Consider the following 57,671-nt stretch of genomic DNA (forward strand, 5'->3'; position numbering starts at 1 on the left):
GTGATTCAGCTGGAAAGTAGTGGTTTCCCTCAACCACCCGGGTGTTATCACTCTCTGCGATCACTTTTCCGTTCCAGATTGCTTTCATGGTTGAGGCTCCTTCCATTCACTACACGCATTATCGGGCCATGCAGGCGCTTATGAGGGTGAGTTAAGCACGGTTACGGGGCCTAACCAATGCTCTTGGGTGAATCGAGTGTTCTCTTGATGGCGTCTGATGCCCGGCGCAGGGCCTCAAGGCGCGATTCACACAGTGTGGCATCGTGAATCATCTGGAATACCGCAACACCCTCCAGAACCTTTGTGGTTTCTTCCACCGGACGTACGACAAACACCTCCTTGCCCGCATCCAGGGCGTCCTTGATGGCGTTCTCTATCGCCAGGGAAACGGTTGTGTCGATTAACGGGACGTCACTGATATCGACCACAAGCGCATGGCAATTCATTAACGCGTTATGTTCGCGAGCGATGGCTTTGGAAACGCCAAAGATCATCGGGCCACTGAGATAAAGTAACAGTAGTTTGCCCTGGCCTTTGTCCAGCAGTGCTCTCTCTTCCTTGGAGAGGGCAATGTTATCGTCTGCATCGGTGATGGTTTTAACGTTTCTTGTCTGGACCCGGCTGAGTCTTTCAATGGTCAGGATGTTTGCAATGAAGACCCCCAAACCAACGGCAACAATCAAGTCAAAAAATACAGTGAAAAACATGACTGCATACATGATGACAGTCGCACTGACAGAAACCCGGTGTGCACGTTTTACAAAGCTCCAGTCCAGGATGTTGACGCCCACCATCACTGCAATCCCGGCCAGAACGGCCAGCGGAATGCTTTCTGTCAACCTTGCAGCACCCAGGATGATGATCATAAGGATCACGGCACGGACAACGCCTGAGAGCGCTGTTCTGGCACCTGTTTGAATATTGACGACGGTGCCCATGGTGGCGCCGGCACCCGGTAGGCCCCCAAACAGGCCAGACATCAAGTTGCCGATACCCTGGCCGACCATTTCCTTGTCGGATTTATGCTCTTCGCGGGTCAAGCTGTCTGCAATCACGGCAGTGAGCAAGGCATCGATGCAGCCCAGTGTGCCGAGAACCAGTGCATCAAGAATCATTGCATTCCACTGGTCCCAGCTAAAAGTTGGTACCACCAGGGAGGGGAGGCCAAGCTCAATTTCTCCGATGCGTCGTACCTCAAAGAACCCGAACACTGTGAGAGACAGGAGAGTGCCGACAACGAGCGCGATGAGTTGCGCCGGTATGTAGCGCGTCCAATGCTTCGGTGCAAAGAACAAAATTGCGAGTGTCGCCGCTCCGAGTAATAACTCCACCGGCCGAATATTGGCCAATAATTGGGGGATCGCTGCGAGTGTCCCGGTGACGCCGCCTGGGGGGCTGGGCTGGCCCAACAACGGCGCGAGTTGAAGAATGATCAGGATGATGCCAATCCCCGACATAAACCCTGAGATCACGCTGTAAGGCATCAGCGTGATGTATTTACCCAGCTTCAATGCCCCCAGGGCAATCTGGAATACCCCCGCCATCATGACGACCGTGAACGCCATGGCCCGGCCATTTTCGGGGTTGTCGGCAATGAGTGTCGTCAAAACGGCCGTCATGACCACTGTCATGGGGCCTGTAGGCTCAGAAATCAGGGTCGACGTGCCGCCAAACAGTGCGGCGAACAACCCAACCATCACCGCGCCATAAAGACCGGCTTCTGCACCTGCACCGGAGGCGACACCAAAGGCCAGTGCCATTGGCAGTGAGACTACCGCAGCCGTCAAACCGCCGTAGATATCACCTTTCAGGTTGTTTAAACGGATGTTATTGAAAATCTGCATGGACGATTGATTATGTTGGGTTGGAGCGATTTTATAGCACGGTTGACTGGCCGCCTTACCGACCTCCGGCATTCACTTTTTTGCGCTTAAACAATATCACGCAATACCAGTTTCCCGGCGATACCCAGCTCAAAGTTCCGATCATGGCGGTGACTGCCGGGAATGGACACTCAACAAGCAGCAGGCTCCGTAAACGTCGCTCCCCCGGGGCAAGCTGTGGCTTCAGCCACGGAGGCCGCCAGGGCAGCGAGGGCGAGTGAGATCTCGATCAGCCAGAATAGTGGCGTCATTGAATCAGTAAGCCGGTGGGAAAGGAGTGATTGTATCAGGGGAGCAGGGTTGTTTGTCTCTGTGCACAGCAATATTCGGGTCGATGGGAATTCAAGCGGGAAATCCAACTGAGGCGCACAGGAAGAGCACCCGCGGAGTTTTGGGGGGAGGCTGGCAGAGACCGGTGACCCGGCCCCTGCCGATAGCGGGCTTTATGCTGTGCGTTTTGGCAAGACACCCCGCAGCTGCTCGGCCATGCCCAGCAGCAGTTTCTCGGTGGTCTCCCAGTCGATGCACTTGTCGGTGACGGATACGCCGTATTCCATCTGGCTGTGGTCATCCAGGATCTTCTGGTTGCCGGCTTTCAGGTTGCTTTCGACCATGATGCCGATGATGGACTGGTTGCCGTCGAGGATCTGGTGAGTGACGTTGTCCACCACCAGAGGCTGCAACTCGTGGTTCTTGTTGGAGTTGGCGTGGCTGCAGTCGATCATGATGTTCGGCTCCAGCCCGGCCTTGCGCAGCTCCTGCTCACACATGGCAACGCTGACCGAATCGTAGTTGGGTTTCTCGTTACCACCCCTGAGCACCACGTGGCCATAGGAATTGCCCGCGGTATGGATGATCGCCACCTGGCCTTCTTTGTTGATACCGAGGAAGCGATGCGGGTTGGCAGTGGACTGCAGGGCATTGATAGCGACATCCAGGCTGCCGTCGGTGCCGTTCTTGAATCCCACGGCCGAGGAGAGGCCGCTGGCCATTTCCCGGTGGGTCTGGGACTCTGTGGTGCGGGCACCAATGGCGGACCAGGAAATCAGGTCCTGCAGGTACTGTGGTGAAATCGGGTCCAGGGCTTCGGTAGCCGTGGGCAGCCCCAGCTCGGCGATGTCCAGCAGCAGTTTGCGGCCAATGTGCAGTCCGTCCTGGATCTTGAAAGAGTCGTTCATGAACGGATCGTTGATCAGTCCCTTCCAGCCCACGGTGGTACGCGGTTTCTCAAAATAGACGCGCATGACGATCAGCAGGGTTTCAGACACCTGGTCTGCGACCTTTTTGAGGCGCCGGGCATAATCCATGGCCGCGTCCACATCGTGGACGGAACAGGGGCCAATCACCACCATCAGGCGGTGGTCTTTGCGGTCCAGCACTTCGCGCACGGCTGTCCGGCCGGCGGCGACGGTGGCCTCAGCGGCCTCGGTCACTGGGAGCTCGGCCTTGAGTTGCTCTGGACTGATGAGTACTTCCTGGGAGACGACGTTCAGGTCGTCGAACTGCTGCTTGGTCATTTTCCTGTCTTTCTGTTGTGCCTCAATGACGGTAAGTCAATGAATTGGAAAGGGTATCGTACTGGCCACGCCAGTCCGCGGCGAGGGTTTCATTTGAAACCATATGGCGCTTGCGGGGAGGGTCGGGCGGCGGCAAGCAAGCCCCAAACATCCCGGCAAATTTAGGAGCGGCATTGCCGCCAGGCAGCCGCCGGTCAAAACCGCAGCGAACTGGCTGATACCAGTTTTATATAGTTCAGAGTTCCGCAAGTTTCTGCAACAGCGGGAAGTAAAGGGCGCATCGAATCGTTCTTTCCCCGCGCTCAAAGAACAAGCGCCGGTAGTTTTCAAGCTGCTGTCGATAGCGTTCCACCTGCTCGGCTATGAATTCCTCGTGGCTCTGGCCGTCACCGGGCTCCGCGGTTTTGTAGTCGACAATCCAGCGCGCACCGTGGTCATCGATAAACGTGCGGTCGATGATGGAGCGGCGCAGTTGCCGGCCACCACTGTGGAGCTCCAGTTCGCAGGCGGACTCGCTGTGACTGTGGTCGAGCAGCCAGCGCCCCTGCTCGCAGCGGAGGGCATTGCCCACCGCCTGCTGCACTTTCTGCACGGCGGATTCAAGGGAGGTGCCAGATAACCCCAGTTGGCGCAGGCGGGCGTTCCAGAGGGGAAGCTGGTCAGACACTTTGTTTTCATCCCAGAGGCCGATGCCGGTTTCGGTGATTGTCGCCAGAGTCTCGTGCGCCACTGTGCCTGCATGGCGCAGCCAGCGCTGGGTCACCTTGCCCATTTCCGGCAGGTTCGGCTCGTCCGAGGGTTCAGGTTGGTAGTCGGGCATCCGATAGGGCGCCAGCCACTGGACTTCCGGTAGAGCCTGCGGCTCCCATCGAGTGGGCAGGTGCAGGAAGTAATCCCTGTCCCGCGTGCTGTCGGTCTGCGCTTCTTCGAGTTTTTTCTCGCCGAGCTCCAGCCAGTGGCACCAGTCTCGTTCCTCACCGATGGTGTTCCAGATGCCGGCAAGCAGCGAGGCGCTGCCGGGGGCTTTCAGGCCGGGTTTCTTTTCCTCCCGCTCGAGGCAGCCGAGCAGGTGCAGCGAGTGAATGGCCCGTGTACAGCCCACATAGAGGAGGCGTGTGCCCTCGAGGCGCTCGCGCTCGTTGTTGTCGAATTTGAGGAAATCGAAGAGCGGGTCGCGATCGCCGCGGGCGCTCTTGGGCGCCAGCAGAAAGCGGTTCTCGCCGCGGCTGTTGAGCCAATCTGCCCAGCGCAGGAGCTGGTCGCCACCGGGTTTGCCGCCCTGGTCGAGACCTGGGATCAGCACATGCTCAAACTCCAGCCCCTTGGACTTGTGAATCGTCATGACCTGTACGCGCGCATCTTCGCCAGGGCGGGCAAACAGCTGGTCGAGGGCGAGCTGGAAGGCTTTCCAGTCAGCGATTTGGCCGCCGTGGTCGTAGCGCTCGAGAAGGCGGAAATAGTCCGCGACGCTGTCCAGCTCATCCGTCGCCACACAGGCAGGGCCGCCGAGGGTGAGCCAGAGGCCTTCCACCCACGCCCGCAGTGGCTTGCGGCCACGTTCCTGCCAGGCAAGCGATAGCAGTGGCGCGGTTCTGGCGAGGCGCTGGCGACCGCCCTTGCTCAGCCCTTCAACCTGTTCCGGGTTCGCCAGGACCTGGAGTAGCGGGCGGACGGCGCTGTCACTGGCATGTAGATCGCCATTACCCCAGTTTGCCAGGCAGTGCAGGTCAGACCAGGAAAGGCCACACCAGGGCGCCCGCAACACCGCCAACCAGCTGAGTCGGTCGCTGGGATCGAGCAGGGCACGGGTCAGGCTGAGCAAGTCGATGATGGCCATTTTGCTGGCCAGTGGCGCCAGCTCCGGAGCCTGGTAGGCGAGGCCCGCGGCGTCCAGGGCTGGCAGAATCTGCTCGAGGTGCCGTTTCTTGCGCACCAGGATGGCAATGCGGGCGTCGGGATCCTCGGCGCTGAGCTCCCGCACCAGGTGGGTTACCTGCCCGGCCTCCAGGCGGCGCTCCGCATCGTCGATACAGCCGTAGAATTGCACGGCGGGATGTGCCCCGGGTTTGCCCTCACGAAATGCCACGGATTCTAGATAGCGAACCGCTCCGCGACCGATATTGTCCTTTGCCGGGAAGGCCTGCTGGAACGTGTGATTGACCCATTCCACCACGGCCCGATCCGAGCGGAAGTTTACCGTCAGGTCGAGAGGGGCCAGCGGTACCTCGCCGATACCACGCGCTCGCGCATCGAGGAAAATGCCCACGTTGGCGTTGCGGAATCCATAGCAGGACTGCATCCCGTCACCGACGATAAACAGGGTGCGGCCATCACCGGGTTGCCAGCCGGCGGTGAGTTTTTCCAACAGCTGCAACTGTAACTGAGAGGTGTCCTGGAACTCGTCGACAAGGATATGTTGCACCTGAAGGTCGAGCTTCAGGGCAAGGTCCGTTGGCGCGTCGCTGGCCCCCAGAGCAACAAGGGCCGCCTGAGCCACCTCGGTATAGTCTGTGGCGCCAAGTTGCTGAAACACCAGTTTCAGCTGCGCTACCAGCTGTGGCAGTACCTCGGCCATGGCCTGCAGCAGCTGCCACTGGCTCTCCTGCAGGGAAGAGGGCAGTTGGCGCACTTCCCGGATAGCCGTCAGCAGGCTGTGGTCGTCAGCCATCGATGCCAGCAGGTCCTTCATCCGCGCCTTGTACTCTTGGGCGCGATCGTAGTCCGGGTCCTTCTTGGCCGGAGAGATGAATCCCAGTCTCTTGTTGAGACCACCGGCCTTGCGCAAATCGCCGCTGGCGGTGACCAGCAACTCGGTCAGAGCCAGCCAGTCAGGGAGGCTGTCGGGACCGGGGTCCGGCAAGCCGGGCAGGTCGGCCCAACGGCAGAGTGGGTGAGCGGGATTTTCCCGCTGCAGGTTGCCACCGGCGTAACTCGCCAGTTCGGCGAGCTCGCCGGCATAGCTGCCCAGGGCCACCTGTAACGCATACAGGTTCTCTGTCACCAGCTCATCGATGACTTCATGGAAGTAAGCCTGTGACTGCTCGTAGCTGACGCCGAGCAACTGGGAGAGCCACTGTTCGCGCTTTTCCAGCAGGGTCTGCAGAAGTTTGTTGAGCTGGCCCAGGTCATTATCCAAATGCAGCAGGAGCCGCGACAGGGCGGAGTGCGGTTGGTCGGTCTCGAGGCCATCCAGCAGTCTCGCCACGGCGAGCTCAAAGGCGATGCTGGCCTGCTCCAGCGGTTCCCCCGGGGCGCCGAGGCCGCTGTCGATGGGAAGTTGGCTGGCCAGGCTGCGACAGAGACCGTCGATGGTCTGAAACCGCAGGCGCTGAGGTGCCTGAAGCAGCTGCCAATTCAACCGCTGATCCTGTTCCAGGAGCGCCTTTGCCAGGTCCCAGGTCACCGCATCGTGCGGGTTGCCAGGGCGCGGTTCGTCCCGTGCCTGCAGCAGCGCGTGCAACAGGCGCTCGCGCATTTCACCCGCAGCTTTGCGGGTAAAGGTGATGGCCAGTACTTCCTCCGGCTGCTGGCAGTGCGCCAGGAGCTTCAGCACCCGCTGGGTCAGCAAGCCGGTCTTGCCGGACCCGGCAGGGGCAGACACGGCGAAACTCTGGCTGATGTCCAGGGCCCTGGCGCGCGCCGCGGCATCCACGGGCTTGGTGGATTGTTCCATGACGACTTCTTCACTCATTTGCGCGACTGCTCCCGTTCCGGCCAGCGATTCAGTGGCCAGAGCTCGCGGTTGTTATCGGCGGGACGATCGAACAGCAGGCTGGCATAGCCGTTGCGATACTCCTCGGCCAGTTGGGAAAGGCTCTGTTGCCAGTGCTCGGAGAGATCCTGCCAGCTAGCGAATGGGCCATCTTTCTGCAGATCCGCTACTGCCTTGATCCCGTCGATAGGTTGCTCGAGATCACCGGAACCCTTCCATTTGCAGTCGCCCCAACGCACCTGGGCAAAAGCGATACCCCGGGCCTCTGGTTGCGTCAGCGCATAGAGAGGCAGCTGCGGCTCCCGCACCCGCTCCTGCAGCCAGTCGCTCACTGTCGTCTGGCCGGTTTTGTAGTCGATCACCAGTAGTGAGCCATCGGCGAGGCGGTCGAGGCGGTCCAGTCGCAGCTGCAGCTGCAGGCCGCCGATCTCCACTTCCTGGGCCCATTCCACTTTTTCTACCGTGAAGGCCGGGCGGGAGAGTTCCAGCGCCAGCCACTGTGCAAGGAGGCGCTCCAGGCGCTGTTGTTCCAGCGACCAGAAACCCCGCGGCAGGTGACTGTGAAAACGTCGTATTGATTCAATGGCCGTCGCGGCCGCGCTGCTGATTTGTTCGGAGCGCTGCTCATCTGTCTGTGCGGATAAAGCGGCCGAGTCGGCACAGTGTTGCCAGAACATCGCCAGGGCTTCGTGCACCAGCTTGCCGCGCTCGGCGGGATTCAGGCCGAGGGTCGGCTCGTTGTAGCGGGTGGCGCCGAGGCGGTAATGCAACTGGGCATTGAGGGGGCTGAGGGCCTGAGCCTTCAGTGCGCCGGAGCCACCGCGAACGGGGCGCAGCTCTTCCGGTGCCAGCGGTGGGAATTGATGGTCTGGCTGTCGCTCGAGGGCCCCGCACTGGAGCAAACCTGTCCGATGCTCCTGCAGCAGGTCGGTGTCAAAGCTGCCAGCCGGTGCGGACTCTGGAAACAGGCTGCTCAGGGTTTGCTCCACGCCGTCGGCCTCGCGGGCGAAGCTGACCACGACGTTGCCGCTGCCATCCAGCAAGTCGCGGGTGAGCTGTCGGGCGAGCTCCAGTTCGCGTTCTGCGCTGGCTCGCGGCATCTGCCATTCCTTCTGCCACTGCACTGGCAGCAGGGGGTTGGGGGCCGGGGCTGGCGGCCACTGCTGCTGGCCAAACCCCACCAGGCGCAGGTGATCGAAAGACAGGCCGGCCGCTTCCAGTACGCCGAGGATCTGCACCGGTCCGTCCCGGGTTTCGGCCTGGAAAGGTGTGCGGCTGGCTATCCGTCGCAAATGCTGCAGTCCCTGCTTCAGGGTAAGGCTGCCGGTAAAGGGAGTCAGAGCGGCGAAATCTTCCAGGGCCTGTTCCCAGAGGTTAAGCTGCTGGTACTCCTGGCTGTCCGGATTGCGGGGTCCGGGCCAGCCGAGGGTTTCCAGGGTCTGTGAAAACCGTTGCGCCCACACTTCTGCCGGCGCCTTTCGCCAGCGCCGGGCGCGGTCACCAATCAATTCCAGCTGCCGCGGCAATTGCGGTGCCTCGAGGCCAATTCTGGTCGCTACTCTCTCCGCAGTGCTGCGCAGTACATCGCCGCTGACGGAGCGCAGCTCCCGTTTCTCCAGTGTTCGGAACAGGGCACTTCGCAGCCAGAACTCGCCGTCGTTTTCAGCAGTGCCATCCTCGGCGGTGGGCTGCGTATTGCCGCCCCAGAAGGGGCTGAACAGCAGATTGCGCAACTCGGCGTAATTCCACTCGTCCTTTAACAGTTCCAGTAACTGCAGCGCAGCGGCGCCAATTGGTGTCTGTGCCAGCGGCGTGCCGGCGGAAAAGTTGAAGGGCAGGGTGTAGCGTGGTTGATGAGGATTGAGCGCCTGGGGCTCTAGCACACGGGTAAAGACGGCTTCCACTTCTGTGCGGCACTGGCCGAGGTTGTTTACCACCACACCAATACTGGTATGCGGGTTTTCCTCCAGCAGTGAGGAGCACCAGCGGGCAGCCTGGTAAAGCTCACTTTCCAGGTCGGTGCAGGCTGCGACGGCCACCGGGGCCCGCCTGCGCAATGGCTCGTGATCCACCACCTCAGCGCAGGCCTGTTCAAGGATTGCGCGGGAGAGGGGGGGTATCTGTGCGAATCCCGCCAGGTGAATCTCGGTAAGAGGTCGCGCTGCGCCGGAGCGAAAGGCCTCAACAATGAGGCGATCCCTCTGATCGGGCGTGATAGCGCCCTGTGCATTGAGCTCGCGCACAAAAGCCCGGATGAGGTCGAAAAGGGGATAGTCATCCCGGGAAAGGGCGAACTGCTCCAGTGGTGCAGTGATGGCGCTGTCGATGTTTTCCAGGTCCTCGATCAGTCGCCACTGGAACAATTGCGACAGGGCCGCGTCGGCATCACGGCACAATTGCTGGCTGTTGAGCAGCTGCCGCTCCAGGGTCTCGTCGAGGGCTCGCTGCCAGAGCAACTGGCGTTGCTCTGCATTCAGCACCGGTTTCCAGGCGTGTTTCCATCCGGACTGTTGCAGCTGGGCCCAGACCGAGTCAAGCCAGCTGCGCAGGGACTCGACCGGCGGCGGGGCCCAGTTGCCCCGCTCGCCCCGCTGATAGGCGTACACCTGCTGACAGCGGTTGCGGAGGCGGTTGTTGGGCGTGAGCAGCAAACTGTTTTCGGGCAGCCGGGCGAGAATATCGAGGACGGCGAATGCCGGTTGCAGCATGGAATCTCCCCCAGGAGGTTCTGATGGTTATTCTTGATCTTGGTTGGCGAGGGTCACCAACTTCGCGCCATTTTGCAGCGGAAATTCACGGAAAGCCGCGGCAATCTGGCCGTCGTCATCGGTGGCGGTGCACATCAGTTCGCCGCAGGCTGGCGATTCGGGCAGGCCCAGCTGTAATTGTTCAAGCCACCACTGCACCCGGCGAGCGATCGCGGCCCCGGAGTCCAGCCACTCTACCGGACGGGGCGCGAATCGGGCCAGCTCTTCCCGCAGCAAGGGGAAGTGGGTGCAGGCGAGTACGGCGGTGTCGACCAGCTCACCGCCGGGAACGGCGAATATGCGGTCGATCACCGGCGCCAACTGGCTTTGGGTCAGTTTTTCCCCCCGCAGCTTGGCTTCGGCAAGCCGAACCAGCTCCGGTGCCGGGACGTTGATGACATTGGCACCGTTGGCAAATTCAGCAATCAGATCCCGCGTATAGTGCCGGTTGACGGTGCCTTCGGTGGCGATCAGGGCAATGGTGCCGGTGCGACTGGCGGCGGCGGCGGGTTTGACTGCGGGCACGACGCCAACCACCGGCTGTGAGAGGCGCTCCCGCAGGGCGGGCAGGGCGAGGGTGCTGGCGGTATTGCAGCCGACCACGAGTACATCGGCCCCGCAGCGTTGCATCATCCTGGTGGCGCAGTCGACAATGCGCGGGCGCAGGGCCTGTTCGGCTTTTTCGCCGTAGGGGAAGAATCCATTGTCCACGCCAAAGTGCAGGGTAAGGCCGGGCAGCAGCTGACGGATCTCCCGGGCGATACTGATCGCTCCGACACCGGAGTCAAAAATCAGCGCACTTGGGGCCGGATTCCGGCCCTTGTTAGAATGCCCGCTTGTCAAACCTACTACCCGCAGTTGTCCTGTGGGAAGGATACCAAAATCCCGACCGCTTGCGGCCGCCCGAAGTCCCTCGGCGGGATTGTAAAAGAGATTGTTTATGGCCTATTTCCCCCTGCAGATCACCCTCGAAATGGCGCTTGTGGCGGCGTTGCTGCTGATCTGCCTGTTGATTGCAACGGCAGCGTTGGCGCGGAGCAGACTGACCCGCCAGTTGGACGAGTGCCGCGCAGAGCTGGGTGTGAACCTGGCGCGGCTGGAAAGCAGCCGCGAGCGGGAGATGGCGGTCTCTGCCGAGCTGCAGGGAGTGCGGGGCGAGCTCGCGGACAAAGTACAGAAACTGACCCGCAGCGAGGTGCTGGTCGAGAAGAGTGAGGCGGCGCTGGCCGAACAACGCCAGCTGCTCGACCAGACACGCAAGGCCATGGCTGAACAGTTTGAGAACCTGGCCAACCGTATCTTCGAGGAAAAGCAGCAGGCCTTTGCCCGGCGCAGTGAAGACAACCTGCGTAAAACCCTCGATCCGCTGGAACGCCAGCTGGGAGATTTCCGCAAGCGTGTGGAGCACGTCTACGATCGCGAAAATGCCGAGCGCAACAGCCTGCTGGGTCAGATCAAGGCTTTGCGGGAGCAGACCCACCGTATCAGCGAGGAAGCGCTTAATCTTACCTCGGCGCTGAAAGGCGACCGCAAGGTGCAGGGAAACTGGGGCGAAGTGGTTCTCGAGCGTCTGCTGGAGGAGTCGGGGCTTCAGCGCGGCCGCGAGTACGATACCCAGGTGAGCTTCACCAGCGACGGTCGCCGGCGCCAGCCGGATGTGATCGTGCGCCTGCCGGAGAACAAGGACCTGATTCTCGATTCCAAGGTGTCGCTGGTGGACTACGAGCGCTACTGCGCGGCGGAAACCGACGAGGAGCGGGACCAGGCCCTGAAGCAACACGTCAATTCGTTGCGGGCCCATATCACCGGGCTGAACAAGAAGGCCTACGAGCAGCTGGAGGGTGTGCGCACCCTGGACTTTGTGTTCATCTTCGTTCCGATCGAGGCGGCCTACATGCTCGCCATGCAGGCGGACCCGGGGCTGTTCCGCGATGCCTATGACAAGCATATCGTGCTGGTAAGTCCCACCACCCTGATGGCCACCCTGCGCACGGTGGAGAACATCTGGCGTTACGAGAAGCAGAACAAGAACGCGGAGAAAATCGCCGCAGAAGCCGGCAAGCTCCACGACCAGTTCGCCATGGTGCTGGAATCTCTCGATGAACTGGGTAATCGCATGCGCCAGGCCGAAGAGGCCTACGAGCAGACCTACAAGCGCTTGGCCACCGGTCGCGGCAATGCCGTCAAGCGGATCGACAGCCTGCGCAAACTGGGCGCCAAGACGCGCCGACAGCTGGATACCGACCTGCGGGAAAAGGCCAGCGAGAACCACAAGGCCGCGCTCCCGGAACCGGAAACCGCTGTGGAGAGCGAATAAACCCCAATGGAGACGTTCGCGTTTGCGCTCTCCGTCACCGGCCCGATTTTCCTGACACTGTTGATCGGGTACGGGCTCGCCCGCCTGGGGCTCCTCAGTGAATCCTTTGTGGATGATGCATCGCGGCTGGTGTTCCTGATCACACTGCCCGTTCTGTTATTTATCAATATTTTCACCGCGGAGTCCGCACTGGCGGACGAGTGGCCGCTCCTGTTGGCCGCAGCCCTGGGCACCCTGGTTTCCATGCCCCTGGCCTGGCTGTTGGCAAAACCACTGGATTACACCGATCGCAGCGCCTTTATCCAGGGCGCCTTCCGCGGCAATCTGGGCATCATTGGTCTGGCGTGGGCGGCCAAGGCCTATGGCAGTAGTGGTCTGGCGCAGGCCGCCCTGCTGATGGCTGTGGTAACAATGTTGTACAACCTCGCGGCGGTGTCCCTGTTCGCGTTCTACAGTCAGCGACAGCGCTTTAGCTGGCAGAGGCTACTGCGGGATATAGCCCAGAACCCGCTGATCATCGCCATTGTCGTGGCATTGCTGGCCAAGCAGATCGGTCTTGTTCTGCCGCAAATCCTTCTGCAGACCGGCGACTACCTGGCCTCAATCACACTGCCGTTGGCCCTGCTGTGCATTGGCGCCAGCCTCGACTTCAGCTTATTGCGCAGGAGCTCTGTTGCCGCCTTTGCCGCTTCCGGGTTCAAGTTAATGATCGTGCCGGGGATTCTGCTCGCCTTCGGCTGGGTATTGGGGTTGCCCGCGCAATCTATGGGAGTTCTTTTCCTGATGGCCGCCGCGCCCACGGCCACAGTTTCGTTTATCATGGCCCGCGCTATGGGCGGCAACAGCCAGCTGGCCGCGAATATCGTGGCGTTGAGCACGCTGTTGTCCGTTGTCACAGCCAGTATCGGTCTGGCCCTGTTGAAGTTTGTCGTCTAGGTAGGTTCTGTTATGTCCCAATTTCCCGTCTGGTTATTGATTCTGGCTGCGCTGGTGATTTTTATCCTCGCCATCATCGCCGGGTTCTACCTGCGCAAGCTGCAGGTGCAGCAGCGAGAGCAGGCGCGGCAGCTGAGCGAGTTGGAGGAGGCCGCGGAGGCACAGCGTCAACGGGTGAACGACAGTATCCAGATACTCGCCCGCACGCTGCTGGACGAGGGCGTCGGCCTGACTGAGGCCTCAATTCGATTGAGGGTGCTGTTGGATGCGCTGCAGGTTAGCGATACCGTGCGGGAAGAATTCGTGGTGTTTTACACCGTGGCGGACAAGGCCAGCCATATTCCTATTCTCAAAGACTGGAAGGCCCTGTCACGCAAAGAGCAGTTTGCGTTTGAGCAAGAGATGGCAGACCTGGAGAAGGAGTATCAAGATTTTGCCCTGGATGCCGCGCGACGGCTTCTGGGTAGAAATTTTTAATCACCTTCTCCCGTGCTAACTCGCCTCAGTAGCCCGCTGAGGCGCTCTAGCCTTGCCATCCGTTACAGGGTGGATGGTCCCCCTATCATTTATTTCCTGACCAGCAGCAGCCCCGACTCGGTGTGGTCCGTATAGGGGAACTGATCAAACAGCGCGAAGCGCTCAACCCGGTGTGTCTTGCTGAGCTCGGCGAGGTTTTCCAGCTGTGTTTCGGGGTTGCATGAGATGTAAAGGATTCGCGGAAAACGGGCCACCATGGCGCAGGTATCCGGGTCCAGGCCTGCCCGCGGCGGGTCCACCAGCACGGTAGAGAAATTGTAGCTGTCGAGGTCAATGTCCCGCAGTCGGCGGAAGGGCCGGACTTTGTCGATCGCCTGCGTAAATTCCTCACTGGACAGACGCACAATATCGAGATTGTCCACGCCGTTTGCGCGGATATTCTCCTGGGCTGAGTTGACCGAAACCTTGGAAATCTCCGTGGCGAGGACTTTGCGGAAATGCTCTGCCAGCGGGATGGTGAAATTACCGTTGCCGCAGTAAAGTTCCAGCAGGTCGCCCTCCGCATCACCGCAGGCATCCTTGGCCCAGCCGATCATGGCCCGGCATATTTCCCCGTTGGGTTGGGTAAAGCTTCCCTCAACCTGTTTGTACTGATAGGTCCTGCCACCAATCTCCAGCCGCTCGGTAACATAGTCCCGCTCAAGTACGACTTTCTGTTTGCGGGAACGCCCCAGAATTGGAACGCCGAGTGTTTCCTGCAGGGCCCGCGCTTCAGACTCCCACTGTTCGTCGAGCTTTTTGTGGTAGATCAGCGTGATCAGTGCATCACCACTGAGAGTGGTGAGAAATTCCGCGGAGAACAGGCGTTTCTTCAGTACCTCGCTGGCGTTCACCGCTTCCAGTACTTTTGGCATCAGCTGGTTGATCAGCTCGGATCCGACGGTAAACTCGTCGATCACAAATGGCTTCTTGTACTCGCCCTGGCGATACATGGCGTAATTGGCCTGGCCCTGTTCGTGCCACACCTTGAACTCCGCCCGCAGCCGGTAGTGGATGGGCGGGGAAGCGAACACCTCCGGCTCCAGGTCCGTGTAAGGGCGGTAGGCCTGCCGGAGCCGTTCTGCTTTTTGTGCAAGCTGCTCGCGATAGTCGTCGGTATTTACGCGGTGTAGAGCCATAGAAGCGTCCAGTCTCGGTTAGCGGGCGGGCGCGGATTATAGCGGCCCAGGCCGCTTCCGTATAACGCAGGCACGTGCCGACCTCTGGTGGCGGCGCGCTGGAGGTTGGCAATGCCGGTTGGGCAAATCGAAATACTAGTGCGCGGGCAGGGCCTGCACGAATTCACCGATGAGGCGTCGAAGTGGCTGGCTGTCCAGGGGGTGAAAGAGGGGCTGTGCACACTGTTTATCCAGCACACCTCGGCAAGCCTGCTGATTCAGGAGAATGCCGATCCGTCTGCACGGGATGACCTTGAAAGCTGGCTGAACCGCCTGGTGCCGGAGAATGACCCGCTCTATACCCATACACTGGAAGGGCCGGATGATATGCCGGCTCACATCAAGGCGGCGCTGACGGCCACAAGCCTTTCCGTTCCGGTGAAGAACAGCCGTTTATTGCTCGGTACCTGGCAGGGAATCTATCTCTGGGAGCACCGTCACCACGGCGGTAAACGCCGTGTGATCATGCACGTGGCCTGATCGGCGGGGCTTGCCGCCTACAGGCAGTTGGTGGGCTTGGGCAGGCCGGCCAACTTGCTGGCAACCCTGGCCGGGCTGGGCGGGAACAGCTGCATCAGGTAGATGCTGCGCCCCTTGTCGGCCCCCAGTTGCTGGCCCACGTACTTGACCAGCGGGCGCATGGCGGGTGACAGCTCGAACTGGCGGTAAAAGTCCTGCATCAGTTTCAGCACCTCCCAGTGCGCTTCGGTGAGCTCGACGCCCTCCGTCTCGGCCATGTATTCGGCAACCGCGGGGCTCCAGTCATCCAGGTTGCGGAGGTAGCCCTCTTTGTCGAGCGCGATCTCGCGCCCCTCGATGGTCACTGACTTGCTCATGATCAAAACCAACTGACGACCGGCGTATGCTCGACGCAGAGCGCCACCCAGCGGGCGTCATCGATGCGCGCAATGGCATCACTGACCGACACCCCACGCGCGTCGGCGTCCGCACCCAGGCAGTAGGTCCCGGCAGGCATTGCGCCCGCCTGAGCGGAGGCGGAGGCCGCGTAGACGCCATCTTCGATCAGCAGCAGGGCGTCACCCTCTGCCATGGTATTGAGGCAGTCACGCAGCGCACTGGAACGATAGGGGGATCGGTTGACGATATGCAGGGCCATACTCAGAAACTCAACACATGCTGGTAACGCGCGAGCAGGGCGCCGGGGTCGGTTACCAGCTCGACTTCGATACCCGGCACAGCAATGCTTTCGGTGCTGATGCCGCGATCTGCCAGGCTCTGCCTGCAGACGTAAATGCGTTCGACCCCGAACATGGGTAGCGCCTGCAGATTACGGTAGAGGCTTTTCTGGCCGATTTCCTGTGGCGCCTGGTCCGCAGTCAGCTGGAAAACCCCGTCCCCCAGAAACAGTACATCGGGCGCCTGGTCCATGGCCGCCGCCGCCAGTACTGCTTCCAGGCCCTCGCGGGCCAGTGCGCTTCCGTAGGGTGCCTGCCGGCACAGGGCGAGAGTATGCGTGGACATCATTGTCCCCCGAAAGTCACGACGCGGTCCGACTGCGCGGTTGCATCTGCTAGCTGGCCCAGACCGCCCAGTTCGAAGCCATCGGCAAGATTGGCGGCAGGGCGCTCCAGGCGCTCTGCCTCGCTGTGGCTCAACACACCGCGCCGTTGTGCGGCGGCGATACAGACCACCAGGTCAACGTCATTTGCTTGTCGCAGCTCCTGCCAGGGTGTCAGCAGATCCTGCTCGTCCTGTGGCGGGGCCGCGAGGGCACTGCCGTGGTGCACGCCGTCGGCGTAGAAGAACACGCGATACAGTTCGTGCCCCTGATCCACCACGGCACGGGCGAAGCGCAGGGCAGACGCCGCCGCTTCACCGGCATGGGGTGCTGAATACACTACAAGCGAAAATTTCATCGGCGTCCGCAAACTAAAATGCCCCGCTGGGCGGGGCATTGAGCGTCCAGTTAACCGCTGGTGATCAGTCTTCGGAAGCGAAGCCGAAGATGTGCAGCAGGGCGGTGAACAGGTTCAGGATGCTCAGGTACAGGGAGGTGGTGGCCATCAGGTAGTTGGTTTCACCCCCGTTTACGATGCGGCTGGTCTCGAACAGGATAAAGCCGGAGAAGAGCAGGGCGATGGCGCCGCTCAGGGCTACCTGTACGACCGGCATGTAAACACCGAAGAAACCGGCGATCATCATACCGATAGCGCTCACCAGCACAGCAATCAGGCCCACGAACAGGAAGCCGCCCATGAAGCTGAAATCCTTCCGGGTGGTCAGCACGTAGGCGGACAGGGCAAAGAACACCAGTGCAGTGGTGCCAAGGGCCTGCATGACCACCTGGCCGCCGTTGGCCATGCCCAGGTAGTGGTTCAGCAACGGGCCGATGGAGGCACCCAGCAGGCCGGTAAAGGCGAAGACCACACCCACGCCGGCGGCGGAATTGGCGGTGCGCGGCAGCACAAACCAAACCAGCACGATGGCGGCGATGGAGCACATCAGGCCCATGCCGCGGCCCATACCGATGGCCATGGCGATGCCGGCGGTGAATGCACTGAACAGTACGGTCATGGCCAGCATGGCGTAAGTGTTGCGCAGTACTTTCGCCGATTCCGAGCGATCCACTGCACGGGTCTGGGTATAAACTTGCGGCTGCATTGTTAGCGACTCCTGCTATTTAACGATTGATACGAATCATATAGCTGCTGGGTTGGACCATCAAGTCGAGCGAAGGTTCGCCGGCTGGTTAAGTTCAGATGCCGGATTGTTCGCTGCTATTTCCCTGATTTTCCTGGGGTTTTTGCCGCACCGGCAGCTCGATATCGGTGATCAGGGGCAGGTGATCGGAAGCGAGGCGGGTCAGCTCGGTGCTGGGCACCTGAATCTTCTTGACGTGGAGGTGCCGGTCAATGAACACGTAGTCGATTCGCGCCTTGGGCATTCGGCTGTAGTAGGTCCCCTGGGGCTTGTAACGCGGTGAGTGCAGCTGGGCGTCCCGCAGTTGCGTGGAAAGCAGTTTGTGCTCGGCGGAGTTGGGCAGTGCGTTGAAGTCGCCGACCAGGATCTTGGCTCCCCGGCAGTCCGGGTGGCCCAGCCATTCCGGGCCGATCAGCGCCTCCACCTGGGCCAGCCGCTCCGCCTTCTGCAGGCCCAGATGGGTGTTGAGCAGTTGGACTTTCTGACCGTTCAGGTCGATCTCCACCCACAACGCACCGCGGGGTTCGTCCACCGTGGGCAGGAAGCGGCTGCCGGAGCCCTCTGGCGGGCCGGGAAGAATGTCCCGCTTGACCAGCCGCATGGGCAGGCGGGAGAGGATGGCATCTCCGTAGCGCTCTTCCTCGAGGTGGATGGCGGGGTGGAAGTGGAATTCCATCTCGAGGAAGCGGGCGATCTCCTGTGCCTGGTCTGTGCCGCCGCTGCGGGGGCGGCTTACATCCAGCTCTTGCAGCGCCACCACATCGGGCTGATAGCGGGCGATGACCCGGGCAATCCGCTCCGGTGCATAGCGTCCGTCGAGCCCGCGGCAGCTGTGCACGTTGTAGGTCATCACACGGATGGTGCGGGCCGCTACCGGGCGGGGTAGCGGTGAGGGCGGTTGTGCACGCTCGAGAAAAGCCTGGGCAGTCTGCCGCAGGTCCTCGGCCCGCCAGTGGCCCTTGCGCGGCGCGCGGATATCCGCCGGCAGCAGGCAAAAGCCATGGGTCTCGTTCGGCCCCGGACCACCGTGACTGCCATTCTCCACGGCGAAAGTCATGGGTTCTTCCCCCGCGCACCAGCCAGACATGAGGAAGTCCCCCGCATCCGGGTGCCGGCACAGCTTTTCCAGGTCGGCGGCGGTCTCATCGGGGAAGGGATGGGCGTCGCCCATCAGCCAGTGGCCGTCTTTCGGCAGTTCCACCGGCCCGCTGTGGTGCCAGCCCCGCACTGGCGCGTCATCTCCCTCGCCGTCCTGGTAAAGCACCAGGGGCACCGAGGCCTTCTCGACAATCAGCCGGGCCACCTCGGCGCGCTGGGCGGGCTCCACCGGCAGGTTATAAAGCATTGCCATGGGTCCAAGCGCGGCCAGCGCGAGGGGGGATTTACCACTATCGTTGCCGCTCTCCTCCTCCGGGATCAGCTTTCCAATCCACTCACTGCCGAAAAGCCGGGCCCGTTGCAGCTGGTGCCCGTGCTCGCCGGTACTGCGGTAATCGTCGGTGGCTGCGGGAAGGTCTGCGAGCGCCTCGCTGATCGCTTCGCCTATACCGCGGCCGTGACGGGACTCGTAGGGTTCCGCGTGCTCCTGCCCGTGGTCGGACATGATCCACACGTCATACTGGCGGCGCTCCGAGCGATGTGCGGCACGCCAGATGCGGGAAATGGCATCGTCAATGCCTTTCAGTGTCCAATGCGCGAAGGCAGAGCTGGGACCACGCCGGTGGGACTGCTCGTCGTAACCGAGAAGATTGACATAGATGATGGGCAAGCCTCGGGCGATATCGATCTTCACCCCGAAGGTGCAGAGTTCCCGCATCAGGATGGTCACGGCCACCCGGGTGGGCACGAACATCAGCTCCCGCCAGAGGTCCTGTCCACCAATGACGCCGCGGATGGAATCAATCAGGGCCAGGAATGTTTCCACCACCAGCAGCGCGCCGGTGCGGATCAGCCCCCACAGGTTACTGAGTAAAAGCAGTAGCACCGTCCAGGGGCTGGCTTCCCGCAGCGCCGGACCCCAACCGCGGGAGGCGGGGCAAAAGTGCGCTTCGCCGTCGCTGGTACCGGCACGGAAGAGGCTGAGGTAGCAGCTCCCGCCCTGAAGGAGCGGGCGCTCCCCGGAATCCTCGAGCTTTTCCTCTACCTTCATGGCCGCCCCTGGTTCGTACATGCGAACCAGTTCGTTGGTATCGCGCATCATAAAACCAAAAGCCGGCACTACAGCACGTACGCCATAAAAGAGTTCCGCCTGCACGGCTGGGGTCGTGGAGGGCACTCCGGGGAAAAGGTGGTGAAGAGAGTAGTGCTCCTTGCGGATCAGGCGGCGCAGGAAAGGCATCCTGCGTTTTGTCAGGGCCTTTTCCAGCTGCGGGTAGGCGAGGCCGTCGACCTGGATAATGATCAGCCCGTAGTCGTTGGGGTGGCTGTCGCTCTTCGGCAGCTTGAGGAGTTTGGCCATCCACTCGCTGCGGCTGAATTTACGCCGCCAGCGCCGCAGGGCTGTTTCGATCCGCGTCATCATGATCAGGAGGACCGGGGTTGCGTGGTGTTGAAGGCTGCACCCGCGGCGCTGGTGACGCCCTCGATGATGTCCCACTGCGCACCGATCAGGTTGCGCAACCGCATCCACTGGGCATAGAGGGAGTCGTCGATGACCCATTCCTGCTTCAGTAATGGCTGATACAGGTCGAGGGCGCGCTGGGCGCAATTCTCCATAGAAAAAGACTCCGCGGTCTCAAGGGCGGCCTTGCGGATGGCATCCTGCTCTGCAGTGGACTGCCGGTAGAGCCAGTTGATGGCATCCACAAATTCGCGAATGTTTTCATTCATGACAAGGCAGCCATTGATCTGGTCTTTGACCACTTCACGGGTGCCGTTGGCATCCAGTGCGATAACCGGTGTGCCGGCAGCCATGGCCTCGGTCAGTACCATGCCCTGGGTCTCGCTGGTGGAGGCGAACACGAAGGCGTCCATTGCCCGGTACGCGTCGCGCTGCGCCGCCCCTTGAAGTGTGCCCGGCATGTGCAACCGATTCGCGAGACCTCGCGAGCGGAAAAGGTTTTCGATGGTCTTGGCACTGGGCCCGCTACCTACCAGCAGGAAGTGGCTCTTGCCCTCCTTCTGCATAAATTCCGCGGCCGCGCCGGCAAGAAACTCCAGGTTTTTTTCTGGTGCCAGGCGGCCCAGATGCCCGAGCAGGAAAGCGTCCTCCGGGATGCCGTATTGCCGTCGGGCTGCGTGACCGTCGGCCGGTTCGAACTGCTCCGCCGCCACACCAGTTGGTACCTCGGCGATGGGTGTGGTTACACCGCGAGAGCGGAGCAGCTCGGCGATACTCTGGCTCGGGGCAAAAACAAGGCTGGAGAGATTGGCGTACCGGGTCGCGAGCTCGATGACAAAGCGTTTCAGGGCCTGGGAGTCCGCCGGTACGTAATGGGTGTATCGCTCGTAGAGTGTGTGATGGGTAAAGACCAGTGGCAGTTCGCGCGAGCGGGCGATACGCAGGGCGGTCATACCAAGGAGAAACGGGTGGTGGGAGTGCACGATATCCGGTCGGAAAGCATCAAGCTGTTCGGTCAGGTCTCCGGAGAATGGCAACGCGACAGAAAAGTCGCTGCCATTGAAGTTCTGCAGGGCGTGGATGCGCAGCACATCTGTTTCGACTGGGTCAAGGTGGGCAAAAGTCGGTGCCACTACCAATACCCGGTGACCACGCCTGCGGTATTCGGCGCTGAAGGCGGCCACGGAACGGGCAACGCCACCCACGTGGGGCAGGTAGGTATTGGTGAGCATGACGATGTTCACTGGGCTGTGAGCTCCACGCTGTTCTGACCGTGCTGCACCTCCACCTCATCGTATCCGAGGGCCCTGACTGCTATCAATGGCTCACCGTGATACCAGTCTGCCTCCCAGGACACCCGGGGGGAGTCGCCGGGATGAATCTCCACTGAAACGATGCCGAATCGTGTCAGCGCAGGTCCGAAGCGAATTGGCTTTTCTGCGGCGGTATCTGCCAGCCATTCGACCGGTAAACCCCCGGCCAGTACCAACAGGTCTCCCTCTTCCCGGACGAAGCAGTTTCTCTGCATGGCTACCCATTCCGCCGCTGCCCAGGCGTGCTGGCCGTCACCCATGCAGCCGCCAAAGGAGTGCGGATGAATCGCCTCCGGCCACTGACCAGTGGGGGAGGCCAACCGGGCGACGTTGCGCATCAGCTCGACACAGCGCGCATCACCGGCCCTGAGCAGGACCTGCGCGATATGCAGTGTGAGATAGGCATTGATTCCGGAGTGGATCATGTCCTGGAAAAAGCCACCGCTGACGAAGCATTTCTCCATCAGAAATTCCGCCAGGTCCAGCAGTCGCGGATCCCTTTCCGGGTAAAGCTGCAGCGGGTAGCCCGCGGCGATGGAGCCGATCGCCCCGGCATCGAGCCGTCGGTTGGGGGAGGCGGGCATCGCTGGGCGACCGAGTCGCTCCGCACAACCGGCCAGACTGTCATCGATGGTTTTCTGAAAATCGTCAGCCTGGGCGGAGAACGTCTTGCTTTCATCACCGAGGCCGTCGCGGTCACACATGGCCGCCGCTGCCCGCTGGCCGGCCACGCCCCAGAAGTCGTCCCAGTAATAACAGTCGTTGGGGCCCAGGTGTTCGGCGCTGAAGCCCGCCGGCAACAGACCACCACAGCGAGAACCATCCTTGGATAGTCGTTTAGTGTCTATCCAGCGCGCTCCCCGCAGCATCGGTTCTTGCCAGGCACTCTTGAGCGGTTTGTTGGTGAGCTGGCAGAACAGGTCAAAGATCCACAATGCCTCCCCATTGGAGTCCCACTCGCCATCCTGCGAGTGGAAAAAACCATCGCGCTTTTGTCTTTTCGGGAACTGGTCCAGTGCTCGCTCCGCACGCTCCACTAACCCTGCGTGCAATAGAGACTGGATCATGAAGGCCGCATCCCGGAACCAGAAACGCTTGTAGGTATATGGGCCCGGATAGACATCCTTTGGGGAGTGGAGGACCAGCGTCCGGATCGCCGCATCATACATAAACTGCAGTTTGGAGTCGGGAACCTGCAGGCGGCAGTGGCCCTTCAGGTTCTCCTGCCAGCTGGGCGGTAATTGAGATTCATGGCGACCCGCCCCGAGCGGAATCTTGACTGAAATATCCAGCGGCTGTCCGGGCTCAACACGGAACATGGCTGCCGCCGTGGCCATGCCCACCTCACACTCGCCGTGGGTCCTGCCGCCCTCGTTGTCCAGATCCAGGTAAATGTCTCCCTGCCGGTAATCCGATGCCAGGTGATGCTCCACCGCCCGGTCAAACTCCACGGCAAACTTGTCCTCGACCAGCCATTGCCGGCGATTTTCTCCCAGGCGGACTTTGTGCAGGAGGCTGACCCCCTCCGGATTGTAGGGGCGCAACGAAACGACCAGCCAACCCCCGGTGGGGCACTGCCCATTAAGACTGAGGCGGCAAATACTGTCGCTGGATTCGCGCTCTACGAGCACGGTCTGCTGTAGTTGAAGATCCCCGAGCGTACTGCCGGTGACCACTGCGATATTGTCCTCGCGAATATCCAGGCGCTGTTCACAGTCTTTGAGCTTGGCGGGAATCAGGGTTTGCCCGTCACTCCCCATGAGCCAGGCGTCAATGGACCAACCATCGTAATGGGGCGTCAACAGGCCGCGGGGATCGACAATGGGCATTTCCTCACAGTCGGGCACACCCACTGCGGTCCAGTTGCGGTGACTGAGGTTGCAGTGGGTGATAGAGAAAGCCCGGGGAATAAAGGATTCATCCGCCGGGTCGAACTGTCGCTCGACCCAGTAGGGCCAGACCCAGTCCAGGTTGTGCTGAATCACCTTGCTGTTCATCAATGCCCGGGCGTGAAAGATGACTCCAGCCCGCAGCAGTTCGATGGGCTCCGCGACCTCTGAGGGCTGTGCGAACTGCTGCATCCTTGCCATCACGGAGAGCGGGTCCAGGAATCCGTGCGAGGTGGCGAACTTGCGAACGAAGAAGCGCCAGGGGAGCCATTTCATCCAGGGCATCAGAGATCCTCTTCCTCAATTTTTTCTGCCAGCGCACGGCGGGCCATGCGGGTGAGACCGATCAGGGCGATGACTGCCAGCACAAATCCCAAACCATACAGTGCCCACTGCACGGGTGTCCTTTCCGCGCCAGTCTGTCCCAGGGTCGCCAGATCGGCTGCAATGGAGCCTACATACACACTATTGACCGTTAATGGGATAATTCCGAAGAAATTACCGATCACGAAATCCTTGAGGCGCACCGGCGTCAGTCCAAAAAAGTAGTTCGATAATTTGAACGGAAAAAGTGGCACCAGACGGGTAAACATGATCATGCGCCAGCCCTCCCTGCGCATGACTTCTCCCAGGTTTGGCGGCCGAACATGGGACATCAGCCATCGTGAGGGACGCTCACCAAACAGATAGCGCGCAATGAGGAAGGCAAGGGTGGCCCCCAGGGTCGTACCGATCACAACGAACAAAGTGCCTTTCACCACACCAAAGACAAATCCCGCGCCCATGGTGAAGATGACACCGGGCGCGAGTGCCACAACTGCCAGGGCCATGATCAGAATAAACAGCAGGCTTGCTTGCCACCCCTTGCTGTCGAGCCACTGCAATAGCTCGATTAACTGGTCGTCCAGGTCAAAATACAACAGTAGCCCGATCGCGAGTGTCACAATCAGCACACAGCCTGCAAGAAACAATATATATCTATTCTTTGCCGTCATTATGCCGTTTTGGAATGACTCCGGAGGGTGGGTTGTAGCCTTTCACGTTAAAGACTAGACAACGCCTTGCAAGCTCGTTCGGTGGTAGCTCCACGCTTGCGACTAAATCGAACCGGCGCCATGCCCCTGCTTTTTCTTCAAGCGAACTCAGTACGGGCCGTGCCCATACAAGTATTCACTACTGTGCGCTCGACGAGAGAGACGGGGAGATGTGGGAGTGAGCAGCGAAGATTAGGCATGTCCGGTTACAAAATATCGCTTGCTGGAGCTCTCGGCCGGAAGTTTCAACCGCCCCTCAAATGGAGGTCGCGCCAGCCTGTGCTGGAATATTGAAAATAAGTTTGGGTCACATATAACTAATCTTTAGGAAAAATTTCTTTGTTCAGCTGCAATGATGATTCATGGAAGAGTTTATGTGGAATTTAAAAACGAGACGTGTCCCCTGGTCTGTGTTGGGCCTGTGGTTCCTGGGCTTCTTCTTCCCGCTGCATTGCTGGGCGGAGGCTACGGGAGAGCCGGAACCTGAGGTAGAGAACTCCCTTGGCACCTTTGGCGGTAGTGTTCTGCTGTCTTCAAACTACATGTTTCGCAGTATCTCCAATTCGAATGATGGGCCGCAGGTGCAGGGGGATATCAATTGGTCCCATGATGTAGGATTCTATGCCGGGCTCTGGGCATCGAATACCAACTTTGGCGGGCCTGGCAACAGCATGGAGCTAGACCCTTACATCGGTTTTGCCGGTAACTTTGGCGAGAGTGACTTCAGTTTCGACATCGGCTACTGGTCCTACAACTATCCGAAATCCGCATTTGATCTCGACTATGGGGAGATCTATGTCTACGTCACCTATACCAAAGACAAGTTCTCCATCACACCCAGTGTCTGGTATGCGGAAAACTACTTCGGCGAAGACTTCCTCGACGATGTCAGTGGAATTGCCTACGAGGTGACATTGGCGTACCAGTTCCCCAAAAATGTATCGGCTTCCCTGAGAGTCGGTGAGCAGGCTTTTGACTCCTCCTTCGACTACCTGGATTTCGTCTACTGGGATGTGGGCATCGACTGGGCCATTGAGGACTGGAGTATTGGTCTGCGCTGGCACGACACCGACGGCGTCGACCCATTCCTGGCCAGCCGTAAGCTCACTGATGGAGAGTTTGTGCTCGGAATTACCCGCAACTTCTGAGGTGTTGGACGGCTTAGCTCCTCTAGATACCAATTAGACACCAATACCGTAAAAGCCCCTTTTAAGGCGCCAAAAAATCTATTCCCTGGAGACGCCCCATGTCGGAACTGGATGATCGACTGTTATGGATACATGGAAAGTATGTTGAGCCTGCGGGAGGGGAGTATTTTGAATCGATCAACCCCGCCTCCGGTGCGGTGATCTGCAGAGTGGCCCTGGCCGGAAAGGAGGATGTGGAACGGGCGATCCAGTCGGCACGTGAAGGGCAGGCTGAGTGGGCAGGCATGTCCGGTGCTGAGCGGGGTCGCATACTGGTGCGCACGGCATACCTGCTCAGGGAACACTGTGATGAGCTGGCACGGCTGGAGTCCCTCGATGGAGGAAAGCCCCTGGCCGAGACCCCGGAGGCGGATGTGGGTTCTGCGGCGGACTGTCTCGAATATTTCGGCGGACAGGCGGCGTCATTGCAGGGAGAGTATCAGGACGTGCCGGGTGGTTTCTTCTACACGCGACCGGAGCCGCTTGGTATCTGTGCCGGTATCGGTGCCTGGAACTACCCCCTGCAGATTGCCGCCTGGAAGGCCGCACCGGCGCTGGCTGCAGGCAATGCCATGGTGTTCAAACCCGCCGAACTGACCCCTCTGTCCGCCCTGCGCCTTGCAGAGCTATTTAAAGAGGTCGGTTTGCCCGACGGTGTCTTCAATGTGGTTCAGGGCTTTGCCGAGACAGGGAAGTCCCTCACGACGCATCCTGCAGTCGCTAAAGTCTCCCTGACCGGGGAGGTGGGGACCGGAAAGGTCGTGATGAAAGCTGCAGCGGACACTCTCAAATCCGTGACCCTGGAGCTGGGTGGAAAATCCCCGCTGATCGTGTTTGATGATGCGCACCTCGATAACGCCGTCGGGGCGGCAATGCTCGGAAACTTCTACACACAGGGGCAGATTTGCACCAACAGCACCCGGGTATTTGTTCACGAAAAGATCAAGAGTGCCTTTGTTGAGAAGTTGGTAGCCAGGACCAAAAAGCTGAAGCTTGGTGATCCGCTCGATGCAAGCACGGATGTAGGCCCGATGATCAGTGCGGACCATATGCAGAGTGTCCTGGACTACATGGAAAAAGGTAAAGAGGAGGGCGGTAAGGTACTGGTTGGTGGAGGCCGGGCCGATGTGTCGGGTTATGAAAAGGGCAACTTCGTGCAACCGACCATTTTTGACGGCCTCACCGATGACATGACCATCGTGCAGGAGGAAATATTTGGCCCGGTGCTCTCAATACTCACTTTTACTGACGAAGAGGAAGTGCTGAAACGGGCCAACAGCACGGAGTTTGGACTGGCTGGCGGGGTGTTTACCAGCGATATCCAGCGCGCCCACCGCGTTGCGGCCGGCATCGAGGCCGGCATAGTCTGGATCAATGCCTACAATTTGACGCCTGTGGAGATGCCGTTTGGCGGCTTCAAACAGTCGGGAATTGGCAAAGAGAACAGCCGGCGGGCGTTTGAGCATTACGCCAAGTTCAAGACCGTTTATGTGGCTGAGGGCGATGTAGACGCCCCTTACTAGCCTCAGCTGGTTCTCTTGTGCCTACCCGATACTCTTGTGCTGCTGGGCTACAGGGGCGGGCTCGAAGTGCCAGGTTTTCATCCGGCAGCTCCTGACTGTGAATGCTCGTTCCCAGGTCGCCTGGTAAAAGTGCCTTATTGAAATCGCCCTATTTCAAGAGGGCTATTTCAGCGGTCGTTGGGGTTCACCTTCTCTCTGGCGATCTTCCCATGACTTGGCAGCATAGCTGTCCGCTTCAGATGGCGGCAGCAATCCCTTGCCGAGTACATGATCAGCGCCTTTTTCACCAATCATGATGGTAGGAGCGTTCAGGTTGCCATTGGTCACCGTCGGCATGATCGAGGAATCGATCACGCGGAGTTGTTCAATACCGTGTACCCGGCACTCCGGATCGACCACGGCCATTTCATCAGTGCCCATCCGACAGCTACCTGCGGGATGGTAAGCAGTTTCTGAAGACTCGGCGAGCCAGTTGTCAATTTCATCGTCTGACTGGACATCCGGGCCCGGGGCAATCTCTCGCCCACGATAGGGGTCCATGGCTTCCTGGGCGAATATCTCGCGGGTGAAGTGAAGGGCCGAGCGAAATGCCTGCTTGTCCTCTTCCCGATGAAAATAATTGAAAACCATTTCCGGAGCCTGGGCCGGATCTGCAGACTTGAGTTTGACCCAGCCCCGGCTGAGTGGTTTGTTGCAACCCAGGTGAACTTGAAAACCATGCCCCTTGACGGCACTGGAGCCGTCATAGGCAATAGCGCCGGCCAGAAAATGGTATTGCACGTCGGGCCACTTGAGCCCGGCGCGGGAGCGGATATAGCCATTGGACTCGAAGTGATTGGTGGCCCCGAGGCCCCGCTTGAAAAGTAGCCAGTTGATCCCGATCCAGGCTTTACCGAGTGGCCCAAGCCAACCGTTGAGTGTGATTTTCTGTTTGCATTCCTGTTGCACCCATACTTCCAGGTGGTCTTGCAGGTTCTGTCCTACCCCGGGCAGGTCGTGGACAACCTCGATCCCATGTTCTTTCAGGTGTTCCGCTGGACCGATCCCGGACAGCATAAGCAGCTTGGGGGAGTTGAAGGCGCTGGCAGAAAGAATAACTTCACGCTGCGCTCGCGCGCGGAATGTCTTTCCACCCTGTCGATATTCGACCCCGACGGCGCGCTTGCCATCCATGATCACTCTGGTGGTGAGCGCGTGCATCTTTAGCGTCAGGTTACTGCGCTGGAGGGCTGGTTTCAGGTAGGCGAGCGCGGTGGAGCAGCGAACGCCATCGCGCACCGACATATCCATCTTGCCAAAGCCTTCCTGGCGGTATCCGTTATAGTCTTCTGTGAACCCGTAACCCGCTTGCTTGCCGGCTTCGATGAATGCCCGGTAAAGCGGGTTTTGCATATTGTTGCCGTTACAGGTTGTGATCGGCCCTTTGCCGCCGCGATAGTCGTCGGCGCCGTAGACACAGGTTTCTGCCCGGCGAAAATAGGGCAACACGTCGGTGTAGCCCCAGCCATTTGCCCCGTGATCAGCCCACTCCTCGAAATCACCCGCACAGCCGCGCACAAAGGCCATACCATTAATGGAGGAGGAGCCACCGATGACTTTACCCCTTGCCTGATGAATCCTCCTTCCGTGCAGACCAGGCTCTGGCTCGGTGTAAAACTCCCAGTCGTATTTCGGCATATTCAGCGGAATCGAAAAGGCAGAGGGCATCCGGATAAAAATGGAATTGTCTTTACCCCCGAACTCCAGCAGCAGCAGGCTGTGATCCTTGTTTTCGGTCAGGCGGTTGGCCAGCACCGAGCCGGCTGAGCCTGCACCGACAACGATGTAGTCAAACGTCTGGTCGAACTGCTCTTCAGTCATCGGCTTTCCTCAGCTTGCACCCGGCTCGCCCTCTTCGCCAGGGGTGCGGTTGGCCAGCTCGCGCTTCATGTGCAGGTACTGCATGTGCGCCTCAAAGTGGTCGACGACATCCCCGATAAGCTGCTCCTTGGTGTAGCCCATCAGGTCATAGGTTAGGCCGCCTTGGCGCAGATGTGGCTCCAGCCGGTAATAACTGGAGCGGGGCTTCTCGGCGCGCACGGTAAACGCAGGCATCGCGCATTCACGCGGCCAGACCGCGTATGTGAAGTCCACCTCTTCGCCGAGGCTGACATCCAGTGCCAGGTGCAGGTCATCGCCTTTGCCGCCATGCACGCGCACAGGGTGCCCCCTTCCTTCCAGCTCCTCCTTCACCGCTTCCAGCGCGGGACGAACCCTTTCCTCTATGAACTGCTCCACCTGCTTGTGAGTGGGGAAGCTCATCGCACGGGACAGGCGCTGGGCCCAGTTACTCTTGCCTTCCGGCGACATGGTGCGGCCTGAAAGGTGGCCCGACAGGGCATCCTGCATACTGGCGGCCTTGAGACCTTCGAGCCGCAGGGCACGGTAGAGGCCGATCATCATCAGCACCAGCACGAAGGCAAAGGGCAGGCCCATGATTACCACGGCACTCTGCAATGCCCCAAGGCCGCCGGTCATCAACAGCGCGAGAGTGACGATACCGATGATGGCGGCCCACAGGATGCGCATCCAGGGGGGCGCGTCGTGGTTCGGGTCATGCAGCTTGCTGGTGAGGTTGGAGAGCACCAGGGAACCGGAGTCACCCGAGGTGACAAAGAACACGATCGCAAGGATGGTGACCACAATGGTTGTCAACGTGGTCCAGGGCAGTTTCTCCAGGAACAGGTAGATGGCTGACCCCGGCTTGGCGACCGCCTGCTCGCCAAACTCAGCGGCTCCGCCCATCACCAGGTCGATCGCGGAGTTACCCATGATGGACATCCACGCCGCCATGAACATGAACGGCAGGATCAGGGTGCCGGCAACAAAGCCCCGGATGGTGCGCCCGCGGGAAATCCGTGCGAGGAACAGGCCGACAAAGGGGCCCCAGGCTATCCACCAGGCCCAGAAGAAGATGGTCCAGGCATTCAGCCAGTCCTGGGGCGGGTCGAAGGCAAAGGTGTTGAATGACATCTGTACGAAGTTCTGGATGTAATCACCCATATTGGTGACAAAGGCATCCAGCAAGAACCGTGTCTGGCCACTGAAGAGCACGAACAGCATCAGCAGGATCGCCAGCAGCATGTTGAATTCTGACAGCCGTCGGATGCCGCGTTCCACCCCGGTTGCGGCTGAAATTGCCGCAAACACCACAATCAGGACCGCCAGCACCGCCTGGGTGCCGGTACCCTCCGGTATGCCGAACATGTACTTGAGGCCGAAGTTCAGCTGGATGATACCGATGCCGAGGCTGGTCGCCACGCCAAACACGGTACCCAGCACTGCGGCGATATCCACCGAATTGCCAATGGGACCTTCGATACGTTTGCCAAACAGGGGATAGAGAGAGGAACGGATATTCAGTGGCAGGCCGTAGCGGTAGCTGAAAAATGCCAGCGCCATACCCACCAGGCTGTAGACACCCCAGCCGGACAGGCCCCAGTGAAGATAAGTGATGGCCATGGCGTTGCGTGCCGCCTCCTCGGTACCGCCTTCCCCAACCGGTGGCCCGAGGAACTGGGTGACCGGCTCCACGATGCAGTAAAAGATCAGGTCAATACCGATACCTGCGGCAAACAACATGGCGGCCCAGGTCACCACATTGAATTCCGGTTCGGCATGATCTGGCCCCAGCTTGATATCGCCGTACTTGGAGACAGCAATGAAAATGACAAACACCAGGTAGGAGACAATGGCCAGGAAGTAAAACCAGCCAAAGCTGCCGGATATCCAGGCCAGAACACCGTAAATGACTTCGCTGGCCTGGTCGGTGAACAACATGGCCCAGAGCGAGAAGAGCACGATGCCAACGACCGAGGAGTAGAACACCACGGCCTTGAGCTTGGCCTCCTCAGGCGTGGCCTTGGATGTCTCAAATGAGGATTTGGGGTTGTGCATAAGAGTCTGTGGTCCCTGGTCAGTGACAGCGGAAAATCAGTTCCCACTGGCGGTGCGGGGCAGCCGTAGCCAGTAAAATTTGCCTCAGATAAAAGGTATAGACGTTTGGAACAACTCTGGTGTGCTCGGGCGGGGTTGGAAATCCGGAATCGTTCTGTCCCAGGGACCACCTTTAGGTCAGAATTCTCCTGGGCATCGGGCGAATGGGTCGGCGCGGAAGACTCGGCAGAGGAGTCAGGGAAGCCGAGTAGGGAGGCGCGCCTTGGCTATTTTACGGGCTCTAATTCAGGAAATTTCCACGTGCCCTCTAATATCTCCTTCCGCGGTTGATACATGCGAACCGCATAGTTCCACCCATCAGTGATCGGCAGGTGGTTAATGCTGTCGGGATCACCTCCGAAATTTATGGTGATGGAACCGTCGTCGTTCGGGGTGGCAGAGAAATTGTTGAAACTGTTGCGGCCGACCTCATTGGCCTCGAGGTAGCCGTCGGCGTTATAGACAGTGATGGACCAGAAGGCGTCCACCGGAACATTCTTGACCGTCACAGAATAGGGGGTCTTGCCGTCATTGGCTTCTACGCTACCCACTTCATAATAGGCGGCAGTGCGCGGCAGGCCGCCCCAGCCTGCGGCTGTACCCACCAGGTGATCGATGGGGCGCACCTCATCCCTGGCGCCATATGCATAAGTCGATTCGTAGCCCAGAGTGGCAAGGTTGTTCAGCGCCTGGCGCGCGACCTTGAGATCCTCGTGGTCCCAGTTGGGCGCCTCGAAAGGACCCTTGCCACCGCCACTCAAGACCAGTCGATCCTGTGCAGCGTGGGCTTTTGCCAGGTCATCGGGCTTGCTGGCGTCATAAAAGGTACGGACTGTTACCAGAGCGAAACGGGTGCCTACCTCATCCCTGGTCAGCTTATAGGTCCCCGGCTCTGACTTCATGAACATGTAGTGGTCCTGGTTGACCACGTGCAGGGACATGTAGCGGTCACCGACCTCCGGCAGGGTAATTTCAACGGGCTTGGAGAGGTCCAGGACCGTGGTTGAGTAAAGCGTGTCCTGGTTCATGCGGATGACCGGTTGGTTATCCGGGGTCGTGGGCTCACGCAGGTGTGTGAATTCGCCGAACCTGGTTCCGGCTTTCATGTTCTGGCGCACCATATGGTCGGATTCAGCGCGCACATAGTTGGCAATGTCGACACTGACCTGGTCACCGGAAACTTCACCTTCGGAGGCCATTCCCGATAAGGGAAGCGAGACGCATAGTAGCGCCGCCAAGGCGATATCAGGCCTGAGTCTTGCTTTCATGTTGTGTGATCCCCGTGGCACTGGGTGTTCGTCAGCATTGTAGTAAAAGAGGTGGTTCAACCGCTGGCTGTGAGTGCCTGGGCTGTGGTGCCCTCGGGTCTGGGGGGAATGACGGGTCGGCGCTATTCCGGTTTGTCTTGGGGCAGGGATGCGCTTCGCTGCGCTCGCGGCTCTCCGGGCTGGCGCCCTCCGGGTAGCTTCCTGCGCTCGCTGGTCTCCGCGGGCTGCGCCCGCTGGACTCGTGCAGGGCACTCGGGCCTCCGGCCCACCGTTGTATACTCCGGCGTCCCAATTTCCTTTGCAAATTGGTCGGCTCGAACGGGGTTCTCATCCAAATCTACCCCGGCACCATACAAAAAAACCCGGCAGGAGCCGGGTTTCTTTATATGGCGGTGGGGCAGGGATGCGCTTCGCTGCACTCGCGGCTCTCCGGGCTGGCGCCCTCCGAGTCGAACGTGGGCTCTCATCCAAATCTACCCCGGCACCATACAAAAAAACCCGGCAGGAGCCGGGTTTCTTTATATGGCGGTGGGGCAGGGATTCGAACCCTGGGACCTGTTACAGTCAACGGTTTTCAAGACCGCCGCTTTCGACCACTCAGCCACCCCACCAATTTGTCCGGCGCATTATACCGGTCGTTGTGACCGGTACAAGTGCGTCGGGGATTTTTTTAGGTAGTTCAATAAGTTAGCCGCATTTTTGAACAAAATGACGGCTAACCCTCAGGCGTTAACCCGCCTCGACGTCACTGGCGCTGTCGTTGGCCTGCTCAGCCTGGCGCGCGAGGCGCGGGTCGTTGGCAGGACGCTTCAGTTGGCGCGGCTGGTGCTGGATATTCGCGGGCTGTGCGGTATCCAGCGGTCGCAGTTCGCCGAGATCACGGTGTTCCGTGACGATCGCGAACTCCTGCAGCGGTTTCGGATTGACGCGGGGGTCGTTACTGGCCCGTGTTGCAACTGCTGCACCGGCGGTTTCGACCGACTCCTCACTGGTGGCGGGGAGGGCCTCCTCGGCGGCGACGTCCAGTGCAAACTCCTCGGCTTCGGCGGTGGCGTAGTCCAGCGTTGCTGCGCCGGTTTCGTGAGGTTCTGCTGCAGCCTGCTCCTCGCTTGCTGCCTCGGGGGTGGGAACCTCCTCGACAGGACTTTCTGCGGTTGCGGTTTCCTTCAGCTCGGGCTCGCTTCCAGTGGCCTTCACCGGAGTCTCTTCCTGGGCAGAAGGTGCTTCGGTCTCGGCTGTGGTAGCGACCTCGGGCGCGGGGCTTTGGGCAGGCTTGGCCTCCGGTTGCTCCGCGGTAGCGGCTTCTGCCTTCGCACCTTCAGGCTCTGCCTTGGGGGCTTTGGGCTGCTGCTCTTTGGCAACCGCTTCCTTCTTTTCGGACTCCTGAGCAGGGGCCTTGCCAGATTCCTGGGGGCGCTTTTTCGCCTCGGCAGGCTTTTTGGTCTCGGCGGGCTGTTCGCTGTCACCCCGCGAGCGCTGCTTGTCGGCGGAGATCTTTGCTTCGCCTTCAGCCTCGTCAATCGCCTCGTTCACTTCGCGCTCCAGCTCTTCCTGGCTCTGGGCGACAGCGGCGGCAGCGGCGTTGCCACCGCGACGGCCACGACGGCGAGGTTGTGGACGGCCGCGAACATTGCTGGGGCGGCGTGCCGGGCGTTGCTCGTCTGAAGTCTCTGCCTTCTCCTGCACGACTTCTTCGGCTTTGGTTTCTACCGTTTCGGTCGTGGTCGTCTGCTGCTCCTCGCGACGACGACGGCCCTCACCACCGCGACGGCGGCGGCGACGGCGCTGGCCCTGCGGGCGCTCGGCGCTGGTTTCCTTGGACTCTTCGCGTTTGTCTTCCTTGCGCTCGTCACGCTTGTCCGCGCGCTTATCCTCACGGGACTGTTCACGCTTCTCGCCTTCCTCGCGACCTTCAGCTCGCCCTTCACCGCGACCCTCTGCGCGACGGCGAGAGCCACGATTACCTCGGCCGCCACCACGGCGCTGATTGCGGTTGCGCTGCTGCTGGTAGTTCTTACCGCGGCCCTTGGACTTCTTGTGTTTCTTGGTGGTGTCTTCCTCGGTTGAGAACAGGGACGCAATGGCCGTCAGCAGACGCTGTAACAGGCCGGGCTCTGCCTTTTTCTCTTCCTTTGGCTTCTTTTGTTTTTTCGGCTTCTCGACCGGAGTCGGTGCCGGCGCGGTATGTGCGATCTGCTGTACCGCTGGCTGGGCTACCGGACGCAGTGGCTCCTCTTCCGCCTTGGCGGCTTCCTCGAGCGTCCCGGAAATCTTGTAAGAGGTTTCCAGGGTTGTCGCGTCATCGTCGCGGAGTCGCTGCACTTCGAAGTGCGGGGTTTCCAGCTCGGCGTTGGGAACCACGACCACGCGGGTCTTGTTGCGGGACTCGATCTGGGAGATTGCGCCGCGCTTCTCGTTGAGCAGGTAGGTGGCAACGTTTACCGGGCAGATAGCGCGAATTTCAGCACTGCGCTCTTTCTTCGCCTCTTCCTCGACCAGTCGCAGAATGGACAGGGCCAGAGATTTGGTGCCGCGGATGGTGCCCTGGCCGCTGCAGCGGGGGCAGACACGGAAAGTGGTTTCGCCCAGAGACGGGCGCAGGCGCTGACGGGACATCTCCAGCAGGCCGAAGCGCGAGATGCGGCCGATCTGGACGCGGGCGCGGTCCATGCTCAGTGCCTTGTCCATGCGCTTTTCCACTTCGCGCTGGTTGGACTTGTTCTGCATGTCGATAAAATCGATGACCACCAGGCCACCCATGTCCCGCAGGCGCAGCTGGCGGGCGATCTCGTCAGCCGCTTCCAGGTTGATGTTGCGGGCCGTTTCCTCGATATCGCCGCCTTTGGTGGCACGAGAGGAGTTGATATCGATGGAGACCAGGGCTTCGGTCACATCGATTACGATGGAGCCGCCGGAGGGCAGCTTCACTTCACGCTCGAAGGCGGTCTCGATCTGGCTCTCGATCTGGTAGCGATTGAAGAGGGGGATGGCGTCTTCGTAGTACTTCACTTTGCTGGCGTACTGCGGCATTACCTGGCGGGCGAACTCCGCGGCCAGCTGGTAGGCGCCCTTGTCGTCAACAATGACTTCGCCGATATCGTCGCGCATGTAGTCGCGGATGGCGCGAATGATGACGTTGCTTTCCTGGAACAGGAAATGGGGAGCTTTGGTGGTATCGGCTTCCTGCTTGATCGCGTCCCAGAGTTGCAGAAGGTAGTTGAGGTCCCACTGCAGCTCTTCGCCGCTACGGCCGACACCCGCGGTCCGCACGATGATGCCCATGCCGGACGGTACTTCGACCTCGGAAAGTGCATCGCGCAGATCGGAGCGCTCGTCGCCTTCGATGCGCCGGGAGATGCCGCCGGCACGCGGATTGTTGGGCATCAGCACCAGGTAGCGGCCGGCAAGGCTGATAAAGGTGGTGAGGGCGGCGCCCTTGTTGCCACGCTCTTCCTTGTCCACCTGGACAATGACTTCCATGCCTTCCTTAACCACGTCTTTGATCTTGACGCGACCCTCGATGTCCTTGGGTTGCTTCAGGAAGTACTCGCGGGAAATTTCTTTGAGCGGCAGGAAGCCGTGGCGCTCTTCACCGTAATCGACGAAGGCGGCCTCGAGAGAGGGCTCTACGCGGGTAATCTTACCCTTGTAAATGTTGGCCTTTTTCTGCTGGCGGGTGCGGTTTTCGATGTCCAGGTCATACAGCCACTGGCCATCGACCAGGGCAACACGCAACTCTTCTGGTTGAGTTGCGTTGATCAGCATTCTCTTCATGCGTGTCGTTAGTCCTTGCATTGAGCAAAGGAAGACACTGAAGTTCGCAGGCTCTTTGTAGCCCCGCGCACAGGCGTGGGGCGGGCAGGGGATCGCCGTTTTCCGGGTTCTGCCATCGGCAGACGGAAATTTGGGCAGTCTCACTGCTTAAACTCCGGGCGCGCACGCTATCGCCACGCCCGTTGGTACCTTTAGCACCCTATGTCAGTACTACCCGGTTTCGCTCATGCCTCTTGGAGGCGGTACTCCCGGGCGCCGCCCCTCGGTCTCGATAATGCGGGCGGCGAGGTTTACGTCTTTCGAGGCTCTGTTCCGGCTGGCTTTTGGCCGGGCCCTCTGGTCCTGTATTTTGTGTCTCCGGAAGCCGGGTTACCGATGCTTTCCGGTTGCCAGTGCGGTCGCTGGCATCTGTCGACAGAGCGGGACGTAACTGATTGAGTCTTTATTCAAGCGCTGCGGGCTTCAGCCCGTCTTACCTTCGCATAATTACCCGCCGGTGGCGGGACCTTTTGGCCAGCGAGGTGCTCCAAAATCTTGTCAGGGGAGCGACCTGGCCGGCAGAGTTTTGTTGATGACGTGCTGTTGGCACGCACCGGCCGATTGGCGGTATTTTCTCTGGAGCGATGCCTGTGGCTACATCAAAGTGCCGCACATCGCCGAAAACCAGCCCAATTCAGGCCGGCCGAATATAGCACGGGGTCGGGAATGCTTCAATTGGGTGGCTGCTGCCGGTATCATTCGCCGATGCGAAGTAAACACCCCTCCGCCCGAGCCCCCAAAGCCGGCGAACCCACCACCCGCCCAGATGCAGCCACCTCCGGCGTTCAGTTCCTGACCGTTCCCGAAGAGCTGGCCGGCCAGCGGATCGACAATTTCCTGCAGGCGCGACTCAAAGGCGTGCCGCGCTCGCGCATCTACCGGATCCTCCGCAAGGGCGAGGTGCGGGTGAACAAGGGCCGCATCAAGGCGGAATACAAGCTGCAGGCCGGGGATGTTGTGCGCGTACCCCCAGTTCGCACAGCAGAGCAGGCTCCTGCCCCGGTGGTGGGAGACCAGCTGCGCCAGCTGGTGGAAGAATCCATACTCTATGATGAGGCTGGACTGCTGGTGATCAACAAGCCAGCGGGGCTCGCGGTACATGGTGGCAGCGGCGTGAGGCTTGGGCTCATCGAGGTGCTGCGGCAGATGTTCCCGGCCAGTCCGTTTATTGAGCTGGTGCACCGCCTCGACAGGGATACCAGCGGGGCAATTATGGTGGCTCGCAAGCGTGCCGTGTTGAAGCATGTGCAGGCGGAGCTGAGGGCGGGGCGCATGGAAAAGTCCTATCTGGCGCTGGCGGCGGGGAAGTGGCCGCGGGGGCGTAAGGTGGTTGAGGCGCCGCTGAAGAAGAATACGCTGAAAAGTGGTGAGCGCATGGTTTCAGTGCACCCGGAAGGGAAGCCCAGTGAAACCCGTTTTCAGGTTCTGGAGCGTTTCGCCGGGGCCACACTGCTGGCGGCTGAGCCCGTTACCGGGCGTACTCACCAGATCCGTGTGCATGCGCAATTTGTGGGTTGCCCGCTCGCCGGGGATGCAAAATACACCTCGGACGAGGTTAACCGGGCTTTCCGGGGTGTGGGCCTGAAGCGCCTGTTTCTTCATTCTGCGGTCGTGGGCTGCACCCTTCCCGGAGGGCAGAAAGTCAGGGTCGAGGCGCCGCTTTCGGCGGAGCTGGAGTCCGTGGTATCGGCGCTGCGCGCAGGTGGCGATGTCCGCACCTCCGGGTGACAAGGGCGCTGGGCGGCCATTGTGGTGAGCTTGTGGTGAACTGGGAAAGCACGATAGGGCGAACTGGATGTTGGTAATTCTGGACTGGGACGGCACTGTCTGTAATTCGGAGGCTCGCATTGTTGCCTGCATGCAGCGGGCTGCAGATCGAGCTGGGCTGCCGGTGCTGCACCCGGAAGTGGTGGGCAATATCATTGGCCTTGGGCTGCCCGAGGCGGTCAGCACCCTGTTCCCCGAGGCGTCCATGGAGCAGCGGGAGCAGATGCGTCAGTTTTACGCCGACGAATGGATGGCCGCGCGGAGCGACCCGCTTCCTCTATTCGATGGGGTGCTGGACACCCTGGACAGGTTGCAGAGCGATGGGCATCGGCTTGCGGTTGCGACAGGCAAGAGTCGGCGGGGACTCAATCGAGAGTTCGAGGACCACGGGTTGGGGGCGCTGTTTGAGGCCAGTCGCTGTGCCGATGAAACCGCATCCAAGCCGCACCCCCGCATGCTGCGGGAGCTTCTGCAGGAAACCGGCATTCCGGTGCAGGAAGCGGTGATGGTGGGGGACACGGTATACGACCTGCAGATGGCCGGCGCCCTGGATATGGCCTCCATTGGTGTCAGTTACGGTGTGCATCACCCTGAGCGGCTGCAGGCCTGCGGGCCCCGTGCCATTATCGATCACTTTTCAGAACTGTTGAGCTGGCCGCCGCTGGTGCCCTGACGCCCCGCGCATCCTGTTGGCGGCTCAATGAGTATCGAGGGGGTTGAGGCCAAATTCAGTCAGCAGGGTGACCAGTCGAATTAATGGAAGGCCAATCAGGGAGTTGTAGTCAGAACCTTCCATTTTTTCGAAAAGAGCGATGCCCAATCCTTCCACTTTGAATGAGCCTGCGCAGTCGAAGGGCTGTTCGCGCTCCAGATAGTTGAGAATCTGCTGTTCTGGCAGATCTCGAAAGTAAACGGTGAATTTCTCGACTTCCGTGTGCTGCCTGCCGCTGGTGGTATCCAGCACGCTGATCCCGGTATGGAAATTCACCTTCCTGCCGCTGCATGCCTGGAGCTGCCTGATGGCGTTCTCCAGGTTCCCCGGCTTGCCCTGGGGGCGACCGTCGAGCTCGGCAACCTGGTCGGAGCCTATGATAAGGGCGTCCGGAAAGCGGGCGCCCAGGGCTGTGGCTTTTTCTGCTGCCAGGCGCCGGGCAAGTGCCTCGGCTCCCTCACCGGGCAATGCTTCTTCCTTTATATGTGGGGCAGCACACTGGAACGGCAGGCCGAGCTGTTCCAGCAGCTGCCGGCGGTAAGGTGAGCTGGAAGCTAGAATCATGGAGCGGGGCATGGTTTTCTCCTGTGTTGGCCGCCCAGATGGCGCCGTGTGGCGGTCAATGTAGCGGCGGTTGAATTGTTTTGACAAGGGTATGGCGAGTCCATAGAATTGCGCGCTTGTGTCGATACCCCCAGTGTTCGCGCTGCGCTCAAAGGTGCCGCCGGCCGCTCAGAGGGGCCCTTGCCGCAGGTGTTCAGGGAGGCTCTGAGAATGGCTGGAAGTACAAAGCAGCAGGCGTCCGCCGCGATCCCCAGGATCGTGGATGCGCGCAAACTGGTACAGCGGGATCAGGAGCTCTCTGGCATCGTGCCTGTCGACGGCCTGGAAAGGCTGCGTTCGACGGTAGAGTCAGTTGACGGAGACGTGCATGCGGAGCTGGTTTTTGGTCGCGACCTGAACCGGCATATGGTGGTCGAGGGCAAGGTAAGCTGTGACGTGCAGCTGCTCTGTCAGCGCTGCCTGCAACCAATGCCTGAGTCCGTCGAGGCGAAAGTGCACTGGGGAATAGTTTGGTCTGAGGAGCAGGGCAAGTTACTGCCCAAGGACCTGGACCCTGTGATTCAGGAGGGCGATGAGCTCAACCTGTATCAGGTCCTCGAAGATGAGATTTTGCTCAACCTGCCCATGGTGGCCTATCACGAAGAGGAGTGTGTCCCCCGGGACAAGTTCCAGTTCGGAGATGAGCCCCAGGGGGAGGAAGAGCAGCGGGAAAACCCCTTTAAAGTGCTGGAACAGTTGAAGGGTTCGTCGGATAAATCCTAGTGGTTGCCGACGGGTTGGGCTCGCCGGTAGGCGCCCCGGTTCCAGTGTAATTTGGTTATTTTAGGAGCAAGCCATGGCTGTTCAGCAAAACAAAAAGACTCGTTCCCGTCGCGGTATGCGTCGTTCCCACGATGCTCTGGGCGCAGGTGCGACTCTGTCCGTCGATCCGACCACCGGCGAAAAGCATCGTCGTCACCACGTGACCAAAGACGGTTTTTACCGTGGTCGCAAGGTGATCGATGTCGGCGGCTCTGAAGAAGAGTAAAGTTTGTCCAGCCAATTACGATTGGCCGTGGATGCGATGGGCGGGGACTTAGGTCCCCGCTCTGTCGTTCCGGCCTGCATAAGATTTCTTCAGCGATTCCCTGAGGCGGCGCTGAAGCTCTACGGTCCCTCATCTCAGCTTCAGGACCTTCTCCAAGAATTCCATTTCTCCTCTATAGCCGACCGGCTGGAAGTTGTGCCCTGCGAGCAGGTCGTAACCCAGCAGTGCAACCCCGTGCATGCTCTCCGCAGAAAACGCGACTCCTCTATGGCGTGCGCGCTCCAGGCGGTTGCCAGTGAAGAGGCCGATGCCATGGTGACCTCGGGCAATACCGGGGCACTTCTGGCGCTCAGCCGTAGCCTTCTGGGCACGATTGAGGGTGTGCGGCGCCCCGCGCTGGGCAAGTCTCTGCCGGCGGAATCCGGTTCCTGCTTTCTTCTCGACCTGGGCGCAAATATCGACTGCTCTGCTGAAGACCTCGTCCAGTTCGCGCGAATGGGTATCGAGGCGCAGAAAGTCCATACCGGCAAACGCCAGCTGAGGGTCGCTCTGCTGAATATCGGCGCTGAGGCGCACAAGGGCACAGAAGAGATTCGGCGCGCCGCTGAGCTCTTCGAGTCGGAGCCCGGCATCGACTACTTCGGTTTCGTCGAGGGCCACGATATTTTTACCGGTGTGGCGGATGTCGTCGTCTGTGACGGTTTGATGGGCAATGTAGCCATGAAATCCGCAGAGGGTGTCATCAGACTCATGGGTCAAAAGGCGTTCACCATCGAGCGCAAGAGTCTATTCAAGCGGTTTTTTGGCCAATTGGCCATAAAACTGTTGCGAAAATGGCGTACACAGGTAGAACCCGCCCGCTATAATGGCGCCAGCTTTTTGGGGGTCAGAGGTAACGTGATCAAGAGCCACGGGGGCGCCAGTAGTGAGGCGTTTTTCCGGGCACTGATTACCGCCAAAGAGGTTGCCGAGGCAGATCTGGCCAGTCGACTGAGTCGGGCCCTCGCAACCTGACTCGGTAGAGACCCCGTTTCGCCAACCAGGTTAAAGGATGTTCCATGACCAGTGAACGGCTCGCCTTCGTTTTTCCTGGCCAGGGTTCGCAGCAGATCGGCATGCTCGCGGATGCGGCCAAAGAATTCCCCGAAGTCCCGGCGACATTTTCCGAAGCCTCAGAGGCCCTCGGGTATGACCTCTGGGATCTGTGCCAGAACGGTCAGCAGGCAGATATCAATCTCACTGAGCGGACCCAACCACTTCTCCTGACGGCAAGTGTCGCGCTCTATCGCGCCTGGGTTGCGCGGGGCGGCATATCTCCGGCCCGCATGGCCGGTCATAGCCTGGGCGAGTGGTCTGCACTGGTTTGCTCCGGTGTGCTCGCATTCCCGGATGCCGTGCGCCTGGTCCGTGAGCGCGGCCGCCTGATGCAGGAAGCTGTGCCTGCGGGTGAGGGAGCCATGGCGGCTGTAATCGGTCTCGAAGATGCTGCGGTGGAGGCGGCCTGCGCCGAATCCGCTCAGGGTGAAGTCGTTGCTGCGGTGAACTATAACTCGCATGGCCAGGTGGTTATTGCCGGCAGCAGTGCCGCGGTTTCCCGTGCCATCGAGGCCTGTAAGGCTGCCGGTGCAAAGCGGGCCATGCCGCTGCCGGTGAGTGCGCCGTTTCACACGGAACTGATGCGTCCAGCGGCTGAAAAGCTCGCGCCACAAATTGATGCGATAGAGTTCCGGTCCCCAGAGGTCCCCGTCGTGCACAATGTGCACGCCAAAACAGAATCTGATCCGGCCGCCATCAAGCAATTGATGGTCGAGCAGATCTATAGTCCCGTCCGATGGACTGCGTGCGTACAGGCAATGGCGGGCGAAGGGATCAATACGCTGATTGAATGTGGTCCCGGCAAGGTGCTTGCCGGCCTGGCAAAGCGCATCGATCGCCAGATCACTGCTCACAACATCGAATCACCGGCTCAGCTGCAGGAAGCGCTGCAGGCGACCGCAGACTAATCCCGCCAGTGCGGGACGGGAGTAACAATGACAATCACAACCTCTTTGAAAGACCGGGTGGCACTTGTCACCGGTGCCAGCCGCGGCATTGGTGCTGCAATTGCTGACATGCTCGGAGAGCAGGGTGCCACAGTGATCGGTACCTCCACCAGTGAGGCTGGAGCGGACAAGATCAGCCAGCGTTTTGCTGACAAGGGTATTACCGGCACTGGCCGCGTACTGGATGTAACCAGTGCTGACAGCGTGGCCAGCTTGCTCGAAGGTATAAAAGCTGAGTTTGGTGCGCCGACGATCCTCGTCAATAATGCCGGTATCACCAAGGACAACCTGCTCATGCGGATGAAAGACGACGAGTGGGCCTCCGTCCTGGAGACGAACCTGACAGCGGTTTACCGCGTGAGCAAAGCCTGCCTTCGGGATATGACCAAGGCGCGCTGGGGCCGTATTATCAACATCAGCTCGGTCGTGGGCAGCATGGGTAATGCCGGCCAGAGTAACTACGCTGCTACCAAAGCGGGCGTGGCCGGCTTCGGCCGCTCACTGGCTGCTGAGGTGGGCTCGCGGGGAATCACTGTAAATACAGTGGCGCCTGGTTTCATTGATACCGATATGACCAAGGTTCTCCCGGAGGCGCAGCGAGAGGCGCTGATGGGTAAGATTCCACTGGGGCGTCTCGGCGCTCCCGAAGAGATTGCCTCTGTTGTCGCTTTTTTGGCCAGTGAGGCTGGCGGCTATGTGACTGGTGAGACCATTCACGTAAATGGTGGCATGTATATGGCTTGAGGCTGCCTTTAAAAAGGTGTCTTAAGTCATTGATTGGTAACGAGTTTGTAGAGTTGCAGATGGCCGTGTGAGGCGATGCATTACATCCCGAAAAAATCAGGGTACAATGCCGCCTCGCATTATCCGGAAGCTGTGTTAGCCGGTCGTTTACTTTTTTGTTAAAAACAGTAAGAAAGCAGTAGCGACCAAAACAGATTTTTATCCACTAGGAGTTAAATTGAATCATGAGCAGCATTGAAGAGCGCGTAAAAAAGATCGTTGCTGAACAGCTGGGCGTTAAGGAAGAAGACGTAAAACCTGAAGCCTCATTTGTTGAAGATCTGGGCGCTGACTCCCTCGACACAGTTGAGTTGGTAATGGCTCTCGAGGAGGAATTCGAAACCGAAATTCCCGATGAAGAAGCTGAAAAGATTACAACTGTCCAGCTGGCTATCGATTACATCAAGGAAAACCTTGGTTAATCCCCGCTGGGAAGTTTAGGTTGCGGGCCGACACATCGTGCCCGAGACCGCGTGTACTGCGAAAGCCGTCCTATGTTGCATAGAACGGCTTTCGTTTTATTGGCGCCAAGGAAAAGTGACTGCACTATGGCGCAAGGTCCGGCCATGCCGGGGCTAGGTGGTGTGGTCCATAGTAGATATTCGGGGGAAGACGAGTGTCGCGTAGAAGAGTAGTGGTTACCGGAATGGGAATGGTGAGCCCGCTGGGCAACACCGTGGAAGATACCTGGTCCGGAATCCTCGCAGGCACCAGCGGTGCCGCGCCGATCGAAACTTTTGATGTTTCTGCTTTTTCCACCCGCTTTGCGGCCACGGTAAAAGACTTTGATCCCACGCCTTACATGGCGGCGAAAGAAGCGCGCAAAATGGATGTGTTTCTGCAGTTTGGCATGGTGGCAGCCATTCAGGCCGTGGAGAATAGTGCGCTGGAGGTCAACGATGAGAATGCGCCCCGTATCGGTGCCTGTATCGGCTCGGGTATGGGCGGGATTGCTGAGATCGAAAAAAACGCGATGCTAATCGCGGAAAAGGGGCCCCGTCGGGTTTCTCCTTTCTTCGTTCCCGGAGCCATCATCAACATGGTCGCTGGAAATATCTCGATCAAGTATGGAATGAAGGGGCCGAATCTTTCGACCACCACCGCCTGCACAACGGGCACCCATGCCGTTGGCCTGGGCCTCCGTGCCATTCAGTACGGCGATGCCGATGTGATGGTGTGTGGTGGCGCGGAGATGGTGACGACCCCCGTCGGGCTGGGCGGCTTTTGCGCTGCGCGCGCCCTGTCTACCCGCAATGACGATCCCCAGACGGCCAGTCGTCCCTGGGACAGGGATCGGGATGGTTTCGTCCTCGGCGAGGGTGCAGGCGTACTGGTGCTGGAAGAATACGAGCACGCCCGGGCTCGGGGTGCCACGATCCTTGCTGAGCTGTCCGGATTCGGCATGAGTGGTGATGCCCACCACATGACATCCCCTCCCGAAGATGGGGCCGGTGCTGCTCTGTCGATGCGGAACGCCCTCAACGATGCCGGACTGGAGCCGGGCAATGTCCAGTACATCAATGCCCATGGCACGTCGACCCCCCTCGGCGACAAGGCGGAAATCCAGGCGGTGCGCTCTGTCTTTGGTGATAACGTGGATGGGCTCGCTGTGAGCTCCACCAAATCCATGACCGGCCACCTGCTGGGGGCGGCTGGTGCCATTGAAGCGATCTTTTCGGTACTGGCCATTCGCGATCAGGTGGCGCCGCCTACCATCAATCTGGAGAACCCGGACGAGACGTGTGGCGGAGTCAACCTGGTGCCGGGTGAGGCCCAGGAAATGGCGATTGATGCGGTGCTGTCGAACTCATTCGGGTTTGGTGGCACCAATGGGTCGCTGATCTTCAAGCGCATTTGATGCGCGGTGCCCGCCACCCCCGGCGGGCGCCTGTAAACGGCATATCCACATGGATTTCCCGCTGTTGTTTATCGGCGGCCAGATCGCCGAGTCTCTCCCTGCTGACAAACAGATTGAATGCGGCTTGCTGGAGACGATGCGCGGGACTACCGGTAAAGTCCCGTTATGGCCCTACCACCGTGCCCGGCTGGAACGCAGTGGTCGGGTAGGGGGCCCTTTACTGGACCTGATAGAGACCTTTCTTGGCCGCTGCATTACGTCGCTACCTGATAGGGAGCTTCGCCTGCGCCTCCGTGTGGGGTCCCTGCACGGGGCTGCCTACTGGGATCTTCGCATCGAACCAATATCCGCTCCTGCGGGTCTAGATAGGGGCGTGACCCTGCACCTTTGCCAAACGCGGCTCCCCCGCGTGGAAACTGCCAACCCGGGCTGCAAAGAACTGGCCCGCTCGCGATATAATCGCGCCATGCAGGAATTGCCCAGTAGTGACCTGCTTCACGACGGATTGCTGCTGGACGAGCAGGGTTGCCTGGTGGAGACACTGCGCTGCAACCTGCTGCTCTGGCACGGGGGGCAGTGGTTTACTCCAGATCTGTCTCATTGCGGCGTGCGGGGCGTCATGCGGGACTGGCTGAGCGAGCGGGTCCCGATCGTCGAGACAGCCCTCGGCCTGGAGAACCTCGCAGAGGCTGAGGAAGTGGCGGTCTGTAACAGCGTTCGCGCTGTGCTGCCGGTGCGAGCACTGGCCGGCAGCAACAGCTGGCAACCGGGGCCGCACACACATCGTTTACAGAATTTGGTGACTGAAGAACTGTGGTAGACAAGAAAAAACCGAAGGTCAAAAAGCGGAACTGGCAATTTCTGCTCGGGGGCGTGCTGCTGTTGGTTATTGCTTCCGGGGTGGCTTTCCTGGGCGTTCAGAAGAGCCTGGTCCGGCCACTGGCCCTGGAAGAGGGCGGGTTGCGTTTCCAGGTGGAGACCGGCAGCAACCTGTCCCGGGTTCTCAGGGATCTGCAGGAAGAGGGTGTGGTGAGGTGGCCCCGCCTGGTCTTGTTATATGCCTACTGGCGCGAGCAAACCGCCATCCACGCGGGTGAGTACCTGTTGCCGAAGGGCACCAATGCCATGGATCTGGTCGGGCGCCTGCACCGCGGAGATGTCACTCGCTATCGACTGACGCTGGTGGAGGGCTGGACGGCGCGCCAGGCACTGGAACAGATTCGGGCCGGTCGTAACATCGTAAAGACTGATGATGGCAAGTCGGCGGAAAGCGCCGCTGAGGCGCTCGGGCTCGAGGCCCCCAGTCTAGAGGGCTGGATATTCCCCGATACCTATATTTACCGCTCCGGTACCACGGATATCGAGTTACTGAAGCAGGCGCATGAGCGGATGCGTCTGGTCCTGCAGGAGGAGTGGCAACAGCGCAGCGACCCACTGCCATTCGATACCCCGGAGGAGGCACTGATTCTCGCCTCCCTGATCGAGAAGGAGACCGGGCAGCCGTCCGAGCGGGATGAGATTGCCGGTGTTTTTGTGCGCAGGCTGCAGCGCGGTATGCGCCTGCAGACAGACCCCACGGTGATCTATGGCCTCGGCGAGGAATTTGACGGGGACTTGCGCCGCTCCCACCTGCGGCAGCCGACTCCTTACAACACCTATGTGATCAAGGGATTGCCGCCGACACCGATTGCGCTTCCAGGGCGCGAGGCGATCAGGGCGGCACTCAACCCCAAGGATGGCGACAGTCTCTTTTTTGTCGCAAAGGGGAATGGTTATCACCATTTCTCGGCCACGCTGGACGAGCACAATCGCGCGGTCCGGGAATATCAGTTGAAGCGCCGTGCCGATTACCGCTCCAGCCCCGAGAGAGAGAAGTGATTATGCAGCACGGAAAGTTCATTACGCTCGAGGGCGGTGAAGGCGTTGGGAAGTCCACCAACCTGCGTTTCATTACCGACTGGATGCGCTCCAGGGATATCGAGTTTATCCAGACCCGCGAGCCTGGTGGCACCCCACTGGCAGAGCAGTTGAGAACATTGCTGCTGGAAAAGCGCGAGGAGTCTGTAGACCCCACCGCCGAGCTACTGATGGTGTTTGCTGCCAGGGCGCAGCATCTGGCGGAGGTGATTCGCCCGGCCCTCGCCCGGGGTGCGTGGGTGATCTGCGATCGCTTCACCGACGCCACCTACGCCTACCAGGGCGGGGGCCGCAGCCTGGACCTGAGCCTGATTGCCCAGCTCGAGGAAACGGTACAGGGCGAGCTCAGGCCAGACCGGATCCTTCTTTTGGACCTGGACCCGGAGACCGGGCTGGCTCGCGCTGCAACCACCGGAGCGGCGGATCGTTTCGAGAGCGAAAAGCTCGATTTCTTCCACAAAGTACGCAATGCCTATCTGGCGCGCGCGGCAGCAGCTCCCGCACGCTACGCGGTAGTGGATGCCGCGCGGCCTCTAAACGAGGTGCAGCAGCAGTTGGCTGCAGAGCTGGAGAGCCTGCTCTAACGGCTTATCCCAGGCCATTGCGCTATTCGCTCCCTAATTACCCCAGAAGGAAAAAGAAAGCCTGTGTCCCAAGCAGCTCCATTGAATGCTCCGATCCCGTCGCCGCTACCCTGGCAGCGGGACGCCTGGTCACGCCTGGGCACACAGTGGCAGGCGGGGCGCTGCCCCCACGCACTGCTTCTCAGCGGCCAGCCGGGGCTGGGCAAGCGTCGGTTCGCAGAGGCTTTCACGGCCATGGTGCTGTGTGAGTCTCCGCAACAGGGGCTCGCCTGTGGAGATTGCCGTGGCTGCAAGCTGTGGCGGGCGGGATCCCATCCCGACTTCCTGCGGGTTGAGCCCGAGAAAGAGGGAGGACCGCTCAAAGTTGAGCAGATCCGTCAGCTGGGCGGGTTCGTTGGCCGCACCAGCGCCAGGGAGGGGGCCAGGGTGGTCTGGCTGGCGCCCGCAGAGGCGATGAACGTCAACGCGGCCAACGCGCTGTTGAAGAATCTTGAAGAACCAGCCTCCTCGGTCATCTTCCTTTTGATCAGTGATGCCCCGTCCGGGCTGCTTCCCACCATCCGCAGTCGATGCCAGACAGTGCCATTCCCTGCGCCTGGCGAAGAGTCGGCCCTGCAGTGGTTGAGAGATAGCGGGCTTGAGGGTCGCGCCGCACGCAGCGCCCTCGCCGTGGCGGGAGGGGCACCTCTCAGGGCCCTGGCCCTGGCAGAGCCGGAGTCGCTGGAATTGCGGGAGCAGTTTCTGGCCGATTTGGCAGAACTCGCCCGCGGCGCCAGCTCCCCGGTTGTACTGGCCGGACGCTGGGAGTCTCCGGGGGAGGGGTGTGATCTGTCGGAACTCCTGTTGTTCTGGCAGCAGTGGCTGGTTCAGCTGCTCAGGGCCCGCAGTAGCGACAGCGGCGTGGATGAGCAGGTGGGTGTTTTCCTCCAGCGCCTGCCCGGTGCCGGCCGTGAGGGGCTGCGACCGCTGTTCGTGTTCTACGACCAGTTACTGCAGGCGCGGCAGGCACTTTCCAGCGGAGCCAACCCTAACCGTCGCCTGCTAATCGAGGAACTGTTGATTCGCTGGTCGCGCCTGTACGCCTGATTGCGCCTCCGACCGGAGGCCATCATCTGGACACGGCGGACCGGCTCAGATAAGTTAGCGGCAATAACGAACAACGAGGTCTGGCCATGAAAGGCATGGGGGGCGGTGCCCGCAACGGCATCCTATCGCTGAAGATTCAAGACAAGTCAGTGCTCTACGCGGCCTATATGCCGTTCGTCAAAAACGGTGGCCTTTTCATCAGCACTGATAAGGCCTATAACCTCGGTGACGAGGTTTTCCTGCTGCTCAGCCTGATGGATGAGCCGGAAAAGGTGCCGGTAGCGGGAAAAGTGGTCTGGATTACCCCAGCGGGCGCCCAGGGTAACCGCACTCCGGGGATTGGAGTGCAATTCAGTGATAAGGACAATACCGCGCAGGGCAAGATCGAGACCTACCTGGCCGGTTCTCTCGAGTCGAGTCGCCCCACACACACGCTGTAATTCTCTCCGCAAATCGAGGTAACCAAGTGACTTCTGAACCCAGCCAATCGCAAGCTGACGACAAATCGACAGCGGGCGACCAGGGCCCGCTGCTGGTGGATTCTCACTGTCACCTGGATCGGTTGAAGCTTGATCAGTTCGATGGCGACCTGAACGCAGCCCTGGAGCTGGCCAGGAGCCGCGGGGTCAGCAAGTTCCTGTGCGTTGGTATCAGCCTGGACAATGTCGAGCGCGTAGTGTCCATCGCTGCGGAGCACCCCGATGTCGTCTGCTCGGTCGGTGTGCATCCCCTGGATGTGGATTCCGGCCTGGCCGATGTAGAAAAGCTGCTGGAGCTCGCGCAGAAGCCCGGCGTGGTCGCGTTGGGGGAAACCGGCCTCGATTATTATTACAGCACCGAGACCCGGGAGATCCAGCAGCACAGCTTTACCGCGCACCTCCAGGCTGCGGGCAGGGCGGGGTTACCGGTTATCGTCCATACGCGGGACGCCCGTGAAGACACCATCGACCTGATTCGGGAGCATGGCAGCCCTGAGCATGCCGGTGTGTTGCATTGCTTTACTGAAAGCTGGGAAATGGCCAGGGCGGCCCTCGACCTCAATTACTATATCTCGCTGTCGGGCATCGTGACGTTCAAAAATGCCGCTGAGCTCCGGGACGTTGCCCGCAAGATCCCTCTGGATCGACTGCTGGTAGAGACTGATTCCCCCTATCTGGCACCGGTTCCCTATCGCGGAAAGCCAAACATTCCGGCCTACGTGCGCGAGGTTGCCGAATTTATCGCCGAGCTTCGTGGCATTCCTTATGCAGAGCTCGCCGAGATCACCACAGAAAACTTTTATCGACTTTTCCCGCGCGCGGCTTGATGCGCTCACAGGGGTTCCCATGAAGAAACAACAATTGCAGGTAATGCTGCGCCTGCAGGACGAAATCAATTCCGTCGTCAACACAGAGTGGCGCGGCCAGAACTTTCCCTGGTATCGGGCGATCTGGGTGGAGAGCGCTGAGCTTCTCGACCATTACGGCTGGAAGTGGTGGAAGAAACAGAGTCCGGAGATGGACCAGGTAAAGCTGGAGCTGGTGGATATCTGGCACTTCGGCCTCAGCCTGGAACTTCAGCACGGTGCACCGGAGGTCGTTGCCGAGCGCATGTTGGGCGAGCTGGAAGCGACAACAGCGAGAGCCGGGGATTTCCGTGAACACCTGGAAGCTTTCACCCTGAACACGTTGGCGAGCCGTAGCTTTGACCTGGTGGGCTTTGCACAACTGATGGCGGATGTGGAGCTGGATTTTGCAGAGCTTTACCGTCGTTATGTCGGCAAGAATGTTCTGAATCGCTTCCGCCAGGATAACGGTTACAAGGACGGCAGCTATGTAAAGACCTGGCAGGGGCGTGAGGACAACGAACACCTGGCGGAGCTGGCTGGTTCACTCGATACTGCCGCGGCGGATTACGGCGAACAACTCTATCTGGCGTTGGAGTCCCGCTATCAGTCGACCGCTGTCGCCTGACCAACAATCAGCTTGCGCTTCCCGGCCCACTCTACGACTTTGGTCTAGGAGCGCGAGACGCGAGATGAAATTTGGCCGCAAGTCTCTATAATGCGGGCCGCTCACAAACGAGGGAGAACCAAAGTGAAAGCACCTGTACGAGTTGCTGTTACCGGCGCCGCCGGCCAGATCAGCTATTCTCTGCTGTTTCGAATTGCGTCCGGTGAGATGCTGGGCAAGGATCAACCGGTAATCCTGCAGCTGCTGGAGATCACTCCGGCGCTGGAAGCCCTGAAGGGCGTGGCTATGGAGCTGGAAGACTGTGCCTTCCCGCTGCTTGCCGGTATCGTCCAGAGTGATGACGCCAACGTCGCGTTTAAGGACGCAGACTACGCGCTGCTCGTCGGTGCACGTCCCCGTGGCCCGGGTATGGAGCGTAAGGACCTGCTGGAAGCCAATGCGGCGATCTTCTCCGCGCAGGGCAAGGCGCTGAACGATGTCGCTTCCCGCGATGTAAAGGTCCTGGTGGTTGGCAACCCGGCCAATACCAATGCACTGATCGCACAGCGCAACGCGCCGGACCTGGATCCGCGCAACTTTACCGCGATGACCCGTCTCGACCACAACCGCGCACTCTCGCAGCTCGCGGGCAAGACCGACTCCACCGTCAATGACATTACCCACATGACCATCTGGGGTAACCACTCTTCAACCCAGTACCCTGACCTGCATCAGGTCAAGGTTGGCGGTGAGGCTGCCATGGACAAGGTGGAGCAGGATTGGTACGAGAACGACTTCATTCCTACCGTGCAGCAGCGCGGTGCGGCCATCATCAAGGCCCGTGGGGCGTCCTCTGCAGCATCCGCTGCTAACGCCGCCATCGACCATATGCGTGACTGGGCGCTCGGCACTGCCGACGGCGACTGGACCAGCATGGCCGTGTACAGCGATGGCTCCTACGGCATCCAGGAAGGTCTGATCTACTCCTTCCCCTGCACCTGCAAGGGCGGTGACTGGACTATCGTCCAGGGCGTGGACATCAATGACTTCTCCCGCGAGAAGATGACCGCGACTGAACAGGAGCTGGCTGACGAGCGCGATGCGGTAGCCCACCTGCTGCCATAAGCATTCAAAGCTCTCCGAAAAAGACCCGCGGATTCCGCGGGTTTTTTTTGCCCTGAATTTGAGGGTCTGACGCTGGCAACGATGGGCTTCTGCCCGGTCGCCGCAAAACAGGCCTGTCTGGCAGTCGCAGGGCGAGAGCGCCTTGTCAGGGTGATTGACGGGTCGGTCGGGTGGCAGGGGAGAACTGGGGATAAATCTCCATCGCTGGCGGCATTTTTAACTAGCGCCTGGCCTGTCTACACTGAAAGGACCATTCCATCGGGTCCTGTCGTTATGGTTACCGAAGTTGGCCGCGTGTCACGAAAGAATGCCTGCATCCTGTTAGCCCCCAACCAGTCCCTGTCCCTGTCCGGTAATCTGTGGGTGTTTGTGTCACTGGTGGCCGTCTCCCTTGGCATCAGTCTCGCCTTTGCCCTTGCCGGAGCCTGGATGATTCTGCCTTTTGCCGGCCTTGAAGTAATCTTGCTCGGTGCGCTGTTTGCCTATGTTTACATGGAGGGAACGCGCCGGGAGGTCATCCGTATCAGCGGCGAGCGCGTAGTGCTGGACTGTTGCCGCGGAAGCCGCCAGGAAAGCTTCTACCACCGGGAGTTCGCCCGCGACAGCCTGTCTGTATTGGTCCGGATGGGAAGCAGTGCCACTGAGCCCGCTTCGGTCAGTTTTTCGGGCCCGGAGGGTTGCCTCGAAATCGGGGAGTTTCTCACTGATGGTGAGCGTGCAGCACTGGTGCAGAAATTGAGCGACTGCGGCATTTTTGCGCGGCGCGAATCCCGCTACCGCGTTCAGGACTTCTAGGTTTTAAGACCTCCGGGTATAAGGCCGCGGGGAGTGGCCGGACTTCGCTATAATGCCGCGCTGCATCCAGAGCACGACAATCATTGCCCGGTTAACATCCGGCATGGCAGTTTCATTTTTGATAGGGGGTATCCATGGCATTTCCGAAAATCGGTAATCTCGCTCCGGCCTTTACGCTGACAAACCAGGATGGCGAAAAAGTCGCCCTGAAAGACTTCCGGGGTAGCAAAAACGTGGTGCTGTATTTTTATCCGAAGGCGCTTACCCCGGGGTGTACCACCCAGGCCTGCGGGATTCGGGACACAGCCAGCGAGTTCTCTGACCTGGACACCGTAGTGCTCGGCGTGAGCCCGGACCCCGAGGCCAAGCTGCAGAAGTTTATCGAGAAGCACGAACTGAACTTCGACCTCTTGTCGGACGAGGATCACAAGATTGCCGACAAGTATGGCTGCTGGGGCCTGAAGAAATTCATGGGCAAGGAGTACATGGGGCTGATCCGCACCACTTTCATCATCGACAAGGGCGGTCGCCTCCAGCATGTCATGGCCAAGGTCAAGACGAAGACCCACCACGATGACGTGCTGAACTGGATCCGCGAGAACCTGTCCTGAGGCGGATTTTTCTCATCTGCGGCCCGCCCGGGCCGCTCCTTCTTAATCTACCGCGGTCTTTTGGCGCAAAACTCCCTCTCCTGACAAAAGCCAAAAAAAATTGCTGTCGCTCCTTGCATTCTCAAATCTTGGTCTATACTCGGTGTTGTGAAGGAAAGGTGCGCCGATGCAGAGTTGTATCCTACGGGACGTGTTCGGCGTGGTTTGTTCGAAAACTGTACAGCTCTGTAGCAATGATTCTTTGTCGGTTCTCGGTGTATCCCGGCACCCGGGTAGTAGCCCGCTCTAACAAGAAGTAATCGGGGCAGGTTGAGGAATAGGGGTTCGCAGGAAGCGGACACAGAATAACAACTGCGGCTCACGGAACTTGAAAGGAGCAGCTCATGAACCAGATTCAGCCAGACCAGGACTCCCTCTCGGAAGACAAGCCTCTCCAGCAGGCGAGATTGTCAGGGGACCCCAACATTCTCGATCAATTGCTTGCGCCACCGGAAGCTACCAGCTTCGGTATCGCCGCGCGAGTGATTGACGTACTGGAGCAACGGATCGGCAAGGCCTCACTGGCGATTCGTCCGGTGGCGTCAGACCTCAGTATGTCCACGCGAACCCTGCAGCGCCGGCTGCAAGAGCATAACCTGAGCTTTGCGTCCCTGCGGGACCATGTGCGCTTCCGTCACGCGGTGCATTTCCTCAAGGACACTGCACTCAGCGTTGACGGTATCTCGCGCATCCTGGACTTCTCAGACCGCACCAGCTTTACCAGTGCATTCAAGCGCTGGACAGGCATGTCGCCCACCGGCTACCGCCGTCAGGTGCGTCAGCGCTTTTAAGCTGATCGGGGCCGGTCCTGCTGTTCGCCGGCCCCGTAGATTGCCTACGCTCCGCAAACCCGTTAGAGTTGGCTCAATTTTATTGGCTGACTCTTTGAGGTTTTGCATGAGCTTTTTCATTCCCGCCGCAGTAGCACAGGAAGCCGCGCCGGCCCCGCAGGGTAACCCCATGGTTACGCTGATCATGTTTGCCGGTCTGTTTGCTTTCATGTGGTTTTTTATCATTCGCCCCCAGCGCAAGCGCCAGAAGGAGCACCAGGAATTGGTCAGCGCGCTCAAGAAGGGCGATGAGGTAGTGATGACCAGCGGAATGTTGGGCCGTATCGAAAAAGTCGACGACGATTACATCGTGCTGGAAGTCGCCGACAATACCCAGCTGCGTTTCCAGAAGGTGGCGGTGCACGCAATCCTTCCCAAGGGAACCATAAAGAAGATCTGATCCAGATCAGAGCGACCGGCCTGCCCGGAAGCTGCGAAACCCGGCGAAAGCCGGGTTTTTTGTTTGGGAAGGAATCAAATAGTGGCTGCAAAAGCATAGGGATTGAACATGCCAATCGAATACCCTCCACGAATTTCCCTGGCGAGACTGCCGACCCCGCTACAGCCCCTCGACAGGCTGACCGAAAAATACTCAGCCCCTCATGGCGGCCCCAGGCTGTGGGTGAAGCGGGATGACCTCACCGAGTCAGGCATGTCCGGCAACAAATTACGCAAGCTGGAGTTCATCGCCGGTGCCGCCCGAGACCGCGGTTGCGACACTTTGATCACCTGCGGCGGTATTCAGTCAAACCACTGTCGCACCACGGCACTGGTGGGCGCCAGACTGGGCATGCGAGTACAACTGATTCTGCGCGGTGAGCACAGCGGGGCTGCAGACGGTAATCTGCTGGTGGACCAGTTGGCAGGTGCCTCCTGCGGTTTCTATCCCCCGAGGGAATACTTCTCGAGGCAGGCAGAGCTCTTCGAGTACTGGCGCGATTTTTACGAGCATCGAGGCCACAGGGCTTTGTGCATACCCACCGGCGCCAGTGATGGGCTAGGTATCTGGGGGTATATCGCCGGTGCCGAGGAGTTGCTCGAAGACTGTCGTGCTCTGGGTTTCGAGCCGGATCAGATCATCTGTGCGACCGGTAGCGGCGGGACGCAGGCCGGGCTCACCCTCGGGTGTCACCTGCTTGGGGCCCGGTCCCGGGTAACGGGATTTGCTGTGTGCGACAGCGCCGAGTATTTCCAGCAGAAGGTGCGGGAAGACGTTTCCGAATGGAAAGCAGGGCGAGAGGATGCCACTGACCCGGGAAAACTGGATGTAACAGTGAATGCGGACTATATCGGGCCGGGCTATGCCATCGCGGATGAAGCGGTATACCGGACAATCGCCGAAGTCGCCAACCTTGAGGGATTGTTGCTGGATCCGGTGTATACCGGTAAGGCCTTCCACGGCCTGCTGCAAGAGTTGCACGGCGGCCGGTACCAGCATTGCGAAAACCTGGTATTCGTGCACACGGGCGGGCACTTCGGGCTGTTTCCGCACCGGGAGCACTTCGGATTTCTACAGTGAGTCTATGCCTCACTGTTATAAAGAACGGTAAACTGCTAATCTGCGCGGCAAAATTGACAGATTTTTCTGTGCACAAAACAAGCAAAATGAATAAGAGTAGTGGGGGTCAGCTTGGAATCCTTTAATAATATCCTCTTGTCCCTGGATGGGATGCTTGGCTCAGCGCCATGGTTTCCCTATGTGCTACTGGGTGTAGGCTTTTTCTTCACCCTGTATCTGGGCTTCCCGCAGCTGCGGTACTTCGGCCATGCGATCAAGATCCTACAGGGCAAGTACGACAAACCCGGTGATCCCGGTGATACCTCCCACTTCCAGGCACTGTCCACCGCACTTTCGGGCACTGTCGGTACCGGTAATATTGGTGGCGTTGGCCTGGCAATCTTTCTCGGGGGACCGGCTGCGCTCTTCTGGATGTGGGTGACAGCCTTCCTCGGCATGACCACCAAATTCGTGGAAGTGACACTCTCCCACAAATACCGTATCAAGGCCGCTGACGGTTACTATGCGGGTGGCCCCATGTTTTATATGGAGCGCAGGCTGAACATGAAGTGGTTGGCCATCCTGTTTGCCATCGCCACTGTGATCAGCTCTTTCGGCACCGGCAGCCTGCCACAGGTGAACAATATCGCCCAGGCGATGCACGATACGTTCGGTCTCAACAAGGCGCTCACCGGCGGGGTGCTGGCCGTGTTGCTCGGTATGGTGATCATTGGCGGCATTACCCGCATTGCCAAGGTCACCTCCACCATTGTGCCGGTCATGGCGGTGCTCTATATCATCGGGGCACTGGCGGTCATCATTTATAACTACCAGAATATTGTACCTTCGTTCCTTGCCGTATTCCGCGATGCCTTCAATGGCTCTGCTGCGGTGGGCGGCTTCCTTGGTGCCAGTTTCGCCTATGCCTTCAACCGAGGGGTAAACCGGGGTCTGTTCTCCAACGAAGCAGGGCAGGGCTCAGCCCCGATTGCGCACGCCTCGGCCCGGGCAGATGAGCCGGTCTCGGAGGGCATGGTCTCCCTGCTGGAACCGTTCATCGACACCATCATCATCTGTACTCTCACTGGTCTGGTGATCCTCTCTTCCGGTGTCTGGACTGAAAAGCACATGAACCGGTTCGAGCGCGCGGACATGATCGCGGTAGCCGGCACTTATACCGATGAAAATAAGGAGCATGTCCAGGACCTGTTCCACTTCCTGAGTAATGGCGAGAGCAAGGTGGAGGCGTTCAGTGGCTCCGTGGTGGTTGCCGACGGACGCGCCTTGAACGAGGGGGAATTCACCCTGATCAACGCCCGCTCCATTGCCGAGGACGTGGAGTACCGCGTGGCGGATGACAGTTTCAGTGGTGTGTTGACCGTTATCGATGGCCGCTTCGTCAACGAGAATGTAGAGATCTGGGGTAACTCCCTAGTGCACTCTGTGGCGCTGACCAATGTTGCCTTCCAGCGCGGCTTCTTCGGCGAGTATGGCAGCCTGATCGTGACCCTGGGCATCCTGTTGTTTGCCTTCTCCACTGCCATTGCCTGGTCCTACTATGGCGACCGTTCAATGATCTACCTGTTCGGGCCAAAGGCTGTAATGCCGTACCGACTGGTTTACGTGCTGGCCTTTTTCTGGGCGGCGATCGAGGACACCACCATTATCTGGAACCTGTCCGCGGTTGCGATCGTGATCATGACGCTACCGAACCTTTTCGGTATCACCATCCTGGCGCGGGAAATGAAGGACACAGTAAAGGATTACTGGAAAGATCCTAGTCACAAGTAGAGTGCGCGGGCCGGAGGTTGTTCTCCGGCCCGGTGTCCCGGTCGTGTCAGTCAGGCAGTGACACCGCGACCCGGCAAATACCAAAAAGGCGGCCTCATGGCCGCCTTTTTGGTTCGTGACAAATGGGGTGTCGCGATTACACGTTCAGAAGCAGGTATTCCCGCTCCCACGAGCTGATCACGCGATTGAACTCCTCGTATTCGTCGCGCTTGATGGCACTCCAGGCGCGCACGAACTTCTCGCCGAACATCTCTTCTGCCTCCTTGCACTCCAGCAGGAGACTTAACGCATGTTCCTGCGTGCGGGGCAGGCTGATGGGCTCTGATGAGCAATCACCCTGGTAGGGTGGGGTGGGCTCGATTTCATTGACCATACCCAGGTAGCCACAGGCGAGTGAGGTCGCGATCGCCAGATAGGGGTTGCAGTCCGCACCCGGGAAGCGGTTTTCAAGTCGCTTCGCCTGTGGCGAACTGTCGGGTACGCGGAGTCCGGTAGTCCGGTTGTCGTAGCCCCAGTGGAGGCTGGTCGGAGCAGCAATCTCTGGTGTGAAGCGGCGATAGGAGTTCACGTTGGGGGCAAAAAAGCTGATGAACCCGGGTGTGTACCTCTGCATCCCGCCGATAAAGTGCATAAAGCGCTGGTTTTCACGGCCCTCATCATCCACGAAGATGTTCTTGCCGGT

The 57,671-nt window shown here is 59.8% G+C and carries 51 protein-coding genes and 1 tRNA gene (2 of these 52 only partly in view); 29 read left to right on the forward strand and 23 right to left on the reverse strand.

Translation table 11 applies throughout. From position 1 onward, the window contains the following. The 6 genes from AWR36_RS03115 to murI form a co-directional block, all read right to left on the reverse strand. Positions 1 to 88: the 5' end (the start) of a DUF427 domain-containing protein gene (locus tag AWR36_RS03115; RefSeq protein WP_067080761.1), read on the reverse strand. Its footprint begins 194 nt before the window's first position; 88 of the gene's 282 nt are visible here — the first part of the coding sequence; its start codon is at positions 86 to 88; the stop codon falls past the left edge of the window. 82 nt (positions 89 to 170) lie between these two features. Beyond that, positions 171 to 1,844 carry a bicarbonate transporter BicA gene (gene bicA / locus AWR36_RS03120; RefSeq protein ID WP_067080765.1) on the reverse strand — a complete coding sequence of 558 codons (1,674 nt, stop codon included), beginning with the start codon at positions 1,842 to 1,844 and terminating at the stop codon, positions 171 to 173. A gap of 482 nt (positions 1,845 to 2,326) precedes the next feature. Further along, entirely contained in the window at positions 2,327 to 3,400 is a 1,074-nt protein-coding gene (locus tag AWR36_RS03125; RefSeq protein ID WP_067080768.1) for a 3-deoxy-7-phosphoheptulonate synthase, read from the reverse strand. Between the two features lie 235 nt (positions 3,401 to 3,635). Beyond that, the gene (locus AWR36_RS03130) at positions 3,636 to 7,091 is read right to left on the reverse strand and encodes a UvrD-helicase domain-containing protein (RefSeq protein WP_067080770.1); all 3,456 of its coding nucleotides are present in this window, start codon (positions 7,089 to 7,091) and stop codon (positions 3,636 to 3,638) included. Next, positions 7,088 to 9,820 (reverse strand): PD-(D/E)XK nuclease family protein, encoded by a 2,733-nt coding sequence (locus AWR36_RS03135; RefSeq protein ID WP_067080773.1) that lies wholly within the window; start codon positions 9,818 to 9,820, stop codon positions 7,088 to 7,090. The genes AWR36_RS03130 and AWR36_RS03135 overlap by 4 nt, the downstream gene beginning before the upstream one ends. Positions 9,821 to 9,847: 27 nt before the next feature. After that, positions 9,848 to 10,702 carry a glutamate racemase gene (gene murI / locus AWR36_RS03140; protein ID WP_231745224.1) on the reverse strand — a complete coding sequence of 285 codons (855 nt, stop codon included), beginning with the start codon at positions 10,700 to 10,702 and terminating at the stop codon, positions 9,848 to 9,850. A gap of 97 nt (positions 10,703 to 10,799) precedes the next feature. Between murI and rmuC the strand changes: the two genes are divergently transcribed. The 3 genes from rmuC to AWR36_RS03155 are packed head-to-tail and all read left to right on the forward strand — an operon-like array spanning position 10,800 to position 13,589. Further along, positions 10,800 to 12,176, forward strand: coding sequence for a DNA recombination protein RmuC (gene rmuC, locus AWR36_RS03145; RefSeq protein ID WP_067080779.1), 1,377 nt, complete (start codon positions 10,800 to 10,802; stop codon positions 12,174 to 12,176). 6 nt (positions 12,177 to 12,182) lie between these two features. Further along, the gene (locus AWR36_RS03150) at positions 12,183 to 13,112 is read left to right on the forward strand and encodes an AEC family transporter (RefSeq protein ID WP_067080782.1); all 930 of its coding nucleotides are present in this window, start codon (positions 12,183 to 12,185) and stop codon (positions 13,110 to 13,112) included. Positions 13,113 to 13,124: 12 nt separating this feature from the next. After that, entirely contained in the window at positions 13,125 to 13,589 is a 465-nt protein-coding gene (locus AWR36_RS03155; RefSeq protein ID WP_067080786.1) for a DUF2489 domain-containing protein, read from the forward strand. A gap of 89 nt (positions 13,590 to 13,678) precedes the next feature. Here AWR36_RS03155 and trmA read toward each other — a convergent pair whose 3' ends face one another. After that, positions 13,679 to 14,767: a tRNA (uridine(54)-C5)-methyltransferase TrmA gene (trmA, locus tag AWR36_RS03160; protein WP_067080789.1), complete on the reverse strand. Its 1,089-nt coding sequence runs from the start codon at positions 14,765 to 14,767 to the stop codon at positions 13,679 to 13,681. 111 nt (positions 14,768 to 14,878) lie between these two features. Between trmA and AWR36_RS03165 the strand changes: the two genes are divergently transcribed. Further along, the gene (locus AWR36_RS03165) at positions 14,879 to 15,286 is read left to right on the forward strand and encodes a secondary thiamine-phosphate synthase enzyme YjbQ (RefSeq protein ID WP_067080793.1); all 408 of its coding nucleotides are present in this window, start codon (positions 14,879 to 14,881) and stop codon (positions 15,284 to 15,286) included. A gap of 17 nt (positions 15,287 to 15,303) precedes the next feature. Here the strand turns inward: AWR36_RS03165 and AWR36_RS03170 are convergent, their stop codons facing one another. The 9 genes from AWR36_RS03170 to AWR36_RS03210 all read right to left on the reverse strand — a co-directional run bounded on the left by AWR36_RS03170 (position 15,304) and on the right by AWR36_RS03210 (position 24,182). Next, the gene (locus tag AWR36_RS03170) at positions 15,304 to 15,642 is read right to left on the reverse strand and encodes a TusE/DsrC/DsvC family sulfur relay protein (RefSeq protein WP_067080797.1); all 339 of its coding nucleotides are present in this window, start codon (positions 15,640 to 15,642) and stop codon (positions 15,304 to 15,306) included. Between the two features lie 2 nt (positions 15,643 to 15,644). After that, positions 15,645 to 15,923 carry a sulfurtransferase complex subunit TusB gene (tusB, locus tag AWR36_RS03175; RefSeq protein ID WP_067080801.1) on the reverse strand — a complete coding sequence of 93 codons (279 nt, stop codon included), beginning with the start codon at positions 15,921 to 15,923 and terminating at the stop codon, positions 15,645 to 15,647. Positions 15,924 to 15,925: 2 nt separating this feature from the next. Next, positions 15,926 to 16,288: a sulfurtransferase complex subunit TusC gene (gene tusC, locus AWR36_RS03180; protein ID WP_067080805.1), complete on the reverse strand. Its 363-nt coding sequence runs from the start codon at positions 16,286 to 16,288 to the stop codon at positions 15,926 to 15,928. Then, positions 16,288 to 16,683 (reverse strand): sulfurtransferase complex subunit TusD, encoded by a 396-nt coding sequence (tusD, locus tag AWR36_RS03185; protein ID WP_067080809.1) that lies wholly within the window; start codon positions 16,681 to 16,683, stop codon positions 16,288 to 16,290. The genes tusC and tusD overlap by 1 nt, the downstream gene beginning before the upstream one ends. 64 nt (positions 16,684 to 16,747) lie before the next feature. After that, positions 16,748 to 17,428 carry a Bax inhibitor-1/YccA family protein gene (locus AWR36_RS03190; protein WP_067080812.1) on the reverse strand — a complete coding sequence of 227 codons (681 nt, stop codon included), beginning with the start codon at positions 17,426 to 17,428 and terminating at the stop codon, positions 16,748 to 16,750. A gap of 94 nt (positions 17,429 to 17,522) precedes the next feature. Continuing rightward, entirely contained in the window at positions 17,523 to 19,988 is a 2,466-nt protein-coding gene (locus tag AWR36_RS03195; protein WP_067104447.1) for an endonuclease/exonuclease/phosphatase family protein, read from the reverse strand. Positions 19,989 to 19,990: 2 nt separating this feature from the next. Beyond that, positions 19,991 to 21,271: a glycosyltransferase gene (locus AWR36_RS03200; RefSeq protein ID WP_067080815.1), complete on the reverse strand. Its 1,281-nt coding sequence runs from the start codon at positions 21,269 to 21,271 to the stop codon at positions 19,991 to 19,993. Continuing rightward, on the reverse strand, positions 21,268 to 23,514 hold the full coding sequence (locus AWR36_RS03205; RefSeq protein ID WP_067080819.1) for a glucosidase family protein: 2,247 nt from the start codon (positions 23,512 to 23,514) through the stop codon (positions 21,268 to 21,270). The genes AWR36_RS03200 and AWR36_RS03205 overlap by 4 nt, the downstream gene beginning before the upstream one ends. Then, positions 23,514 to 24,182, reverse strand: coding sequence for a TVP38/TMEM64 family protein (locus AWR36_RS03210; RefSeq protein WP_231745225.1), 669 nt, complete (start codon positions 24,180 to 24,182; stop codon positions 23,514 to 23,516). Before AWR36_RS03210 ends, AWR36_RS03205 begins: the two co-directional genes overlap by 1 nt. A gap of 455 nt (positions 24,183 to 24,637) precedes the next feature. On the opposite strand from AWR36_RS03210, the gene AWR36_RS03215 reads away from it, so the two are divergent. Then, complete coding sequence (locus tag AWR36_RS03215; RefSeq protein WP_176491087.1) at positions 24,638 to 25,411, forward strand: TorF family putative porin; 774 nt, start codon at positions 24,638 to 24,640, stop codon at positions 25,409 to 25,411. 98 nt (positions 25,412 to 25,509) lie between these two features. Continuing rightward, the gene (betB, locus tag AWR36_RS03220; protein WP_082679352.1) at positions 25,510 to 26,973 is read left to right on the forward strand and encodes a betaine-aldehyde dehydrogenase; all 1,464 of its coding nucleotides are present in this window, start codon (positions 25,510 to 25,512) and stop codon (positions 26,971 to 26,973) included. A gap of 162 nt (positions 26,974 to 27,135) precedes the next feature. Here betB and betA read toward each other — a convergent pair whose 3' ends face one another. The 5 genes from betA to rne all read right to left on the reverse strand — a co-directional run bounded on the left by betA (position 27,136) and on the right by rne (position 35,990). Next, the gene (gene betA, locus AWR36_RS03225; protein ID WP_067080829.1) at positions 27,136 to 28,833 is read right to left on the reverse strand and encodes a choline dehydrogenase; all 1,698 of its coding nucleotides are present in this window, start codon (positions 28,831 to 28,833) and stop codon (positions 27,136 to 27,138) included. 9 nt (positions 28,834 to 28,842) lie between these two features. After that, positions 28,843 to 30,909, reverse strand: coding sequence for a choline BCCT transporter BetT (gene betT, locus AWR36_RS03230; protein WP_067080833.1), 2,067 nt, complete (start codon positions 30,907 to 30,909; stop codon positions 28,843 to 28,845). A 266-nt stretch (positions 30,910 to 31,175) separates the two neighbouring features. Next, positions 31,176 to 32,216, reverse strand: a complete 1,041-nt coding sequence (locus tag AWR36_RS03235; protein WP_067104448.1) for a DUF1214 domain-containing protein — start codon at positions 32,214 to 32,216, stop codon at positions 31,176 to 31,178. Between the two features lie 523 nt (positions 32,217 to 32,739). Beyond that, positions 32,740 to 32,827 (reverse strand) — tRNA-Ser (locus AWR36_RS03240). 118 nt (positions 32,828 to 32,945) lie between these two features. Further along, the gene (rne, locus tag AWR36_RS03245; protein ID WP_067080839.1) at positions 32,946 to 35,990 is read right to left on the reverse strand and encodes a ribonuclease E; all 3,045 of its coding nucleotides are present in this window, start codon (positions 35,988 to 35,990) and stop codon (positions 32,946 to 32,948) included. 744 nt (positions 35,991 to 36,734) lie between these two features. On the opposite strand from rne, the gene rluC reads away from it, so the two are divergent. Further along, the gene (gene rluC, locus AWR36_RS03250; RefSeq protein WP_082679353.1) at positions 36,735 to 37,757 is read left to right on the forward strand and encodes a 23S rRNA pseudouridine(955/2504/2580) synthase RluC; all 1,023 of its coding nucleotides are present in this window, start codon (positions 36,735 to 36,737) and stop codon (positions 37,755 to 37,757) included. Between the two features lie 67 nt (positions 37,758 to 37,824). After that, positions 37,825 to 38,469, forward strand: coding sequence for an HAD-IA family hydrolase (locus tag AWR36_RS03255; RefSeq protein WP_067080842.1), 645 nt, complete (start codon positions 37,825 to 37,827; stop codon positions 38,467 to 38,469). A 24-nt stretch (positions 38,470 to 38,493) separates the two neighbouring features. On the opposite strand, the gene AWR36_RS03260 is transcribed toward AWR36_RS03255, so the two are convergent. Continuing rightward, entirely contained in the window at positions 38,494 to 39,084 is a 591-nt protein-coding gene (locus tag AWR36_RS03260) for a Maf family protein (RefSeq protein WP_067080846.1), read from the reverse strand. Positions 39,085 to 39,282: 198 nt separating this feature from the next. On the opposite strand from AWR36_RS03260, the gene AWR36_RS03265 reads away from it, so the two are divergent. The 21 genes from AWR36_RS03265 to AWR36_RS03365 all read left to right on the forward strand — a co-directional run bounded on the left by AWR36_RS03265 (position 39,283) and on the right by AWR36_RS03365 (position 56,989). Beyond that, entirely contained in the window at positions 39,283 to 39,834 is a 552-nt protein-coding gene (locus AWR36_RS03265) for a YceD family protein (RefSeq protein WP_067080849.1), read from the forward strand. Positions 39,835 to 39,907: 73 nt separating this feature from the next. Then, positions 39,908 to 40,099, forward strand: a complete 192-nt coding sequence (gene rpmF, locus AWR36_RS03270) for a 50S ribosomal protein L32 (protein ID WP_067080852.1) — start codon at positions 39,908 to 39,910, stop codon at positions 40,097 to 40,099. A gap of 27 nt (positions 40,100 to 40,126) precedes the next feature. Beyond that, entirely contained in the window at positions 40,127 to 41,113 is a 987-nt protein-coding gene (gene plsX / locus AWR36_RS03275; RefSeq protein ID WP_255353968.1) for a phosphate acyltransferase PlsX, read from the forward strand. A gap of 44 nt (positions 41,114 to 41,157) precedes the next feature. Continuing rightward, on the forward strand, positions 41,158 to 42,102 hold the full coding sequence (gene fabD, locus AWR36_RS03280; RefSeq protein ID WP_067080856.1) for an ACP S-malonyltransferase: 945 nt from the start codon (positions 41,158 to 41,160) through the stop codon (positions 42,100 to 42,102). Positions 42,103 to 42,129: 27 nt separating this feature from the next. Next, positions 42,130 to 42,885 carry a 3-oxoacyl-ACP reductase FabG gene (gene fabG / locus AWR36_RS03285; RefSeq protein ID WP_067080859.1) on the forward strand — a complete coding sequence of 252 codons (756 nt, stop codon included), beginning with the start codon at positions 42,130 to 42,132 and terminating at the stop codon, positions 42,883 to 42,885. Between the two features lie 224 nt (positions 42,886 to 43,109). Then, positions 43,110 to 43,346 (forward strand): acyl carrier protein, encoded by a 237-nt coding sequence (acpP, locus tag AWR36_RS03290; RefSeq protein ID WP_067080870.1) that lies wholly within the window; start codon positions 43,110 to 43,112, stop codon positions 43,344 to 43,346. A 194-nt stretch (positions 43,347 to 43,540) separates the two neighbouring features. Continuing rightward, positions 43,541 to 44,782 (forward strand): beta-ketoacyl-ACP synthase II, encoded by a 1,242-nt coding sequence (gene fabF / locus AWR36_RS03295; protein ID WP_082679354.1) that lies wholly within the window; start codon positions 43,541 to 43,543, stop codon positions 44,780 to 44,782. Positions 44,783 to 44,831: 49 nt separating this feature from the next. Then, positions 44,832 to 45,602, forward strand: a complete 771-nt coding sequence (locus AWR36_RS03300) for an aminotransferase class IV (RefSeq protein ID WP_082679355.1) — start codon at positions 44,832 to 44,834, stop codon at positions 45,600 to 45,602. Next, a complete protein-coding gene (gene mltG, locus AWR36_RS03305; protein WP_231745226.1) occupies positions 45,596 to 46,660 on the forward strand; it encodes an endolytic transglycosylase MltG in 1,065 nt (354 codons plus the stop codon). Before AWR36_RS03300 ends, mltG begins: the two co-directional genes overlap by 7 nt. A gap of 2 nt (positions 46,661 to 46,662) precedes the next feature. Next, positions 46,663 to 47,283 (forward strand): dTMP kinase, encoded by a 621-nt coding sequence (tmk, locus tag AWR36_RS03310; protein ID WP_067080880.1) that lies wholly within the window; start codon positions 46,663 to 46,665, stop codon positions 47,281 to 47,283. Positions 47,284 to 47,346: 63 nt separating this feature from the next. Continuing rightward, entirely contained in the window at positions 47,347 to 48,369 is a 1,023-nt protein-coding gene (locus AWR36_RS03315; protein ID WP_067080883.1) for a DNA polymerase III subunit delta', read from the forward strand. 86 nt (positions 48,370 to 48,455) lie between these two features. Then, positions 48,456 to 48,809 (forward strand): PilZ domain-containing protein, encoded by a 354-nt coding sequence (locus AWR36_RS03320; RefSeq protein ID WP_067080886.1) that lies wholly within the window; start codon positions 48,456 to 48,458, stop codon positions 48,807 to 48,809. Positions 48,810 to 48,898: 89 nt separating this feature from the next. Further along, the gene (locus AWR36_RS03325) at positions 48,899 to 49,675 is read left to right on the forward strand and encodes a TatD family hydrolase (RefSeq protein WP_067081874.1); all 777 of its coding nucleotides are present in this window, start codon (positions 48,899 to 48,901) and stop codon (positions 49,673 to 49,675) included. Positions 49,676 to 49,694: 19 nt separating this feature from the next. After that, positions 49,695 to 50,321 (forward strand): dUTP diphosphatase, encoded by a 627-nt coding sequence (locus AWR36_RS03330; RefSeq protein ID WP_067080889.1) that lies wholly within the window; start codon positions 49,695 to 49,697, stop codon positions 50,319 to 50,321. A 123-nt stretch (positions 50,322 to 50,444) separates the two neighbouring features. Next, complete coding sequence (locus tag AWR36_RS03335) at positions 50,445 to 51,425, forward strand: malate dehydrogenase (RefSeq protein WP_067080890.1); 981 nt, start codon at positions 50,445 to 50,447, stop codon at positions 51,423 to 51,425. Between the two features lie 294 nt (positions 51,426 to 51,719). Continuing rightward, positions 51,720 to 52,220 carry a DUF2244 domain-containing protein gene (locus AWR36_RS03340; RefSeq protein WP_231745227.1) on the forward strand — a complete coding sequence of 167 codons (501 nt, stop codon included), beginning with the start codon at positions 51,720 to 51,722 and terminating at the stop codon, positions 52,218 to 52,220. 134 nt (positions 52,221 to 52,354) lie between these two features. Next, positions 52,355 to 52,831, forward strand: coding sequence for a thioredoxin-dependent thiol peroxidase (bcp, locus tag AWR36_RS03345; protein WP_067080897.1), 477 nt, complete (start codon positions 52,355 to 52,357; stop codon positions 52,829 to 52,831). 383 nt (positions 52,832 to 53,214) lie between these two features. Continuing rightward, a complete protein-coding gene (locus AWR36_RS03350; RefSeq protein WP_067080900.1) occupies positions 53,215 to 53,661 on the forward strand; it encodes a helix-turn-helix domain-containing protein in 447 nt (148 codons plus the stop codon). A 106-nt stretch (positions 53,662 to 53,767) separates the two neighbouring features. Continuing rightward, positions 53,768 to 54,100, forward strand: coding sequence for a preprotein translocase subunit YajC (gene yajC / locus AWR36_RS03355; protein WP_067080904.1), 333 nt, complete (start codon positions 53,768 to 53,770; stop codon positions 54,098 to 54,100). A gap of 108 nt (positions 54,101 to 54,208) precedes the next feature. Then, entirely contained in the window at positions 54,209 to 55,219 is a 1,011-nt protein-coding gene (locus AWR36_RS03360; RefSeq protein ID WP_067080907.1) for a D-cysteine desulfhydrase family protein, read from the forward strand. A 111-nt stretch (positions 55,220 to 55,330) separates the two neighbouring features. Further along, entirely contained in the window at positions 55,331 to 56,989 is a 1,659-nt protein-coding gene (locus AWR36_RS03365) for an alanine/glycine:cation symporter family protein (RefSeq protein ID WP_231745228.1), read from the forward strand. 136 nt (positions 56,990 to 57,125) lie between these two features. Here the strand turns inward: AWR36_RS03365 and AWR36_RS03370 are convergent, their stop codons facing one another. Continuing rightward, positions 57,126 to 57,671 carry the end of a glutamine synthetase family protein gene (locus AWR36_RS03370; protein ID WP_067080911.1) on the reverse strand. The gene runs 789 nt beyond the window's last position, so 546 of the gene's 1,335 nt are visible here — the last part of the coding sequence; its start codon lies beyond the right edge, outside the window; the stop codon is at positions 57,126 to 57,128.

The organism is Microbulbifer flavimaris (assembly GCF_001641755.2).
Classification (GTDB): Bacteria; Pseudomonadota; Gammaproteobacteria; order Pseudomonadales; family Cellvibrionaceae; genus Microbulbifer; species Microbulbifer flavimaris.

Coding starts and splice junctions, on each gene's coding strand:
- AWR36_RS03265 (WP_067080849.1), top strand. CDS start 39,283: ATGGCTGGAAGTACAAAGCAGCAGGCGTCCGCCGCGATCCCCAGGATC.
- rmuC (WP_067080779.1), top strand. CDS start 10,800: ATGGCCTATTTCCCCCTGCAGATCACCCTCGAAATGGCGCTTGTGGCG.
- rne (WP_067080839.1), bottom strand. CDS start 35,990: ATGAAGAGAATGCTGATCAACGCAACTCAACCAGAAGAGTTGCGTGTT.
- AWR36_RS03170 (WP_067080797.1), bottom strand. CDS start 15,642: ATGAGCAAGTCAGTGACCATCGAGGGGCGCGAGATCGCGCTCGACAAA.
- AWR36_RS03330 (WP_067080889.1), top strand. CDS start 49,695: ATGAAGAAACAACAATTGCAGGTAATGCTGCGCCTGCAGGACGAAATC.
- AWR36_RS03255 (WP_067080842.1), top strand. CDS start 37,825: ATGTTGGTAATTCTGGACTGGGACGGCACTGTCTGTAATTCGGAGGCT.
- yajC (WP_067080904.1), top strand. CDS start 53,768: ATGAGCTTTTTCATTCCCGCCGCAGTAGCACAGGAAGCCGCGCCGGCC.
- rluC (WP_082679353.1), top strand. CDS start 36,735: ATGCGAAGTAAACACCCCTCCGCCCGAGCCCCCAAAGCCGGCGAACCC.
- AWR36_RS03215 (WP_176491087.1), top strand. CDS start 24,638: ATGTGGAATTTAAAAACGAGACGTGTCCCCTGGTCTGTGTTGGGCCTG.
- AWR36_RS03155 (WP_067080786.1), top strand. CDS start 13,125: ATGTCCCAATTTCCCGTCTGGTTATTGATTCTGGCTGCGCTGGTGATT.
- AWR36_RS03130 (WP_067080770.1), bottom strand. CDS start 7,091: ATGAGTGAAGAAGTCGTCATGGAACAATCCACCAAGCCCGTGGATGCC.
- tusC (WP_067080805.1), bottom strand. CDS start 16,288: ATGTCCACGCATACTCTCGCCCTGTGCCGGCAGGCACCCTACGGAAGC.
- AWR36_RS03260 (WP_067080846.1), bottom strand. CDS start 39,084: ATGCCCCGCTCCATGATTCTAGCTTCCAGCTCACCTTACCGCCGGCAG.
- AWR36_RS03350 (WP_067080900.1), top strand. CDS start 53,215: ATGAACCAGATTCAGCCAGACCAGGACTCCCTCTCGGAAGACAAGCCT.
- betB (WP_082679352.1), top strand. CDS start 25,510: ATGTCGGAACTGGATGATCGACTGTTATGGATACATGGAAAGTATGTT.
- AWR36_RS03320 (WP_067080886.1), top strand. CDS start 48,456: ATGAAAGGCATGGGGGGCGGTGCCCGCAACGGCATCCTATCGCTGAAG.
- AWR36_RS03205 (WP_067080819.1), bottom strand. CDS start 23,514: ATGCCCTGGATGAAATGGCTCCCCTGGCGCTTCTTCGTTCGCAAGTTC.
- trmA (WP_067080789.1), bottom strand. CDS start 14,767: ATGGCTCTACACCGCGTAAATACCGACGACTATCGCGAGCAGCTTGCA.
- AWR36_RS03190 (WP_067080812.1), bottom strand. CDS start 17,428: ATGCAGCCGCAAGTTTATACCCAGACCCGTGCAGTGGATCGCTCGGAA.
- AWR36_RS03150 (WP_067080782.1), top strand. CDS start 12,183: ATGGAGACGTTCGCGTTTGCGCTCTCCGTCACCGGCCCGATTTTCCTG.
- AWR36_RS03125 (WP_067080768.1), bottom strand. CDS start 3,400: ATGACCAAGCAGCAGTTCGACGACCTGAACGTCGTCTCCCAGGAAGTA.
- tusD (WP_067080809.1), bottom strand. CDS start 16,683: ATGAAATTTTCGCTTGTAGTGTATTCAGCACCCCATGCCGGTGAAGCG.
- AWR36_RS03165 (WP_067080793.1), top strand. CDS start 14,879: ATGCCGGTTGGGCAAATCGAAATACTAGTGCGCGGGCAGGGCCTGCAC.
- bicA (WP_067080765.1), bottom strand. CDS start 1,844: ATGCAGATTTTCAATAACATCCGTTTAAACAACCTGAAAGGTGATATC.
- betT (WP_067080833.1), bottom strand. CDS start 30,909: ATGCACAACCCCAAATCCTCATTTGAGACATCCAAGGCCACGCCTGAG.
- betA (WP_067080829.1), bottom strand. CDS start 28,833: ATGACTGAAGAGCAGTTCGACCAGACGTTTGACTACATCGTTGTCGGT.
- tmk (WP_067080880.1), top strand. CDS start 46,663: ATGCAGCACGGAAAGTTCATTACGCTCGAGGGCGGTGAAGGCGTTGGG.
- AWR36_RS03360 (WP_067080907.1), top strand. CDS start 54,209: ATGCCAATCGAATACCCTCCACGAATTTCCCTGGCGAGACTGCCGACC.
- fabD (WP_067080856.1), top strand. CDS start 41,158: ATGACCAGTGAACGGCTCGCCTTCGTTTTTCCTGGCCAGGGTTCGCAG.
- AWR36_RS03235 (WP_067104448.1), bottom strand. CDS start 32,216: ATGAAAGCAAGACTCAGGCCTGATATCGCCTTGGCGGCGCTACTATGC.
- fabG (WP_067080859.1), top strand. CDS start 42,130: ATGACAATCACAACCTCTTTGAAAGACCGGGTGGCACTTGTCACCGGT.
- AWR36_RS03135 (WP_067080773.1), bottom strand. CDS start 9,820: ATGCTGCAACCGGCATTCGCCGTCCTCGATATTCTCGCCCGGCTGCCC.
- acpP (WP_067080870.1), top strand. CDS start 43,110: ATGAGCAGCATTGAAGAGCGCGTAAAAAAGATCGTTGCTGAACAGCTG.
- bcp (WP_067080897.1), top strand. CDS start 52,355: ATGGCATTTCCGAAAATCGGTAATCTCGCTCCGGCCTTTACGCTGACA.
- tusB (WP_067080801.1), bottom strand. CDS start 15,923: ATGGCCCTGCATATCGTCAACCGATCCCCCTATCGTTCCAGTGCGCTG.
- AWR36_RS03300 (WP_082679355.1), top strand. CDS start 44,832: ATGGATTTCCCGCTGTTGTTTATCGGCGGCCAGATCGCCGAGTCTCTC.
- rpmF (WP_067080852.1), top strand. CDS start 39,908: ATGGCTGTTCAGCAAAACAAAAAGACTCGTTCCCGTCGCGGTATGCGT.
- AWR36_RS03195 (WP_067104447.1), bottom strand. CDS start 19,988: ATGATGACGCGGATCGAAACAGCCCTGCGGCGCTGGCGGCGTAAATTC.